The organism is Halomonas sp. (assembly GCF_014859505.1).
GTDB lineage: Bacteria > Pseudomonadota > Gammaproteobacteria > Pseudomonadales > Halomonadaceae > Halomonas.
Genome location: NZ_JACUUD010000007.1, coordinates 1 through 55,807, shown reverse-complemented (window position 1 = coordinate 55,807; position 55,807 = coordinate 1). Strand labels below are relative to the sequence as shown.

The 55,807-nt window shown below is 66.0% G+C and carries 53 protein-coding genes, 1 tRNA gene and 1 pseudogene; 18 read left to right on the top strand and 37 right to left on the bottom strand.

Going from position 1 to position 55,807, the window contains the following annotated elements:
• A pseudogene (gcvT, locus tag IBX53_RS02205) lies at positions 1–470 on the bottom strand (glycine cleavage system aminomethyltransferase GcvT); the annotation flags it as partial.
• A gap of 78 nt (positions 471–548) precedes the next feature.
• Entirely contained in the window at positions 549–1,952 is a 1,404-nt protein-coding gene (locus tag IBX53_RS02200) for a sodium:alanine symporter family protein (protein ID WP_290904676.1), read from the bottom strand.
• Between the two features lie 510 nt (positions 1,953–2,462).
• Here IBX53_RS02200 and gcvH point away from each other — a divergent pair.
• The 4 genes from gcvH to IBX53_RS02180 all read left to right on the top strand — a co-directional run bounded on the left by gcvH (position 2,463) and on the right by IBX53_RS02180 (position 7,696).
• Positions 2,463–2,855, top strand: a complete 393-nt coding sequence (gene gcvH / locus IBX53_RS02195) for a glycine cleavage system protein GcvH (protein ID WP_290904672.1) — start codon at positions 2,463–2,465, stop codon at positions 2,853–2,855.
• 103 nt (positions 2,856–2,958) lie between these two features.
• Complete coding sequence (gene gcvP, locus IBX53_RS02190; protein ID WP_290904669.1) at positions 2,959–5,853, top strand: aminomethyl-transferring glycine dehydrogenase; 2,895 nt, start codon at positions 2,959–2,961, stop codon at positions 5,851–5,853.
• Between the two features lie 218 nt (positions 5,854–6,071).
• Positions 6,072–7,295 carry a sulfite oxidase gene (locus IBX53_RS02185; protein ID WP_290904666.1) on the top strand — a complete coding sequence of 408 codons (1,224 nt, stop codon included), beginning with the start codon at positions 6,072–6,074 and terminating at the stop codon, positions 7,293–7,295.
• Positions 7,296–7,372: 77 nt separating this feature from the next.
• Positions 7,373–7,696 (top strand): cytochrome c, encoded by a 324-nt coding sequence (locus IBX53_RS02180; protein ID WP_290904663.1) that lies wholly within the window; start codon positions 7,373–7,375, stop codon positions 7,694–7,696.
• Between the two features lie 44 nt (positions 7,697–7,740).
• Here the strand turns inward: IBX53_RS02180 and IBX53_RS02175 are convergent, their stop codons facing one another.
• Positions 7,741–8,655, bottom strand: a complete 915-nt coding sequence (locus tag IBX53_RS02175) for a LysR family transcriptional regulator (RefSeq protein WP_290904685.1) — start codon at positions 8,653–8,655, stop codon at positions 7,741–7,743.
• 98 nt (positions 8,656–8,753) lie between these two features.
• On the opposite strand from IBX53_RS02175, the gene ppnN reads away from it, so the two are divergent.
• Positions 8,754–10,115: a nucleotide 5'-monophosphate nucleosidase PpnN gene (gene ppnN, locus IBX53_RS02170; protein ID WP_290904661.1), complete on the top strand. Its 1,362-nt coding sequence runs from the start codon at positions 8,754–8,756 to the stop codon at positions 10,113–10,115.
• Between the two features lie 119 nt (positions 10,116–10,234).
• Here the strand turns inward: ppnN and IBX53_RS02165 are convergent, their stop codons facing one another.
• Both IBX53_RS02165 and IBX53_RS02160 read right to left on the bottom strand, forming a co-directional pair.
• A complete protein-coding gene (locus IBX53_RS02165) occupies positions 10,235–10,603 on the bottom strand; it encodes a hypothetical protein (protein WP_290904657.1) in 369 nt (122 codons plus the stop codon).
• A gap of 1 nt (position 10,604) precedes the next feature.
• A complete protein-coding gene (locus tag IBX53_RS02160) occupies positions 10,605–11,069 on the bottom strand; it encodes a flavodoxin (protein WP_290904655.1) in 465 nt (154 codons plus the stop codon).
• A 168-nt stretch (positions 11,070–11,237) separates the two neighbouring features.
• Here IBX53_RS02160 and IBX53_RS02155 point away from each other — a divergent pair, with 168 nt between their 5' ends.
• The gene (locus IBX53_RS02155; protein WP_290904653.1) at positions 11,238–11,447 is read left to right on the top strand and encodes a DUF2788 domain-containing protein; all 210 of its coding nucleotides are present in this window, start codon (positions 11,238–11,240) and stop codon (positions 11,445–11,447) included.
• A 114-nt stretch (positions 11,448–11,561) separates the two neighbouring features.
• On the opposite strand, the gene ihfA is transcribed toward IBX53_RS02155, so the two are convergent.
• From ihfA to cysQ, 10 genes are all read right to left on the bottom strand, one after another.
• Entirely contained in the window at positions 11,562–11,864 is a 303-nt protein-coding gene (gene ihfA, locus IBX53_RS02150) for an integration host factor subunit alpha (RefSeq protein ID WP_290904649.1), read from the bottom strand.
• 105 nt (positions 11,865–11,969) lie between these two features.
• Entirely contained in the window at positions 11,970–14,351 is a 2,382-nt protein-coding gene (pheT, locus tag IBX53_RS02145; protein ID WP_290904646.1) for a phenylalanine--tRNA ligase subunit beta, read from the bottom strand.
• A 33-nt stretch (positions 14,352–14,384) separates the two neighbouring features.
• Positions 14,385–15,404 (bottom strand): phenylalanine--tRNA ligase subunit alpha, encoded by a 1,020-nt coding sequence (gene pheS / locus IBX53_RS02140; protein ID WP_290904643.1) that lies wholly within the window; start codon positions 15,402–15,404, stop codon positions 14,385–14,387.
• A 121-nt stretch (positions 15,405–15,525) separates the two neighbouring features.
• The gene (rplT, locus tag IBX53_RS02135) at positions 15,526–15,879 is read right to left on the bottom strand and encodes a 50S ribosomal protein L20 (RefSeq protein ID WP_290785858.1); all 354 of its coding nucleotides are present in this window, start codon (positions 15,877–15,879) and stop codon (positions 15,526–15,528) included.
• A 35-nt stretch (positions 15,880–15,914) separates the two neighbouring features.
• Positions 15,915–16,109 (bottom strand): 50S ribosomal protein L35, encoded by a 195-nt coding sequence (gene rpmI / locus IBX53_RS02130; RefSeq protein WP_290785855.1) that lies wholly within the window; start codon positions 16,107–16,109, stop codon positions 15,915–15,917.
• A 107-nt stretch (positions 16,110–16,216) separates the two neighbouring features.
• Entirely contained in the window at positions 16,217–16,759 is a 543-nt protein-coding gene (gene infC / locus IBX53_RS02125) for a translation initiation factor IF-3 (protein WP_290904682.1), read from the bottom strand.
• A 33-nt stretch (positions 16,760–16,792) separates the two neighbouring features.
• Positions 16,793–18,691, bottom strand: a complete 1,899-nt coding sequence (gene thrS, locus IBX53_RS02120; RefSeq protein WP_290904640.1) for a threonine--tRNA ligase — start codon at positions 18,689–18,691, stop codon at positions 16,793–16,795.
• 245 nt (positions 18,692–18,936) lie between these two features.
• Positions 18,937–19,593: an OmpA family protein gene (locus tag IBX53_RS02115; RefSeq protein WP_290904637.1), complete on the bottom strand. Its 657-nt coding sequence runs from the start codon at positions 19,591–19,593 to the stop codon at positions 18,937–18,939.
• 294 nt (positions 19,594–19,887) lie between these two features.
• Positions 19,888–20,355, bottom strand: a complete 468-nt coding sequence (locus tag IBX53_RS02110) for a DUF2489 domain-containing protein (protein WP_290904634.1) — start codon at positions 20,353–20,355, stop codon at positions 19,888–19,890.
• A gap of 72 nt (positions 20,356–20,427) precedes the next feature.
• Positions 20,428–21,276: a 3'(2'),5'-bisphosphate nucleotidase CysQ gene (gene cysQ, locus IBX53_RS02105; RefSeq protein WP_290904631.1), complete on the bottom strand. Its 849-nt coding sequence runs from the start codon at positions 21,274–21,276 to the stop codon at positions 20,428–20,430.
• Positions 21,277–21,516: 240 nt separating this feature from the next.
• On the opposite strand from cysQ, the gene IBX53_RS02100 reads away from it, so the two are divergent.
• Entirely contained in the window at positions 21,517–22,974 is a 1,458-nt protein-coding gene (locus tag IBX53_RS02100; protein WP_290904627.1) for a DASS family sodium-coupled anion symporter, read from the top strand.
• 63 nt (positions 22,975–23,037) lie between these two features.
• Here the strand turns inward: IBX53_RS02100 and cyoE are convergent, their stop codons facing one another.
• Genes cyoE through IBX53_RS02080 form a run of 4 tightly spaced genes read right to left on the bottom strand, consistent with a single transcriptional unit; the run spans position 23,038 to position 26,342 of the window.
• On the bottom strand, positions 23,038–23,976 hold the full coding sequence (cyoE, locus tag IBX53_RS02095) for a heme o synthase (protein ID WP_290904624.1): 939 nt from the start codon (positions 23,974–23,976) through the stop codon (positions 23,038–23,040).
• The gene (locus IBX53_RS02090; protein ID WP_290904621.1) at positions 23,969–24,994 is read right to left on the bottom strand and encodes a heme A synthase; all 1,026 of its coding nucleotides are present in this window, start codon (positions 24,992–24,994) and stop codon (positions 23,969–23,971) included. The genes cyoE and IBX53_RS02090 overlap by 8 nt, the downstream gene beginning before the upstream one ends.
• A 59-nt stretch (positions 24,995–25,053) precedes the next feature.
• Complete coding sequence (locus tag IBX53_RS02085) at positions 25,054–25,602, bottom strand: hypothetical protein (protein WP_290904618.1); 549 nt, start codon at positions 25,600–25,602, stop codon at positions 25,054–25,056.
• Complete coding sequence (locus tag IBX53_RS02080; RefSeq protein WP_290904616.1) at positions 25,602–26,342, bottom strand: SURF1 family protein; 741 nt, start codon at positions 26,340–26,342, stop codon at positions 25,602–25,604. Before IBX53_RS02080 ends, IBX53_RS02085 begins: the two co-directional genes overlap by 1 nt.
• A gap of 10 nt (positions 26,343–26,352) precedes the next feature.
• Between IBX53_RS02080 and IBX53_RS02075 the strand changes: the two genes are divergently transcribed.
• A complete protein-coding gene (locus tag IBX53_RS02075) occupies positions 26,353–26,547 on the top strand; it encodes a DUF2909 family protein (protein ID WP_290904613.1) in 195 nt (64 codons plus the stop codon).
• Positions 26,548–26,613: 66 nt separating this feature from the next.
• Here the strand turns inward: IBX53_RS02075 and IBX53_RS02070 are convergent, their stop codons facing one another.
• The 5 genes from IBX53_RS02070 to IBX53_RS02050 form a co-directional block, all read right to left on the bottom strand.
• On the bottom strand, positions 26,614–27,474 hold the full coding sequence (locus tag IBX53_RS02070) for a cytochrome c oxidase subunit 3 (RefSeq protein ID WP_290904609.1): 861 nt from the start codon (positions 27,472–27,474) through the stop codon (positions 26,614–26,616).
• Positions 27,471–28,070, bottom strand: coding sequence for a cytochrome c oxidase assembly protein (locus tag IBX53_RS02065; RefSeq protein ID WP_290904606.1), 600 nt, complete (start codon positions 28,068–28,070; stop codon positions 27,471–27,473). Before IBX53_RS02065 ends, IBX53_RS02070 begins: the two co-directional genes overlap by 4 nt.
• A 34-nt stretch (positions 28,071–28,104) precedes the next feature.
• Positions 28,105–29,739: a cytochrome c oxidase subunit I gene (gene ctaD / locus IBX53_RS02060; protein WP_290904603.1), complete on the bottom strand. Its 1,635-nt coding sequence runs from the start codon at positions 29,737–29,739 to the stop codon at positions 28,105–28,107.
• Positions 29,740–29,783: 44 nt separating this feature from the next.
• Positions 29,784–30,905, bottom strand: coding sequence for a cytochrome c oxidase subunit II (gene coxB / locus IBX53_RS02055; protein ID WP_290904600.1), 1,122 nt, complete (start codon positions 30,903–30,905; stop codon positions 29,784–29,786).
• 135 nt (positions 30,906–31,040) lie between these two features.
• Positions 31,041–31,214, bottom strand: a complete 174-nt coding sequence (locus IBX53_RS02050; RefSeq protein ID WP_290904597.1) for a DUF2970 domain-containing protein — start codon at positions 31,212–31,214, stop codon at positions 31,041–31,043.
• Positions 31,215–31,375: 161 nt separating this feature from the next.
• On the opposite strand from IBX53_RS02050, the gene IBX53_RS02045 reads away from it, so the two are divergent.
• Positions 31,376–31,729, top strand: coding sequence for a hypothetical protein (locus IBX53_RS02045; RefSeq protein WP_290904594.1), 354 nt, complete (start codon positions 31,376–31,378; stop codon positions 31,727–31,729).
• A gap of 60 nt (positions 31,730–31,789) precedes the next feature.
• On the opposite strand, the gene IBX53_RS02040 is transcribed toward IBX53_RS02045, so the two are convergent.
• The 3 genes from IBX53_RS02040 to IBX53_RS02030 form a co-directional block, all read right to left on the bottom strand.
• Positions 31,790–32,524 carry an LrgB family protein gene (locus IBX53_RS02040; protein ID WP_290904591.1) on the bottom strand — a complete coding sequence of 245 codons (735 nt, stop codon included), beginning with the start codon at positions 32,522–32,524 and terminating at the stop codon, positions 31,790–31,792.
• Positions 32,521–32,877 (bottom strand): CidA/LrgA family protein, encoded by a 357-nt coding sequence (locus IBX53_RS02035; RefSeq protein ID WP_290904588.1) that lies wholly within the window; start codon positions 32,875–32,877, stop codon positions 32,521–32,523. Before IBX53_RS02035 ends, IBX53_RS02040 begins: the two co-directional genes overlap by 4 nt.
• Before the next feature lie 83 nt (positions 32,878–32,960).
• Positions 32,961–34,589, bottom strand: a complete 1,629-nt coding sequence (locus IBX53_RS02030) for a BCCT family transporter (protein ID WP_290904584.1) — start codon at positions 34,587–34,589, stop codon at positions 32,961–32,963.
• Positions 34,590–34,800: 211 nt separating this feature from the next.
• Between IBX53_RS02030 and IBX53_RS02025 the strand changes: the two genes are divergently transcribed.
• Both IBX53_RS02025 and IBX53_RS02020 read left to right on the top strand, forming a co-directional pair.
• Positions 34,801–34,877, top strand: a tRNA-Pro gene (locus tag IBX53_RS02025).
• A 52-nt stretch (positions 34,878–34,929) separates the two neighbouring features.
• Entirely contained in the window at positions 34,930–35,643 is a 714-nt protein-coding gene (locus IBX53_RS02020; RefSeq protein WP_290904563.1) for a murein L,D-transpeptidase family protein, read from the top strand.
• Between the two features lie 10 nt (positions 35,644–35,653).
• Here IBX53_RS02020 and IBX53_RS02015 read toward each other — a convergent pair whose 3' ends face one another.
• Both IBX53_RS02015 and IBX53_RS02010 read right to left on the bottom strand, forming a co-directional pair.
• On the bottom strand, positions 35,654–36,121 hold the full coding sequence (locus tag IBX53_RS02015) for a hypothetical protein (RefSeq protein ID WP_290904561.1): 468 nt from the start codon (positions 36,119–36,121) through the stop codon (positions 35,654–35,656).
• A gap of 134 nt (positions 36,122–36,255) precedes the next feature.
• A complete protein-coding gene (locus tag IBX53_RS02010) occupies positions 36,256–37,491 on the bottom strand; it encodes a DUF4236 domain-containing protein (protein ID WP_290904558.1) in 1,236 nt (411 codons plus the stop codon).
• Between the two features lie 75 nt (positions 37,492–37,566).
• On the opposite strand from IBX53_RS02010, the gene IBX53_RS02005 reads away from it, so the two are divergent.
• Positions 37,567–37,707, top strand: coding sequence for a hypothetical protein (locus IBX53_RS02005; RefSeq protein ID WP_290904555.1), 141 nt, complete (start codon positions 37,567–37,569; stop codon positions 37,705–37,707).
• A gap of 33 nt (positions 37,708–37,740) precedes the next feature.
• Here the strand turns inward: IBX53_RS02005 and rmuC are convergent, their stop codons facing one another.
• Positions 37,741–39,159: a DNA recombination protein RmuC gene (gene rmuC, locus IBX53_RS02000; RefSeq protein ID WP_290904552.1), complete on the bottom strand. Its 1,419-nt coding sequence runs from the start codon at positions 39,157–39,159 to the stop codon at positions 37,741–37,743.
• A gap of 270 nt (positions 39,160–39,429) precedes the next feature.
• Here rmuC and IBX53_RS01995 point away from each other — a divergent pair, with 270 nt between their 5' ends.
• On the top strand, positions 39,430–40,041 hold the full coding sequence (locus IBX53_RS01995; RefSeq protein WP_290904548.1) for a superoxide dismutase: 612 nt from the start codon (positions 39,430–39,432) through the stop codon (positions 40,039–40,041).
• Between the two features lie 80 nt (positions 40,042–40,121).
• Here IBX53_RS01995 and IBX53_RS01990 read toward each other — a convergent pair whose 3' ends face one another.
• The 6 genes from IBX53_RS01990 to IBX53_RS01965 all read right to left on the bottom strand — a co-directional run bounded on the left by IBX53_RS01990 (position 40,122) and on the right by IBX53_RS01965 (position 49,815).
• Positions 40,122–41,000 carry a hypothetical protein gene (locus IBX53_RS01990; RefSeq protein WP_290904546.1) on the bottom strand — a complete coding sequence of 293 codons (879 nt, stop codon included), beginning with the start codon at positions 40,998–41,000 and terminating at the stop codon, positions 40,122–40,124.
• Between the two features lie 483 nt (positions 41,001–41,483).
• Positions 41,484–42,578 (bottom strand): hypothetical protein, encoded by a 1,095-nt coding sequence (locus IBX53_RS01985; RefSeq protein ID WP_290904538.1) that lies wholly within the window; start codon positions 42,576–42,578, stop codon positions 41,484–41,486.
• 119 nt (positions 42,579–42,697) lie between these two features.
• Complete coding sequence (locus tag IBX53_RS01980) at positions 42,698–43,978, bottom strand: META domain-containing protein (protein ID WP_290904533.1); 1,281 nt, start codon at positions 43,976–43,978, stop codon at positions 42,698–42,700.
• 229 nt (positions 43,979–44,207) lie between these two features.
• Complete coding sequence (locus IBX53_RS01975; RefSeq protein WP_290904531.1) at positions 44,208–45,455, bottom strand: hypothetical protein; 1,248 nt, start codon at positions 45,453–45,455, stop codon at positions 44,208–44,210.
• Positions 45,452–46,078 carry a hypothetical protein gene (locus tag IBX53_RS01970; protein WP_367171535.1) on the bottom strand — a complete coding sequence of 209 codons (627 nt, stop codon included), beginning with the start codon at positions 46,076–46,078 and terminating at the stop codon, positions 45,452–45,454. Before IBX53_RS01970 ends, IBX53_RS01975 begins: the two co-directional genes overlap by 4 nt.
• Before the next feature lie 56 nt (positions 46,079–46,134).
• Positions 46,135–49,815, bottom strand: a complete 3,681-nt coding sequence (locus IBX53_RS01965) for an ATP-binding protein (protein WP_290904523.1) — start codon at positions 49,813–49,815, stop codon at positions 46,135–46,137.
• A 539-nt stretch (positions 49,816–50,354) separates the two neighbouring features.
• Between IBX53_RS01965 and IBX53_RS01960 the strand changes: the two genes are divergently transcribed.
• Positions 50,355–51,314: a zinc metalloprotease HtpX gene (locus tag IBX53_RS01960; RefSeq protein WP_290904518.1), complete on the top strand. Its 960-nt coding sequence runs from the start codon at positions 50,355–50,357 to the stop codon at positions 51,312–51,314.
• Between the two features lie 65 nt (positions 51,315–51,379).
• Here IBX53_RS01960 and IBX53_RS01955 read toward each other — a convergent pair whose 3' ends face one another.
• Positions 51,380–51,859: a Spy/CpxP family protein refolding chaperone gene (locus IBX53_RS01955; protein ID WP_290904514.1), complete on the bottom strand. Its 480-nt coding sequence runs from the start codon at positions 51,857–51,859 to the stop codon at positions 51,380–51,382.
• Between the two features lie 134 nt (positions 51,860–51,993).
• On the opposite strand from IBX53_RS01955, the gene nfo reads away from it, so the two are divergent.
• The 4 genes from nfo to IBX53_RS01935 form a co-directional block, all read left to right on the top strand.
• Entirely contained in the window at positions 51,994–52,842 is an 849-nt protein-coding gene (nfo, locus tag IBX53_RS01950) for a deoxyribonuclease IV (RefSeq protein WP_290904511.1), read from the top strand.
• 168 nt (positions 52,843–53,010) lie between these two features.
• The gene (locus IBX53_RS01945) at positions 53,011–54,006 is read left to right on the top strand and encodes a TRAP transporter substrate-binding protein (protein ID WP_290904508.1); all 996 of its coding nucleotides are present in this window, start codon (positions 53,011–53,013) and stop codon (positions 54,004–54,006) included.
• Positions 54,007–54,072: 66 nt separating this feature from the next.
• Positions 54,073–54,561 (top strand): TRAP transporter small permease, encoded by a 489-nt coding sequence (locus IBX53_RS01940; RefSeq protein ID WP_290904679.1) that lies wholly within the window; start codon positions 54,073–54,075, stop codon positions 54,559–54,561.
• Positions 54,558–55,807, top strand: a 1,250-nt coding sequence (locus tag IBX53_RS01935; RefSeq protein WP_290904505.1) for a TRAP transporter large permease, incomplete at its 3' end; no start/stop codon positions are given. The genes IBX53_RS01940 and IBX53_RS01935, both read left to right, overlap by 4 nt.

Sequence of the window (55,807 nt, the reverse complement as noted above, 5' to 3'; positions counted from 1 at the left end):
CGCGCCATGACCTCGGCGGCCTGCGGGCCCTGCAGCGCCAGCAGGCCCCGCTCTAGCACCTCGACCTCATGCCCCGCGGAGAGCCCACGGCGCAGATGAGCGATGTCCTGCTCCTGGCAGGCGGCGTTGACCACCAGGTAGAGGTGGTCGCCGGCGTTGACCACCATCAGGTCGTCGAGGATGCCGCCTTCCTCGCCGGTGAACAGCGCATAGCGCTGCCAGCCCTGCTCGAGGCCGACGATATCGGCCGGCACCAGGGTCTCCAGGGCCTCGGCCGGGGACGGCCCGTGCAGCAGCAGCTGCCCCATGTGGGAGACGTCGAAGAGGCCGCAGGCGCGGCGGGTGTGCTCGTGCTCCTTCTTGACGCCGAGCGGGTACTGCACCGGCATCTCGTAGCCGGCAAAGGGCACTAGCTTCGCGCCCAGCTCACCATGCAGCCCATGCAGCGGGGTATGCTTGAGTTCGCTCATTGCCTCTCCCTCACGGATAGGTGGCTCAAACCGAGGCGGGAGGTGCACAGGGCAACTCCCGCGGTCATCGGGCCGGCCTCAGCCCTTGTCGTGGTCGAGCTCCTCGCCCGGCAGGATCTCCTTGCCGTCGAAGTAATCCCGGGTCAGCTTGAACACCACCGGCGAGAGCAGCGCCAGGGCGATCAGGTTGGGAATCGCCATCATGGCATTGAAGGTGTCGGCCATCAGCCAGATGAAGCCCAGGTTGGCCATGGCGCCCAGCGGGATCGCCAGCACGAACAGCACCCGGTAGAGCATGATCGAACGGGTACCGAACAGGAACTGGAAGCACTTCTCGCCATAGAAGGACCAGCCGAGGATGGTGGTGAAGGCGAAGACCGCCAGTGCCACCGACACGATCTGGTTGCCGAAGCCCGGTAGGGCCGCGTCGAACGAGAGGGCAGTCAGCGAGGCACCGGCCTCCCCCTCGATCCACACCGTCGAGGTGAGAATCACCAGGGCGGTGATGGTGCAGATGATGATGGTATCGATGAAGGTGCCGAGCATCGCGATCATGCCCTGGCGAACCGGGTTCTTGGTCCTGGCCGCGGCGTGGGCGATGGGCGCGCTGCCCAGACCCGCCTCGTTGGAGAAGATGCCGCGGGCCACACCGAAGCGAATGGCCGCCATCACCGCCGCCCCGGCGAAGCCGCCGGCCGCCGCGATCGGGTTGAAGGCGTAGTAGAAGATCAGCCTGAAGGCCTCGCCGATCTGGCCGGCATTGACGATCAGGACCAGGATGCCGGCGATCACGTAGAGGATGCCCATGATCGGCACGAGCTTGCCGGCCACCTTGGCGATCCGCTTGATGCCGCCGAGGATGACTGCGCCGGCCAGCACCATGATCACCACGCCGGTGAGCCCATGGGGGATGCCGAAGGTGGAGTCCAGGGCGTCGGCCACCGAGTTAGACTGCACGGTGTTGCCGATGCCGAAGGCCGCCACGGCCCCGAAGAAGGCGAAGGCACCGCCCAGCCACAACCACTTTTTGCCCAGGCCATTCTTGATGTAGAACATCGGGCCGCCTACATGGAAGCCCGTGCTGTCGGTCTCGCGGTAGCGCACCGCCAGCACCGCCTCGGCGAACTTGGTGGCCATGCCCACCAGCGCCGTGATCCACATCCAGAACACCGCGCCGGGGCCGCCCAGGGCGATGGCGGTGGCCACGCCGGCGATGTTGCCGGTGCCGATGGTGGCGGAAAGCGCCGTCATCAGGGCGTTGAAGGGCGAGATCTCGCCGTCATCATCCTTCTTCTTTTCCCCCGGCACCGGCTTGGCATCCCGCCCCTGCCACATCAGCTTGAAGCCCATGCCGAGCTTGCGCAGCGGCATCAGCTTGAGGCCGATCTGCAGGTAGAAGCCCACCCCCAGCAGCAGGATGAGCATCAGCGGCCCCCACACCACCCCGTTGATGGAGCCGAAAATACTGGTCAAGGTTTCCACGTGAATCTCCCTTAGCGATTGTTGTTTTGATTTGCCCCTCACAGCCCACGATAACAGGCGATCCTCCCGCCCTTCGAATCATCGTGCGCAGGATCGACGAATCGAACCGCGATAAGATAGCGGATCTTGCCGTCTCATCACCACCCTGGCGAGGGTCAGTCCGTCAACGATTCTCCCGCTCAGTGAAAACATATTTCTTATAGGAAACACAGGCGACCCCTCTTCGGAGCCAATACAGAGACACGGACACACTCGCAGAGTAGACCGAATCGACGCCAACGCCGCATCCGGCAGGCGACATCGGCATCGTGCCGCACCACACTCGGCGGATGCGTCGCTCCGCCGATGGGGATTCCCCTCCATGGAGGCTGACAGCTGGACGAATCACCCGGGTCGGGCCACCCTTGAGGTCGGGCACACGCTCCCGAGACGTCGCAGGGGCTCGCCAAACGCCGTCGATGGCGTTAGCATTTGCGAATCCAGAAAACCTTTTTCGTATAGGAAATCCCCATGAGCTCAATTCCTGCCAACCTTCGCTACGCCGACAGCCATGAATGGGTGCTCGACAACGGTGACGGCACCGTGACCGTCGGCATCAGCGACCACGCCCAGGAAGCGCTTGGCGACGTGGTCTTCGTCGAGCTGCCCGAAGTCGGCCGCTCCCTCGCGGTCAAGGAGGAGTTCGGCGTGATCGAGTCGGTCAAGGCCGCCTCCGACCTCTACGCCCCAGTGGCCGGCGAGGTCATCGCCGTCAACGAGGCCCTGGAAGACGCCCCCGAGACCGTCAACGAGGCCCCCTACGAGGGCGGCTGGATCATAAAGGTGCGCCTGGACGACAGCGCCCAGCTCGACGACCTGCTCGACGCCGACGGCTACGCCGCCGTGGCCCAGTCCGACGACTGAGCCGTAACGTCACGCCTGCACTGCCCCGGCCGCCCGGCCGGGGAGTTGATTTCATCGCCCGCGTCGTCCCCGCGACGGCCCTGACCCACGCTACGGTGCCCCCATGCCGATCGATACTCGCCGCCTGGCCGACCTGGCCGCCCACGATGACTTCCTCCAACGCCACAATGGTCCCCGCGAGGCGGACGTGGCGGCCATGCTGGCCACCCTCGGGGTGGAGAGCCTCGCGGCGCTGATCGAGCGCACCGTGCCGGCGGATATCCGCCTGGGACGCGAGCTCGAGCTGGACACACCGCGCAGCGAGGCAGAGGCACTGGACTACCTCCAGCGCCTGGCCCGCCAGAACCGGGTGTTCAAGAGCTATATCGGCCAGGGCTATCACGGCACCCACCTGCCGCCGGTAATCCAGCGCAACGTGCTGGAGAACCCGGGCTGGTACACCGCCTATACCCCCTACCAGCCGGAGATCTCCCAGGGGCGCCTGGAGGGACTGCTCAACTTCCAGCAGATGGTGATGGACCTGACCGGCATGGAGCTGGCCAACGCCTCGCTGCTGGACGAGGCGACCGCCGCCGCCGAGGCCATGGCGCTCTGCCACCGCGCCAACAAGAAGGCCAGGAGCGAGGTGTTCTTCGTCGCCGACGACGTGCTGCCCCAGACCCTGGACGTGGTGCGCACCCGGGCGGCCTACTTCGGCTTCGAACTGGTAGTGGCCCCGGTCGAGCAGCTCGCCGAGGTCGATGCCTTCGGCGCCCTGCTGCAGTACCCGGGCGAAAGCGGCCGGATCCACGACCTGGCGCCGCTGCTGAAGAGCGCTCGTGAGCGCGGCATCATGACCTGCGTGGCCGCCGACATCATGGGCCTGGTGTTGCTCACCGAGCCCGGCGTGCTGGGTGCCGACATCGTCATCGGCACCACCCAGCGCTTCGGGGTGCCGATGGGCTTCGGCGGGCCTCACGCGGCCTTCTTCGCCACCAACGACAAGCTCAAGCGGTCAATCCCGGGGCGCATCATCGGCGTCTCCCAGGACAGCCGCGGCGGCCAGGCACTGCGCATGGCGATGCAGACCCGAGAGCAGCATATCCGCCGCGAGAAGGCCACCTCCAACATCTGTACCGCCCAGGCGCTACTGGCCAACATCGCCGGCTTCTATGCGGTCTATCACGGCGCCGAGGGGCTGCGGACCATCGCCTCGCGCATCCATCGCCTGACCACCCTGCTGGCCCTGGGCCTTCGGGACAAGGGCGTTCAGCTGGCCCACGACAGCTGGTTCGATACCCTGCGCCTGACCGACGTGGACGCCGGCAAGCTCCATGGCCGCGCCCTGACCCGCGAGATCAACCTGCGCCATTTCGAGAACGGTGACGTCGGGGTGAGCCTCGACGAGACCACCACCGCCCGTGATCTCGATATACTGTTCGACGTGCTGCTGGGCGAAGAGCACGGCCTCTCCGTGGCCGCCCTGGACGAGCGGGCGGTGGCCGAGGGCGCGAGCGGGATTCCGACGGCCTGTCGGCGCGAGAGCGAGTACCTGACTCACCCGACCTTCAGCCGCTACCGCAGCGAGACGGAGATGCTGCGCTACCTCAAGCGCCTGGAGAACAAGGACCTGTCGCTGACCCATGCGATGATCCCGCTGGGCTCCTGCACCATGAAGCTCAACGCCACCAGCGAGATGATCCCGATCAGCTGGCCGGAGTTCGCCAACGTGCACCCCTTCGTGCCCCGCGATCAGGTGGCCGGCTATCAGCAGATGATCGACGAGCTCTCCGCCTTCCTGGTGGAGGTGACTGGCTATGACCACATCTCCATGCAGCCCAACTCCGGGGCCCAGGGCGAGTACGCCGGACTGGTGGCGATCCGCCGCTACCAGGCGGCCATCGGCGAGGGGCACCGCGATGTCTGCCTGATCCCCAGCTCCGCCCACGGCACCAACCCGGCCTCGGCGGCCATGGTCGGCCTCAAGGTGGTGGTGGTGGAGTGCGACGCCCATGGCAATATCGACGTCGACGACCTGCGCGCCAAGGCCGAGCAGCACGGCGAGGTGCTCTCCTCGATCATGATCACCTACCCCTCCACCCACGGGGTGTTCGAGGCCAACGTGCGCGAGGTATGCACGATTGTCCACGAGCATGGCGGCCAGGTCTACGTGGACGGCGCCAACATGAATGCCCAGGTGGGCCTGACCCGCCCCGGCGACTTCGGCGGCGACGTCAGCCACCTCAACCTGCACAAGACCTTCTGCATTCCCCATGGCGGCGGCGGCCCGGGCATGGGCCCGATCGGCGTCAAGGCGCACCTGGCGCCCTTCGTGTCGAACCATGTGGTGACGCCCATCGCCGGCGTCAACGATGACTGCGGCGCAGTATCGGCGGCCGCCTTCGGCTCGGCGTCGATCCTGCCGATTTCCTGGGCCTACATCAAGATGATGGGCGCACGCGGCCTGCGCGAGGCCACCGAACTCGCGATCCTCAATGCCAACTACATCGCCGCCCGGCTCGGCGAGCACTACCCGGTACTCTACCGCGGCGAGAACGGCAGCGTGGCCCACGAGTGCATCATCGACATCCGCCCGCTCAAGGCCGCCTCCGGGATCAGCGAGGAGGACATCGCCAAGCGCCTCATGGACTACGGCTTCCATGCCCCGACCATGTCCTTCCCGGTGCCCGGCACGCTGATGATCGAGCCCACCGAGTCGGAGTCCCGCTACGAGATCGACCGCTTCTGCGACGCCATGATCGCGATCCGCGAGGAGATCCACCGGGTCGAGGCCGGCGAGTGGCCGGCAGACGCCAACCCGCTGGTGAACGCCCCGCACACCCAGGCCGACCTGATGGACGAGGCCTGGGAGCGCCCGTACTCCCGCGAGCTGGCGGCCTTCCCCACCCCGGCGGTCAAGGCCTCCAAGTACTGGCCGGCGGTGAACCGGGTCGACAACGTCTTCGGTGACCGTCAGCTGATCTGCTCCTGCCCCAGCATCGACGAGTATCGCGACTGATCGAGGCGGCTGACCCGAGCGCCGGTCGCTCGGCGCCGGCGCCTGAACGCAGCAGGCCCCGCCATCGGCAGGGCCTGATACGTTGAAGGATCGGTTTGACCAAATAAGAAATGGAACTTATATAGATATGACAGGTTCGGGCGTCCCACCCGTGCCTCACCTCCGTACGACGCCACAACAATTCCGTACGACACCACAACAATCACAGGAGTGATGCCATGACATCCCCGTCATCCTCGATGCCCCCGGAACCGTCACATACCCTGGACAACCCGGCACGCCGTACCCTGCTCAAGGGCAGCGCCGGTGCCCTGGCGGCGCTGGGCCTGATGCAGCTGACCCCGGTCGCCCGGGCGGAACCGGCCAGCTCGCTGCCCGACTACGTGGCCTGGAAGCGCCAGCAGGACCTGATCGTCCACGGCCGCGAGACCATCGAGACCGAGCGCGGCGCGATCCGCAGCGGCGTGGTCACCCCCAGCCGCACGCTGTTCGTGCGCAACAACCTTCCCGCCCCGGACGAAAGCATCACCGATGACCCCGATGCCTGGGAAATCAGCATCGAGGGCGTCAATAATCCGCGCAGCTTCACGCTCGCAGAGCTCAAGCGTATGGACGTCACCACCGTTGCCTCGGTACTGCAGTGTTCCGGCAACGGCCGCGCTTTCTTCGCCCACGGGGCCGGCGGCACCCAGTGGACCGTCGGCGCGGCGGGCTGCGTGGTATGGACAGGCGTCCCCCTCAAGACCGTGGTGGAGGCCCTGGGCGGACCGGTCGACGGCGCCCGCTACATTACCGGCACCGGTGGCGAGAAGATACCCGAGGGGCTTGATCCCAAGGACATCATGGTCGAGCGCTCGGTGCCCATGGAAGCCATGGAGTCCGCCATCCTGGCCTGGGAGATGAACGACGAGCCTCTGGACCGCGCCCATGGCGGGCCGCTGCGGCTGGTGGTCCCAGGCTACTACGGGGTCAACAACGTCAAGTACGTCAAGCGCCTGGCCATGACCGAGTCACAAACGGACGCCAAGATCCAGGCCTCCGGCTACCGGGTGCGCGAGGTTGGCGTGGGCGGCTCGCCGGACCAGCCCTCCATGTGGGACATGAACGTCAAATCCTGGGTGACCCTACCCCTGGACACCACCCACGAGGGCGAAAACCTGATCTACGGGGTCGCCTTCGGCGGCACCACGGCAATAGAAAGAGTCGAGGTCTCGGTGGACGGTGGCGACAGCTGGCAGGAGGCGGAAATCATCGGCCCGGACCTGGGACCTTACGCCTGGCGTCCCTTCGTCCTCAAGGCCAGCCTCTCCCCCGGCGAGCACCGCATCGTCTCACGGGCCACCGACGTGGCGGGCAACAGCCAGCCCCGCGAACGCGTCGAGAACGAACGAGGCTATGGCCATAACGGCTGGGAGGATCATGGCGTCACCGTGACGGTTTGATCCCGCTCCCCAACGGGCAGCGGCCACCCGGCCGCTGCCTTTCGCATGACGCAAGTCCTTCCGAAAGAGGAATCTCAATGGCGAAGTCCTTCGCGCCCCTGCTCGGCGTAACCGCCCTGCTCTGCCTGCCCGCCCTGGCCGATCAGGACCCGGCGGCACGCGGCCAGGCCCTGTTCACCGGCGAGGCCACCCCCGCCTGCGCGATCTGTCATACCCTGGCCGCGGCCGGCACCAGTGGCCAGGTCGGTCCCAATCTCGACCAGCTGGGCCCCACCACCGACATGGTGAGGAACGCGGTCAGCCGCGGGGTCGGGGTAATGCCGGCCTACGCGGATTCACTGTCCAGCGATGATATCGAGGCGCTGGTGACCTTCGTCACCGGCGCCACCGGAGGCGACTGACTACCACCGCCCGGGCCGCCCGTGACGGCCCGGGCGGCCCTCCCTCAGCCGAACCCCGGCTGCTCGCTGTAGCCGTAGAGCGCCTGGCGGCGCTGCTCGCGGAAATCCTCCAGTAAACGGGCATAGCGGCGCGGGATCTCCATGCCGCGGCGACTCACCAGATGCAGCGTCTCGTGGACCGCCACCGGCAGGTCCAGCTCCTTCACCTGGCGCTGCCACGGCGAGGTCTCCAGCACCAGCCGCGACACCACGGTGAACCCCAGCCCCCGGGCCACCGCGTCCAGCACCATCCCCACCTCGTTGGTGAAGCCCTGGCGACGGAAGTGACTGATCGAGTGGAACTCCTCCGGGAAGTTGCTGCGCAGCAGGGCGCCGGCGTGGTTGAGGCCGTCGGAGTAGTTGATGAAGCCGATGCCCATGAGGTCGGCCAGGCCACTGCCGGCGAAATCCGCCGGAACCACCAGGCACAGGGGCTCGCGGTGCCAGGGCTCCACCGTCAGGTCGGGCTGGCGGACGGGGTCGGTGACGATGCCCAGGTCGTAGCGGCCGGCCTGCACGTCCTGCGTGATCTCGTGGTTGAAGGCGAAGCTGTAGCTCACCGTGAGGCCGGGATGCATCTGCTGCTGGCCCAGCAGGAAGGGATAGAGCATCACCCCGACGCTGCCCGGCGAGGCCAGGCGGCAGTCCCCGGAGTAGAGGGAGTCGGCATCCAGCGAATGGCGGAACTGCTCGTGCTCGGCGAACAGCTTCAGGGCATAGTCGTAGGCCCGTCGTCCCGCCTCGGTCAGCGTGAAGCGGCGGCCATGGCGCTCGAGCAGCGGCTTGTCGAGGTACTGCTCGAGCTTGCGTACGTGCTGGCTGACGCCGGGCTGGGTCATCTCCAGGCGCCGTGCCGTCAGGGTGAAGCTGCCGGTCTCGACCAGGGTGATGAAGGTGCGAAAGTAGAGCGCGTTGAACATGACGGGCCAGATGACGGATGGACAGGGCATTGTAGCACCGGGCAACAAGTTGCCGTGATAGCATCGGCAGGAACGACACAAGCGACAAGGACGCCTGAATGCCCGACACCATCTCCAGCATCATCTCCCCGGAAGGCAGCCTCGAGATCCTCTCCCAGCATGAGGTCAGCCGCCTTCACGACACCTCCAAGGCCGGGCTGCATGACCTGCTCCGCCGCTGCTCGCTGGCAGTGCTCAACTGCGGTTCTCCCACCGATGACAGCGTCGCACTGCTGGAGGCCTACCACGACTTCGATATCGAGGTGATTCCCCAGGACCGCGGCATCCGCCTCAAGCTCACCAACGCCCCGGCCGAGGCCTTCGTCGACGGCAGGATGATCCGGGGGATTCGCGAGCACCTCTCCTCGGTACTGCGCGATATCGTCTACGTCTACAACGAGATCCAGGGGCACCAGCGCTTCGATCTGACGACCGCCGAAGGCACCACCAATGCGGTGTTCCATATCCTGCGCAAGGCCGGCACCCTCAAGCCGGGCCGCGATCCCAGCCTGGTGGTGTGCTGGGGCGGCCACTCCATCTCCCGGGAGGAGTACGAGTACAGCAAGGACGTGGGCTACCACCTGGGTCTTCGCGAGATGGACATCTGCACCGGCTGCGGTCCCGGCGCCATGAAGGGCCCCATGAAGGGCGCCAACGTGGCCCACGCCAAGCAGCGCCGACGGGAGGGCCGCTACCTGGGGGTCTCGGAGCCCGGCATCATCGCCGCCGAGGCGCCCAATCCCATCGTCAACGAACTGGTGGTGATGCCGGACATCGAGAAACGCCTGGAGGCCTTCGTGCGCCTGGGCCACGGCATCATCGTCTTCCCCGGCGGGGTGGGCACGGCCGAGGAGATCCTCTACCTGCTCGGCATCCTGCTCCACCCGGACAACGTCGACGTGGAACTGCCGGTGATCTTCACCGGCCCGGCGAACAGCGCGGACTACTTCGCGCGCATCGACGAGTTCCTGACCTACACCCTGGGCGAGGGAGCGCGGGAGCGCTATCGCATCATCATCGACGACCCCACCGAGGTGGCGCGCACCATGCGCAAGGGCATCGATGCGGTGGCCGACTACCGCAGGAGTCGCCAGGACGCCTTCTATTACAACTGGCGTCTGACCATCGACCGTCCCTTCCAGGAGCCCTTCGACCCCAGCCACGAGGCCATGGCCAGCCTGGCCCTGCACCGCAACCAGCCCGTTCATGAGTTGGCCGCCAACCTGCGCCGCGCCTTCTCGGGGATCGTCGCCGGTAACGTCAAGGAGCAGGGTATCCGCGCCATCCAGGCCCGTGGCCCCTTCCGCCTGCAGGCAGAAGCGGAACTGATGTCACGCCTCGACGAGCTGCTCGACTCCTTCGTCGCCCAGGGCCGCATGAAACTCTCCGGCGACTACGAGCCCTGCTACACGCTGGGATAGCGGCAAACAGGGCACATAGCAAGAGGCAAGCCAACGCAGGAACGCAAACCCCGCCGGCATCAACGCCGCGGGGTTTCTGGTGATGGCGCCTGGATGACCTCGGCCTGAGGCCCCTGACGTCAGGCGCTGGGCGCCTTCAGCCAGATCGACAGCGCGTGAAGCAGCAGACCCAGGGTGGTGCCATGGGCAATCAGCAGCTCCCAGCCGATGAAGTCGGTGAACAGGACATGGTAGAGCCCCATGCCCGCCAGGCCGACCACCATGCTGAGGCCCAGGCGCCCCATCAGGCGGGGCAGGCGGGCCCGAGCCTCGGCCTCGAGCAGGCGCCAATGGGCGGCGGCGACGCCGGCTACCACCACCAGGGCGATCAGGATCAGGTTGAAGCGGTTGTCATGGCCCCCCACCAGGTAGCGCGGGAGGGTCGACAACATCAGCAGCACCAGTCCCAGCATGAGGCTGAGCCGCTCGGGGGTAGGCTGAGCACCCATTTCAGGCCACCTTGAGCGCTTCGGACTCGATCCACTCCTCGACCCAGGGCAGCGCGGCGTCATCGGCCATGAAGGTCTCCATGGCGTCGACCTCCAGCCGCTCACCCAGGCGTGTGGCGCCCTGCCCCTGCAGCAGCTCATCGAGCTGGCGACCGGCGCCGCAGAAGGTCTCGCCGTAGGAGCTGTCGCCCAGGGCGATCAGCCCATAGCGCAGCGAGGCAAGACCGGGACTCTGCTCGGCGATGGACCGGGCGAAGGGCACGAAGTTGCCCGGGTAATCGCCACTGCCGGTGGTGGAGACACAGAAAAGCGCCAGATCGGTAGGCGACCCCGTGAGATCTTCCAGGGTGGGGTTGTCGTAGATGGCAACGGAATAGCCGGCCTCCTCCAGCAACGGCTTGACCTGCTCGGCGACGTCCAGGGCGCCGCCATACATGGTACCGACAAAGATCTTGAGCATGGGCATGTCCTGAGTATACCTGAGAATTCTGGTCAGATATTAACACGACTCATTGCTGTCTCGCATCTTCACCGCCGCAGGGACGGGGCATTTCGCCGCACGCATTCTCCTGCAAGGCCAGGGAGAGACCGAGTATAATACTGGGTCTCTTCCCCACCCTGCACGGGAGGCAACATGCAGCAGACCTTCGAGGCCTGGATCACCCCGATCATGATCGGAGGACTGATCCTGTTCATGGGCTTCATCATCTGGGACCTAGCGAAGAAATCCAACGCCGGCCGCTTCGGCACCCTGATGCTGTTCATCGTGCTCGGCGCCGGCATGCTGGGCTACATCCTCAAGGTAGTGATCACCTGGGTGCTGGAAAACGGAGGCTCGGTCTGACGCCTCCCACTCACTCCCCTGCCCCACCCCCCGCCCAGGCACACAGGACAACGCCCTCAAGCGGAGAACGCCACCCTCGGGGGTGGCGTTCCACGTCTCGCGGCGGCGCTGTCTTCAGTGGGCCTCGCCAAGATAGCCTTCCACCTGGCTCTTGAGCTTCTGCCCCGGCCGGAAAGTCACCACGCGCCGGGCGGAGATCGGGATCTCCTCACCGGTCTTGGGGTTGCGGCCCGGCCGCTCGCGCTTATCGCGCAGGTCGAAGTTCCCGAAGCCGGAGAGCTTGACCTGCTCGTTTTCACGCAGGCAGGCGCGTATCTCCTCGAAGAAGGCCTCCACCATGGACTTGGCCTCGCGCTTGGAGAGTCCCAGCTCGGCGTGCAGATGCTCGGCCAGCTCGGCCTTGGTCAGTGCACCCATGTTCACTCCCTCGTATGGGGTCCGCCTCACGGCCGTTGCCGACTCACCTGCCCGTCTCGCTGGAACATTCTCTCGCCGCACAGCCACGCAGCGTAACCGAAAGGCTTATCCGCGAAGCTCCGCGCCCAGGTGATGACGGGACTCGGTAATGATGGCATCGACCAACTGATTGATTTCCTCGTCATTCAGCGTGCGCGAAGGATGCTGCCAGGTCAAGCCCAGGGCCACACTCTTGCGACCTTCGGGGACGCCCTTGCCCTGGTAGACATCGAACAGGCGGCACTCGGTGAGCCACTCACCGGCCTGGCCACGGAGCGTGTCCAGCAGCGCCTGAACCGGCAGGTTCTCGTCGACCAGGAAGGCCAGGTCGCGGCGCACCTCCGGGAACCGCGATAGCGGAGTGAACGCCGGCACCCGGCCATGGGTCAGGGCGTCCAGGCGCACCTCGAACAGCACGGCGTCCACCTTCAGCCCCAGCTGGGCGCGCACCGCAGGGTGCAGGGTGCCGATCCAGCCGGCCTCCTCGCCGCGATGCAGGATCCGCGCGCACTGGCCCGGGTGCAGCGCCGGATGCTCGGCGGGCTCGAAGCGCCAGGCCTCGGGCTCGCCACCCATGGCCAGCAGGCTCTCCAGATCCCCCTTGAGGTCGAAGAAGTCGACCCTCTCGGGACTGGCCGCCCAGCCCTCGGGGTCTCGGGAGCCGCATACCAGAGCGCCCAGCATCGGAATCTGCTGCAGGTCATCGAGCTCACCACGGAAGATCAGGCCGGTCTCGAAGAGGCGCACCCGAGTCTGCTGACGGTTGAGGTTATGCTCGAGCGCTCGCACCAGGCCCGGAAAGAGACTGGCCCGCATCACCGACAGGTCCGCGGAGATGGGGTTGGCCAGCACCGGCGAGACCGCCTCGGGCAGCAGCGCCTTCTGCAGTTCGGGGGCAACGAAGCTGTAGGTCACCGCCTCCTGGTAGCCGCGGGCCACCATCTGGCGACGCAGGCGGCCCAGCGGGGTACGCGCCTCATGGTCGGGGCGCAGCCCGAGGCGGGCCTGGGGACGACGCACCGGCAGACGGTTGTAGCCATGGATGCGCGCCACCTCCTCGATCAGGTCCTCCTCGATGGCGACATCGAAGCGCCAGCTCGGCGCCACGGCGCTCCAGCCGAGCTCATCCGTCTGCACCGCCATGCCCAGGCGTTCCAGGATCTCGGTGACCTCATCGGCAGGCAGCGACTTGCCCAGTGCCTGCTCGAGTCGCGCGGCGCGCAGGCGAACCCGGCGCTCGGCGGGCAGGTGCTCGGGGCTTGCCACCTCCACCAGGGGACCCGGCTCGCCGCCGGTGATCTGCAGCAGAAGCGCCGTGGCGCGCTCGGCCGCCTCACGGGCCAGGCCAGCGTCCACGCCACGCTCGAAGCGGTGGGAGGCGTCGGTGTGCAGACCGTAGCCGCGCGCCTGGCCGGCCACCGCCAGGGGAGCGAAGAAGGCCGACTCCAGGAAGATGTCGCGGGTCTCGGTATTCACGCCAGAGTGCTCGCCCCCCATCACCCCGGCGATGGCCAACGGGCCACGCTCGTCAGCGATCACCAGAGTGCCATGGGTCAGCGTCACCTCCTGGCCGTCGAGCAGCACCAGACGCTCGCCCGCCCGGGCCAGGCGCACGACCACGGCACCATGCAGGTTGGCTCGATCGAAGGCGTGCAGGGGCTGGCCGAGCTCCAGCATCACGTAGTTGGTGACATCCACCACCGGATCGATGGCGCGAATGCCGCTGCGACGCAGGCGCTCCACCATCCACAGCGGCGTTTCGGCGGTCACGTCGACGCCCTTGATCAAGCGGCCGATGTAACGCGGGCAGTGTTCGGGGTCCTCGACGCGCACCGCGAAGGTCTCGTCATGGGTCGCGGCGACCGCCGCGATGGCGGGCCCGCCCACCGGCAGGCGGTTGAGCACGCCAACCTCGCGGGCCAGGCCCTTGAGGCTCAGGCAGTCGCCGCGGTTGGGCGTCAGGTCCACCTCGATGGTATGGTCATCCAGGCCCAGCCAGAGGCGGAAGTCCTCGCCCACCGGGGCGTTCGCCGGCAGCGCAAGGATGCCCGGGGAGGTCTCCTCCTCGAGGCCGAGTTCCGAGGCGGAGCAGATCATGCCGCGGGACTCCTGGCCGCGCAGCTTGGCCTTCCTTATCTTGAAATCGCCGGGCAGCAGGGCACCGACCCGGGCGAAGGGCACCCTCTGCCCCACCGCCACGTTGGGCGCCCCGCACACCACCTGCACCGGCGCGCCGGAGCCGTCGTCGACCCGGCATACGCTGAGCTTGTCGGCATCGGGATGCTGGAGCTTCTCCAGCACCTGGGCCACCACAACGCCATCGAAGACCGCCGCCACGGGCTCGACGGCATCGACCTCGAGGCCGGCCATTGTGATCTGGTCGGCCAGGGCCTGGGTGGCAAGCTGCGGTGACACCCACTCGCGCAGCCACTGTTCGGAAAATTTCATGACAAATCCTGTGTTGTGCGGGTGCGAGGGAGATCAGGCAAACTGGCGCAGGAAGCGCAGGTCGTTGTCGAAGAACAGCCGCAGGTCGTTGACGCCATAACGCAACATCGCCAGGCGCTCGGCGCCCATGCCGAAGGCAAAACCGGTGTAGCGCTCGGCGTCGATGCCGGAGTGGCGGAACACCTCGGGGTGCACCATGCCGCAGCCCATCACCTCCAGCCAGCCGCTATGGGAGCAGACCCGACAACCCTCGCCCGAGCACATCACGCACTGGATATCGACCTCGGCGGAGGGCTCGGTGAACGGAAAATAGGAGGGACGGAAGCGGACGGAGAGGTCGTCACGCTCGAAGAAGGCGTGAAGGAAGTCCTCGATGGTGCCCTTGAGGTCGGCGAAGCTGACGTCCTCATCCACCAGCAGCCCCTCTACCTGGTGGAACATGGGGGTGTGGGTCAGATCGGAGTCACTGCGGTAGACGCGCCCCGGGCAGACGATGCGGATCGGCAGCTTGCCCTCCTTCATGGTGCGCACCTGGACCGGCGAGGTGTGGGTGCGCAGCAGGCGGGTGGCATCGAAATAGAAGGTATCTGCCATGCCCCGCGCCGGGTGGTGCGCCGGGATATTGAGCGCTTCGAAGTTGTGGTAATCGTCCTCGATCTCCGGGCCCACCGCCACGTCGTAGCCGATGCGGGTAAAGAGTCCCTCGATACGCTCCAGGGTGCGCGTCACCGGATGCAGCCCGCCGCTGGGCTGGCCGCGGCCCGGCAGGGTCACGTCGAGCCGTTCGGCGGACAGCCGATTCTCCAGGGCCGCCTTCTCCAGGGCCCCACGGCGACTCTCCAGTTCCTCGGCCAGCGCCTGCTTGGCCTGATTGATACGCTCACCGGCGGCCGGACGCTCGGCGGCAGACAGCTTGCCGAGCCCCTTGAGCAACGCAGTGATCTCGCCCTTCTTGCCGAGGTAGCGCACGCGCAGCTCCTCCAGGGCCGGAATGGTCTCGGCAGCCTGGATCGCCTGGCGGGCTTCGGTGACCAGAGTGGGAAGGTGATCCATCCGTTGCGCTCCGAATTCGAGTATCAGTCTTGAAGAAAAAAGGGGAAGAGCGGCTGCTCTTCCCCTTGCAACGTCAACGGCTGCTCGACCAGAGCCGAACCGCCGCAGATGACGCGGTCACTTACTGGGCAGCCTTGGCCTTCTCGACGATGGCAGCGAAGGCGGCCTTCTCGTTCACGGCCAGGTCCGCGAGGACCTTGCGGTCGATCTCGATGCCGGCCTTCTTCAGGCCGCCCACGAAGCGGCTGTAGGACAGGCCGTGCTGCCGCGCACCGGCGTTGATACGCTGGATCCACAGGGCGCGGAACTGGCGCTTGCGATTGCGGCGATCGCGGTAGGCGTACTGGCCGGCCTTGATGACGGCCTGCTTGGCAACGCGGAACACGCGGCTGCGGGCACCGTAGTAGCCCTTGGCCTGCTTGAGAATCTTCTTGTGACGACGACGGGCGACAACGCCACGCTTGACACGAGTCATAGCTTACTCCTGACGAAAAAAGGGTCTACCAAGGGTTACAGGTTAGGCAGCATCCGCTGGATGAGCGCCTTGTCGGCGTCATGGATCTGCTTCATCCCACGCAGCTGACGCTTACGCTTGGTGGACTTCTTGGTCAGGATGTGGCTACGGAACGACTGCTTGTGCTTGAAGCCGTTGGCCGTCTTCTTGAAGCGCTTGGCGGCGCCACGGTTGGTCTTGATCTTCGGCATGGAAGAACACTCCATTACGAGGTTTATTCAGAAAACCCGGGGCCGACGGTGGATGCTGACACCCACTGCCCGTTGGACCGGCCGCCGGATCACTTTTTCTCTACTGCTTACTGCTTTTTCTTGGGGGCAATGATCATGATCATCTGGCGCCCTTCCATCTTCGGGAAGGACTCCACGATCCCGATCTCCTCGAGATCGGCGGCGATCCGTTCCATCAGCTTGCGGCCGAGGTCCTGATGCGCCATCTCACGACCGCGGAAACGCAGCGTGACCTTGCCCTTGTCGCCCCCTTCGAGGAAACGGATCAGGTTCTTCATCTTGACCTGATAGTCACCCTCGTCGGTGCCAGGCCGGAACTTGACTTCCTTGACCTGAATCTGCTTCGTCTTCTTCTTCTGAGCGGACTTCTGCTTCTTTTGCTCGAAGACGAACTTGCCGTAGTCCATGATCTTGCAGACGATCGGATCGGCATTGGATATCTGTACGAGGTCCATTCCCGAGGCTTCGGCGCGCTCCAGAGCTTCACTGGTGGGCACGACGCCCAGCTGCTCGCCGTCGGCATCAATCAGGCGAACCTGATCCTCGGTAATACGCTCGTTCATCGGGGGGCGCTTATCCTGGACGCGCCCTCTTGGGTTGCTTCGCTTGATCGCTCAGTCTCCTTAAGACGATTGACGTTGTCGTCAGCCGAGTTCGGCGTTCAGACGCTCGATGAGGTCATCGACCCGCATTGTGCCTAGATCCTCGCCGGTACGCGTACGCACGGCCACCGAGTCGGCCTCGACTTCCTTATCTCCCACCACGAGGAGATAGGGAACCTTCTGCAACGTATGCTCACGGATTTTAAAGCCGATCTTCTCGTTCCTCAAGTCCGCCTTGACGCGAAGGCCGATTTTCTGCAGCCGTTGCTCGAGATCGAGCACGAAATCGCGCTGAGCATCGGTGATATTGAGGATCACCGCCTGCTGCGGCGCCAGCCACAGCGGCATGGCCCCGGCATAGTGCTCGATGAGGATGCCGAGGAAGCGCTCGAAGGAGCCCAGGATCGCGCGGTGCAGCATCACCGGGGTCTTGCGGGCGCCGTCCTCGTCGACGAACTGGGCGCCGAGGCGGCCCGGCAGGTTGAAGTCCAGCTGCAGGGTGCCGCACTGCCAGACGCGATTGAGGCAGTCGCGCAGGGAGAACTCGATCTTGGGGCCGTAGAAGGCGCCCTCGCCCGGCTGCAGCTCCCACTCGAGACCGGTGGCATTGAGCGCCGCCTCGAGGCCCGCCTCGGCGCGGTCCCACATCTCCGGCTCACCGAGGAAGTCATCGGGGCGCGTGGAGAGCTTGAGCTCCACCTCATCGAAGCCCAGTTCCTTGTAGACCTTGAGGGTCAAGGCGATGAAGTCTTCGGCCTCGGCCTGGATCTGCTTCTCGGTGCAGAAGATGTGGGCGTCGTCCTGAGTGAAGGCGCGCACCCGCATCAGGCCATGCAGGGAGCCGGAGGGCTCGTTGCGATGGCAGCTGCCGAACTCGGCCAGGCGCAGCGGCAGGTCCCGGTAGCTCTTCAGGCCCTGGTTGAACACCTGCACGTGGCAGGGGCAGTTCATCGGCTTCACCGCGTAGTCGCGCTTCTCGGACTCGGTGGTGAACATCAGCTCGCTGTAGTGCCCCCAGTGGCCGGACTTCTTCCACAGCGAGAGATCCACCACCTGGGGCGTCTTGATCTCCTGGTAGCCGTTCTCGATCTGCACCCGGCGCATGTACTGCTCCAGCGCCTGGTACATGGTCCAGCCGTTGGGGTGCCAGAAGACCATGCCCGGGGCCTCCTCCTGGAGGTGGAAGAGGTCCATCTTCCGGGCCAGCTTGCGATGGTCGCGTTTCTCGGCCTCCTCGAGGCGCTTGAGATAGGCCTTGAGCTGCTTCTTGTCGGGCCAGGCGGTGCCGTAGATGCGGGTCAGCATCGGCTTGCTGGCGTCGCCGCGCCAGTAGGCGCCGGCCAGCTTGGTGAGCTTGAAGGCCTTCAGGTGCCGAGTATTGGGCACATGGGGGCCCCGGCACATGTCGGTATATTCTTCATGGTGGTAGAGACGAATGGACTCCCCTTCCGGGATATCGCGCACGATCTCCTGCTTGTAGGGCTCGTCGCGGTGCAGGAAGGCCAGCATCGCGCGGTCGCGATCGACATACTCACGAACCACGTCGTAGTCCCGCTCGATCAGCTCCCTCATGCGCATCTCGATCGCCTCGAGGTCGTCGGGGGTCACCGACCGGCCAAAGTCGATATCGTAGTAGAAGCCGTCATCGATCACCGGGCCGATGGCCATCTTGGCCTCGGGGTAGAGCTGCTTGACGGCATGACCGATCAGGTGGGCGCAGGAGTGACGGATCACCTCCAGGCCCTCGGCGTCACGGGCGGTGAGGATGGCCACCTCGGCGTCGCGCTCGATCAGGTCGGCGGCATCCACCGGCACGCCGTCGATCTTGCCGGCCACACAGGCCTTGGCAAGCCCGGGGCCGATCTCCTCGGCCAGCTGCATCACGGTGATCGGGGTATCGAAGGTTCTCTGACTGCCGTCGGGCAGGGTAACGATGGGCATGAAGGGGGTCCTTGTGCGCAGTGGTGGCCCATACGAAAGACCACATGTCGCGGTAAACAGGGTAAGAAAGGGCGGGCACTACCATACCAGAGTCGAGGCTCGTCACGCCACCGAGCGGCCGCCAACAGGGCACAGGACTAACCGATCATTCGGAAGGCCGAGCGCTCCGCGAGCAGAATGCAGCAGGGGCGCCCGAAGGCGCCCCTGCTGAGCGGGCGATGACTCGCCCGGGTCACGACGGTCGGTTACTGACGGTCGATCTCGACGCGACGGTTAAGGGCCCGGCCCTCGTCGGTCTCGTTGGTAGCAACCGGACGCTGCTCACCGTAGCCCACGGCGATCATGCGGTCACCGGCAACACCCTGGCTGGCCAGGTAGCTGCGCACGGAGTTGGCACGACGCTCGGAGAGGCCCTGGTTGTACTGGGCGGAGCCGACGGAGTCGGTATGACCCTCGATGCGGATGCGCACGTCGGTGTGCTCGCGCAGGCGACGGGCAACTTCGTCCAGGGTCATTTCGGCCTGGGGACGCAGCTCATCGGAGTCAAACGCGAAGTTGACCTCGCTGGAGAGGGTCACCGGCTCGAAGTCCGGCACGGGCTCGGGCTCGGGCGCCGGCATCGGCTCGGGCTCGGCCACCGGGGCCGGGGTACGGTCGGCACACAGCAGGGCGCCGATAGCGGCACCGGCAAAGGCACCGGTGGCGGCACCTTCCTCTTCATCGGAGCTGCCGCTGGTGGCGTAGCCGATGCTGCCGCCGATCAGGCTGCCAGCGATGCCGCAGGTCACCGGCTGCTGGTACCACGGACGGTCGGACGAGGGGTTGGTGTTAGGGGTAGCACAGCCCGCCAGGCCGACCACCAGGGCAGAACCGAGCAGCAAGCCAGTCGTGGATTTCTTCATGGTGAAACTCCTTGTCTTTTTTTCTTGCTTGATTCCAGGACAGGCAGCGTGTGCAACACCTTCCCAGATGATCCCGACGATTGGGCGCCGCGGAGTCAGTTCCACCGCGTCCGTCCCAAACCTGCCATGCAGCGAAAGCTACCTCGACAGGACTCGACACGAACACAGCTTGCAGCAGCTCGAGCGGTCTTTCAATCACCATGTTATGAACTTAGCAGAGTGATACAGTATACGCACAGCGTTCGAAAATATCCGAGCACTATCTCTGTCTGAGATTCAGGGCAAGCTGTCGATTCAATGCAGGCTTCCCGGCCAATTGCGCCTGAATTCCAGTACCGCGCCGGCCGCAACGAGCACCGCCTCTCGCAGTTCCTCTTCAACGGCGAATCGTTCTCGATCCTCCTTGAAACGTTCCTTGGGTGTCAGCGCCTTGCGCGCCTCGTGAGTATGGAGATGGCGAGTACGAGCGTGCACCTCGCCGAAGGGCCGAAAGGTGTCGCGCTCCATCAGCCGTGGATCGAGGATTTCCAGCAGCACCTTGCAGCGCCAGGCACCCTCGGTCACATCCACCTGCTCCTGCAGGAGTGACGAGGCCACCATCTCCAGATTCTCGAGGCAGTTGTCGCGGGCGCGACGCTCCTCCTCCTCACGGAAGGCCTGGCGGCGGCGGACCTCCCGGCGAAGCGTGTAGGCGTAAGCAGCAAGGCCAGCGATGATCACCAGGCCAATGCCGATAAGGACAAGCGCAGTGGTTGTCGTCATCAGGGATCTCAGGGTTAGGTTACGGATTGTGGCTTTAGGAACAATGACTGTAGAACCTGTGTACAAGTTTCATTATACCAATGGTTTCGTCTCATCCCAAACCGCCTGGCGCGACACGGCGGCCAGGCGCTCCCTCCACGCCGGCACCGCACAGGCGATGAAGTGGCCATTGACCAGGCTCTCGCCCTGCTGGCAGCGCAGCGGGTCCAGCGTCTCGGCGGCGAGCACCGCCCCCCCCGCCGCTTCAAGCACCGCCTGGCCGGCAGCGGTATCCCACTCGCAGGTCGGGGAAAAACGCGGATAGAGATCGGCCCGACCCTCGGCGATGCGACAGAACTTCACCGAGCTGCCGCAGCGGGAAAGCTGCGCCCCGGGAATCGCCGCGATCCACTCCCGAGTGGCGGCATCCAGATGGGCCCGACTGGCCAGTATTCTTGGCGGCCAGCGCGGTGCCACGCGAAGCGGTGCGACGTGAATCGTCTGGCGCTCACTTTCCTGCCAGCGCCAGGCCCCCTCCTCGACGGTGCCGGCCCAGCTGGTGCCCAAGGCCGGCGCATGCACCACCCCAAGCACCGGCCTGCCCGCCTCGATCAGCGCTACATTGACGGTAAAGTCATCGAAGCCATCGACGAACTCACGGGTGCCATCCAGCGGATCGAGCAGCCAGAAGCGTCGCCACTTCTGGCGCTCGGCCCAGGGCACCACGCGCCCCTCCTCGGAGAGAATCGGCAGCGTCGAACAGGCCGCTAGGCCCTCCACCAGGATCTCGTTGGCGGCAAGGTCTGCGGCCGTCACCGGTGAGGCGTCGTCCTTGGAATCGACCCGAAAGCCCGCCTTGCGCACCGCCAGGATGGCACGGCCCGCCTGTTCACAGAGGTTGACCAGATCCTTCAGATCCGCAGGAACATCATATGGGGTCATGCCAGGCTCCCGGAATTACGGCGAAGGTTGGCGTCGAAAGGCGCTACGAAAATTGGGCTGGAGACAACAGGATTCGGGCCAACGAATAGTCCCTTCCAAGGATGGGGGTCTCTGCTGGACGACAACAACAGGTATTAGACTAAAGGCGCATAAAAGACATCTGACGATCTTCTACAACTTAAGTATCATTCCGCGTCGTTTTGCACCCGCTGGGTGCCCCTCCTGCCGATGGAGACATGCATGCAGACGAGTCCCGACGTTCCCAAGAAGACACCCGGGCCCTCCGGTCCCGGCCGCTTCGGCCTGTGGCTGGGCCCCGCCCTGCTGCTGGCCACCCTGATCCTGCCGCCACCTGCAGGGATGAACGAAGCCGCCTGGGCCTGCGTGGGGATGGCCCTGCTGATGGCCACCTGGTGGTCCACCGAGGCCGTGCCCATTCCGGTCACCTCGCTGCTGCCGATGTTACTGGTTCCTGCACTCGGGCTCGGCACCCTGGGGGAGGCCACCGGCAGCTACGCCAACCCGATCATCTACCTGTTCCTGGGCGGTTTCCTGCTCGGTATCGCGATGCAGCGCTGGAACCTGCATCGCCGCCTGGCGCTGCACGTGCTCCAGCTGGTGGGGCATCAGCCCCGTCGGCAGATCGGCGGGTTCATGATCGCCACCGGCTTCCTGAGCATGTGGGTCTCCAACACCGCTACCGCGATCATGATGCTGCCCATCGGGATGTCGGTCATCAGCCTGCTCGGCGACAGCGACCCCGCCGAAGTCAAGCGCTATGCCACCGCCCTGCTGCTGGCTATCGCCTATTCCGCCAGCATCGGTGGTGTGGCGACCCTGATCGGCACACCCCCCAACGCCCTGCTGGCCGGCTACCTGGCAGAGGATCGCGGCATCGATATCGGCTTCGCCCAGTGGATGGTCATCGGGCTGCCCATCAGTATCGCCATGATGGTCGCCGCCTGGTGGTGGCTGACCCGCGGCGGCTTCCACCTGGACGCCGGCGAGGACAGCGCCAGCATGGTGAGCAACGAGCTGACCAAGCTCGGCCCGATGACCACCGCCGAAACCCGTGTGGCGACCATCTTCTCCCTGGCGGCGGTGGCCTGGGTGGTGCGCCCACTGCTCAATGACCTGGGCCTGAGCTGGCTCTCCGATACCGGCGTCGCCATCACCGCCGGCGTGGTGCTCTTCCTGGTACCCAGCGGCCGTGGCGACGGCGAGCGGCTGATGATCTGGGAAGAGGCCCAGAAGCTGCCCTGGGGCATCCTGCTGCTGTTCGGCGGCGGCCTGGCCCTGGCCGGCACCATCACCCGCACCGGACTGGCCAGCTGGATCGCCGAGCAGCTGGCCATCTTCGGCACCTTCCCGCTGTTGGCCATGATCGCCGTGGTGGTGCTGGTGATCATCTTCCTGACCGAGGTGACCTCCAACACCGCCACCGCGGCGGCCTTCCTACCGCTGCTGGGCGCCCTGGCCCTGTCGCTGGACATCTCTCCGCTGCTGATCACCGTGCCCGCCGCCATCGCCGCCAGCTGCGCCTTCATGATGCCGGTGGCCACGCCACCCAACGCCATCGTCTTCGCCACGGGGCACATGAAGATCCAGTCGATGATCCGCGCCGGCTTCGCGCTCAACCTGATCAGCACGGTGCTGGTGACCTTGATGGCCTATTTCCTGGTGGTCACCTTCTGGTAGGCAGCCGCCCTGAAAAACGACGGCGCCCGGCCAAGGCCGGGCGCCGTCGTCCGTGCCTCGGCATCACCCCCACAGGGACCAGGCCATGGCGTAGTGGTCCAGCAGCAAGACCCCGAAGACTCCGAGGATATAGCGGATCGAGAACCAGAAGGCGGCCAGGGGGGCCTTTGGATCCTGACCACGCCATACCTTCCAGTTCCAGAACATGAAGCGGGCATTGAGCACCACCATGCCCATCAGGTAGAAGGCCCCGCTCATGCCGATGACGAAAGGCATCAGGGTCACCGCCACAGTCAGCCAGCCATAGAGCCACACCTGCAGGCGGGTGAAGGCTTCGCCGTGGGTCACCGGCAGCATCGGCACCCCGGCCCGGGCATATTCCTCGCGCTTGTGAAGCGCTAGCGCCCAGAAGTGCGGAGGCGTCCAGGCGAAGATGATCAGCAGGAGCAGCAGGGGCTCGGGCCCGACCTGGCCGGTCACCGCGGTCCACCCCAGCAGCGGCGGGGCCGCCCCGGCCACACCGCCGATCACGATGTTCTGGGGCGTGGCGTGCTTGAGAAAGGCGGTATAGACCAGCGCATAGCCGATCAGCGAGCCCAGAGTCAGCCAGGCGGTAAGCGCATTGACCTGCCAGGCCAGCAGGCCGATGCCCGCCACCGAAAGCAGGGTGGCCCAGATCAACGCCACTGCACTGGGCATGCGGCGGGACGCCAGCGGCCGACGCGAGGTGCGCAGCATCATGGCATCCAGGCGCCGGTCGACCACGTGGTTGAAGGCCGCGGCGCCTCCGGCGGCCAGCCCGATGCCAGCCAGCCCGAAGAACACAACGGCAAGCGATGGCAGCATGGGACGCGCCAGCGCCATGCCCACCAGGGCACACACCAGCATCACCACCACCACCCGCGGCTTGCACAGGGTCAGCAGGTCTCGCCAGCCCCAGCGGGCCGACTCCAGCGGCACGGACGCCGCCGTGCGAACTTGCGTCATCATGGCCTCAGACATGGACCCACTCCTTCTTGGTCGATTGTTGTAATGCTTGCGCCGCTTCGGATTCACGCCACACCCAGATCGCCAGGGCCATGGCAATGACCAGTACTACCGCCCCGGCAGTATGCAGCAGGGCCAGCCATAGTGGCAGCCACAGCAGCACGTTGGCGATGCCGAGGCCCAGCTGCACCACATAGAGGCCCATAAGGGTCCCCAGCCAGGGCCTCAGCCGCGCCTCATGCCAGTGGCGAATGACCAGCAGCAGCAGCACCAGCCCCAGCGCCAGGGCCCCCAGGCGATGGCCCATCTGGATCGCCGTGCGCGCATCGGCATGCAACTGCCCATGCAGGTAGTTGGGCCCCACGCTCTGAGTCAGGTGAAACCCCTCGCTCCAGTCCATGGCCGGCCACCACTGGCCGTTGCAGGTGGGAAACCCTTGGCAGGCGATACCGGCGTAGTTGCTGGAGACCCAGCCCCCCAGGGCAATCTGCGCCACCAGCAGTGCCACGGCGAGCCCCCAGAGTGCCGTCAGCGGACGCCGCGGCGGCGCTACGCCGCCAAATGTCAGCCTGCCGCCGGCGAAGCGGCGCAGTCTCAGATGCAGCCACAGGAACAGCAGCATCACCGACAGCCCCCCGAGCAGGTGGAGGGTCACCACCTGGGGCCACAGCTGGAGGGTCACGGTGAAGGCCCCGAAGGCCCCCTGCATCAGGATCACCGCCAGCAGAGCCAGGCTGACCCCCAAGGGGTAGTCGGGTCGACGACGCAGCGGCGCGCCCAGCACCACCAGGGCGATCACCAGAAGCCCCAGTGCCGAGGCCACGTAGCGATGCACCATCTCGACCCAGGCCTGAAAGGTCTCCAGCGGCGCCTCGGGCGTGTGGGCCATGGCTCGGGATTCATCGGGCACCACCAGGCGACCGTAGCAACCCGGCCAGTCCGGGCATCCCAGGCCGGCATCCACCAGCCGCGTGAACACCCCCACCAGAATCACCGCCACGGTGAAGACCACCCCCACCAGGCTAAGAACCATAAGCCATCGCAGGCGGCGCCGAGACTCTCCATTCGTCATTGCCTTCATCACTGTCTTCCCTATCGTCCCGCCAGCCCGGGTTCTTCCCGACGCAGCACCTCGGGGTTCATGCGCAGCAGGCGATTGACATCATCGAGTACGTCGCGTGGCGACACCTCGGGCCCGTAAGCAAGCACCGGCAGGCCCTGGGGGTCCAGCACCCAGAGACGGTCGGGGGCGTGCCACACCGGTCTTTCGGTCCAGTTCGCCACCGCCTCGCCGGGCAGCGCGTCGGCGTCACCACCGACGCGCAGACGACTGACCCGCGGCGCCTCGCGACCCAGGGCCCGATGCAGGCGCCACCACTGATCGGCCAGAACCGCGCAGTCGCGGCTGCAGTCGAAGGCCAACACCCAGTCACCGGCCACGGCCGGGGCGAACTCACCCACCAGTGGCCAGGCCGACAGCGCCGGGATATCAGGCGCCAGGTCACCATGGGCGGTACGCTGCTCGGGTATACCGACCCGCCAGGTCACCATGGCCCAGGCCACCAGCAGCGGCAGTGCAAAGAGCGACACCAGTGCCAGGACCTTGAAGCGGGAAGCGCGTGCTCGAGAGGTCTGACTCATCACAAGCTCTCCTGCTTGTCTGTACGATAGGATTCTTCGGCATCGGTCGATCGCCGGTCACGCCCGAGGCGCCGACCACCGATCACCATCACCACCAGAGCGGCCAGCGCCAGTCCCCACCACTGCACCGCATAGCCCAGGTGTCGGCTGGGGGGCATCACGCTGGGGGTCCACCAGGGGGCCAGAAGGCCGGGGCCCTGCTCGAGATGCAGCCAGCCGTCATGGGCGAAGGGCATTTCCCACGCATCGAGCTGAATCCGCTGGAGGCGCTGCCCTTCGCGGTTGGGACCGAACAGCGGCGCCCCCTTGCCGGCTACCTGCCAACGCCCCTCCAGCGTCACACGCCCGGAGGGCGTAGCCACCTCGGGCGTCTCGCGGCCGGCGCCGCTGGCCAGGAAGCCACGCTGTACCAGCCATACGCGATCGTCGTCGGTGCGCAGCGGCGTCAGTGGCGCCACACCGTGACGCCCATCGAGAACCCGGTTATCGAGAAACAGGGTCAGCTCCGGCAGGTACTCGCCGCTCAAGGTCAGCCGGCTGCCATCCGGCGGCAGCTGGCGCGGCGCCTCGAGGTGCGGCGCCGCCTCGAGGGCCGCTAGGTAGTCGCGCTTCTCGGCGGCCCGCTCCCACTGCCACAGCCCGAGCCCCAGTCCCAGCAGCACCAGCGGCGCCCACAGCACCCACCAAAGGCGTTGCCGCCACGGTCCGCGACGGGCATGCTGAGAGGGAGAATCGTTCAAGGAGTGTTCCATGCTGCTCAAGGTCCTGATCGCGCTGGTATTCCTGGCCATGCTGGCGAGCCTTGCCGCCGGTGCCGGCTTCCTGCTTCGCGACGGCGCCAGCTCGCGCCGACTGCTGGTGTCACTCAAGGTTCGCGTCGCGATGGCTGCCACCCTGCTGGCACTGCTTTTATACGGCTTCTACACCGGCGGCCTCGCCGGCTGATCGTTTCCCCGGAAGACGCCGCCCGGGACGGCGGCGCACTGAAAGACCGGGGTGGGAAGCACGACCCTAGAAGACATAGACGAACAGGAACAGGCCGATCCACACCACGTCCACGAAGTGCCAGTACCAGCAGGCGGCCTCGAAACCGAAGTGGTTGTCGCTGGAGAAGTGGCCGCGCAACACACGCACCAGCATCACCGCCAGGATGGTGGCACCGATGATCACGTGGGCGCCGTGAAAGCCGGTGAGCAGGAAGAAGGTCGCTCCGTAGATCCCCGCCTCCAGGGTGATGCCATAGTGGACATAGGCCTCGTAGTATTCGACGCCCTGGATGGTGATGAAACTGATGGCCAGCAGGAGGGTGGCGAACAGCCAGTTGCGTGTGGTGTCACGGTGCCCCTCCTTCAGCCCCTCGTGGGCCACCGTCAGGGTGATGCTCGACGCCACCAGGATCAGGGTGTTGACCAGCGGCAGCTGCCAGGGGCTGAAAGTATCGCGGGGGCCGGCCACCGCCGTGTCTGGAGGGCTCATCAGCGGCCAGCTGGCGGTGAACTCCGGCCACAGCAGCGCCGCCACGCCCTTCGCCCCCTCGCCGTCGAGCCATGGCAGGGCGAAGGTGCGGATGTAGAACAGCGCCCCGAAGAAGGCTGCGAAGAACATCACCTCGGAGAAGATGAACCAGCCCATGCCCTGGCGGAAGGAACGGTCCATCTGGGCATCATAGAGCCCGCCACGGGACTCCTTCACCACATCGCGGAACCAGAACCCCATCACCGCCAGCACGGCGAGGAGGCCGAGCGTCATGATGGGAGTCCCACGGTCGTGCACCAGGACCATGCCGGTGCCGATCATCATCAGGCCCAGGGCCAGCGAGCCCAGGATCGGCCACTTGCTGGTTGACGGAACGTAGTAGCTACCACCGCTCATGCCTCATCTCCTTTGCCAGCAGTCGCCCGGGCCTGAAGCGGCGCCTCATCACGGGTGACGGGATACAGGGTATAGACCAGGGTTACGGTATTGACCTCGGGAGGCAGATCCCTGGACAACTGGAATACCAGCGGCAGTTCCAGGCGCTCGCCCGCCTCCAAGTGCTGCTCCTCGAAGCAGAAGCAGCTCACCTTGCGCAGGTGGCGCGTGGCGTTGGAGGGCGACACGCTGGGCACCGCCCGCCCCCAGGTGCCCTCGCTGCTGGCGTTATGGAAGGCAAACCCCACCTCGGTGCTCTGCCCCGGGTGGACACGAACCTGGCGGGTCTCCACCTCGAGGTTCCAGGGCAGCCCCGACCCGTTGCGGGTGATGAACTGCACCGTGACATAGCGCGAGTCGTCCACCCCCTCGTGCACGATGGCCTGGGCGGTGGTCTCCACCTTGCCGTTGATCCCGGTGACGCGGCAGAAGACGTCGTAGAGGGGCACCAGGGCGAAGGCAAAGGCGAACATGCCCACCAGGGTAGCCACCGAGCGCACCACCGTGCGGCGCACGCCGGGATTGGCCTCGGGCGTGCGGCGTTCGAACTCAGTCATGGATCACCTCCTGCGGCACTGTGCCGATTTCTGCTCAGTGCTCATGGCGCTGAAAGGTCGGCGGCGTCTCGAAGGTATGCAGCGGCGCCGGGCTCGGCACGCTCCACTCGAGATCCTCAGCACCTTCCCACGCCTTGGCCGGTGCCTTCTCGCCACCGCGCACGCAGAGGATCACCACGGCCACGAAGACCAGCTGAGAGGCACCGAACATGAAGGCCCCCAGGCTCGACACCAGGTTGAAATCGGCAAACTGGAGGGCGTAATCCGGGATTCGCCGTGGCATACCGGCAAGCCCAGCGAAGTGCATCGGGAAGAAGGTGAGATTGACACCGATCACCGACAGCCAGAAGTGCCACTGGGCCAGCTTCACGTTGGGATAGTGACCGGTCCACTTGGGCAGCCAGTAGTAGACCCCGGCCATGATCGCGAACACCGCCCCCGGCACCAGCACATAGTGGAAGTGCGCCACCACGAAGTAGGTGTCGTGATACTGGAAATCCGCCGGGGCGATGGCCAGCATCAGGCCGGAGAAGCCGCCGATGGTGAACAGCACCACGAAGGCCAGGGCGAACAGCATCGGTGGCTCGAAGGTAATGGAGCCGCGAAACAGGGTGGTGATCCAGTTGAACACCTTCACCCCGGTGGGCACCGCGATGATCATGGTGGTGTACATGAAGAACAGCTCAGCGGCCAGTGGCAGCCCCACCACGAACATGTGGTGCGCCCACACCAGGAAGGAGAGGATGGCGATGGAGGCCGTGGCGTAGACCATGGAGGCGTAACCGAAGAGCCGCTTGCGGGCGAAGGTCGGGATGATCGCCGAGACGATGCCGAAGGCCGGCAGGATCATGATGTAGACCTCGGGGTGCCCGAAGAACCAGAACAGGTGCTGGAACAGCACCGGATCACCGCCGCCGGCGGCATTGAAGAAGTGGGTGCCGAAGTTGATGTCCATCAGCATCATGGTGATCACCCCCGCCAGCACCGGCATTACCGCGATCAGCAGGAAGGCGGTGATCAACCAGGTCCAGACGAACAGCGGCATGTCCATCATCCGCATGCCCGGGGCGCGCATGTTGATGATGGTGGCGACGATGTTGATCGCACCAAGGATCGAGCTGATGCCGGCGATGTGCAGCGAGAGGATGAAGAAGGTGGTGGACGGCGGCGCATAGGTAGTGGAAAGCGGAGCGTAGAAGGTCCAGCCGAAGTTGGGACCGCCCCCCGGCATCAGCAGGGTGGAGAGCAGCAGCAGGAAGGCCACCGGAAGCAGCCAGAAGCTGAAGTTGTTCAGCCGTGGCAGGGCCATGTCGGGCGCGCCGATCTGCAGCGGGATCATCCAGTTGGCCAGCCCCGTGAAGGCCGGCATGACTGCCGCGAAGACCATGATCAGGCCATGCATGGTGGTCATCTGGTTGAAGAATTCCGGATTGACCAGTTGCAGTCCCGGCTGGAACAGCTCGGCACGAACCACCAGGGCGAAGATCCCGCCGATGAAGAACATGATCAGCGAGAAGATCAGGTAGAGACTACCGATCTCCTTGTGATTGGTGGTCAGCAGCCAGCGCAGGATGCCGCGCGGCGGCGCATGATGGGCGGATGCCTGGCCGCCGGCGGTAGCCGAGGTGCTCTGCTCGACGGGGTGATGCGGAGGCAGCTTGGGCGCCATCGTGAATCTCCCTGATCTGTCATTGTGCGGTTGTTGTTGTGCAGTTATTGGTTCGCCAACTTCTCGACCACCGCGGCAGGCTGAATAGCATCCCCGGTGTCGTTACCCCAGGCATTACGTGTCCAGGTGGTCACGGCGGCGAGCTCGACGGGGTTGAGGGTGCTGCGGAAGGCGGGCATCGCCGTTCCCGACACGCCGTTGAGAATGGTATTTAGGTGCCAGTCCGCGTCGTCGATCAACCGCTGGTTGCCTGCCAGCGCCGGGAAGGCCGGCGCAGCGCCCTGCCCTTCGGCCTGGTGGCAGGAGGCACAGATGCTGGCGTAGACCGTTTCGCCCCGCTCCATCAGCTCATCCAGGGCCCATTCGCGGTCGACGCCCATGGCCTCCTGCTCGGCCTCTTCCCTGCGCTCGGCAAGCCAGACCTCGAAATCCTCTTCCTCCATGGCATGCACCACGATGGGCATGAAGCCATGGTCCATGCCGCACAGCTCGGCGCACTGGCCACGATAGATGCCGGGCTCGTTGATACGCACCCAGTTCTCGTTGACGAAACCGGGAATGGTGTCCTGTTTGACAGCGAAATCCGGCACCCACCAGGAGTGGATGACGTCGTCGGAGGTCATCAGGAAGCGCACCTTGCGGTTGATGGGCAGCACCAGGGGGTTATCCACCTCGAGGAGATAGTGCTCATCGCGCGACTCTTCGCCGCGTATCTGGGCGCGGGGCGTGCTCATGCTGGAGTTGAAGGCGACCTCCTCGCCCAGGTACTCGTAGCGCCAGCGCCACTGCTGGCCGATGATCATCACATCGAGCTCGGCATCGGAGGCGTCGTACATCTTCTTTAGAGTCGCGGTGGCCGGCACCGCCATGCCCACCAGGATCAGCAGGGGAATGGCGGTCCACAGCACCTCCACCGTGGTGTTCTCATGGAAGTTGGCCGCCTCGGCGCCACGCGAGCGACGGAACTTGAACAGGGAATAGAACATCACCCCGAACACGACCACGCCGATGATCACGCAGATCCAGAAGATGATCATGTGCAGGGAGTGGATCTCGCGGCTCAGGTCGGTGACCCCTACCGGCATGTTCCAACCGCTGGCGACTGCAGCGGGCATCGACCCAAGCCCGATCAGACAGCCCACCATCCACACGAACGGCGTGCGCATCGGCTCCTCCTCTTTATTGTTGTCATTGCGGTTAACGCAACATTAGCTGTGTTTCCAAGCCAGTATACAGGGCCCTGCCGCGACAAACTGCCACAGATGCCCGGCGTACCAACGCCAGATTCAACGCGGCCACCCTCAGCGCGCGACCGAGATGGCCAGCGCTGCCACCCCGACGACGAAGATCAGCCCCATCACCAGGCCCACGACGATGAATGCCATTGGCCTGCCCTGCTTAAAATCCTCTCGGCGCTGCTGTTCCTTCTGCACACCGAAGAACGCCGCCAGCACCGACTTGATCACACCCCACATGGTCCAACTCCTTGTCTGCTTATCCGGGTCGCAGGGGCGGTGTGACAGGTATCATGAAAGCATGGCTCCTGCGGCACGACCCAGGCCACCTCAACTATACTCTAGATGCTAACTCTCAATTCCCCGCAGCGCGCCCCATGGGGCCCGCTTAGGAGGCGATCATGAAGACCAATCCCATCGGCATGGACACGGGCATGATGAATGCCAACCCCATGTTGGCCTGGTGGCAGGAACAGTGGATGAAGGGCGCCAACCCCATGGCGCAGATGCAAGCGGCCTGGATGGAAAGCCTGGCGGACGCGATGAAGTTCGAAGCACAGTTTCTCATGGCAATCGCCGAAACCGGCCAGGAGATGACCGAGTGCCTGCACAACGAGAAGCCCGCCACGGCCGAGGAGGTCCAGGCTTGCTATCAGAAACTCGTCAAGCAGGTAACCGATGCCCAGCATACGCGCATGGAACATGCCGCCCAGCTCAGCCATGATTTCCGCAAGCGGCTCTGGGAAGAGATCTGACTCCCCCGACTTCCCCCTCATAAGCCGAAGCGGCGCCATCTGGCGCCGCTCTCCTGTCGATCACCCTCCCAGGCCGAACAGCCGGATCAGCAACGGCAGGAGAAAGGCGGTAAGCAGACCGGTCAGCCCCATGGCCAGCCCCGAGAAGGCGCCGGCGACCGCCCCGATACGGGCAAAGGCCTGGGCGGTACCGAAGCCATGGGCGGCCAGGCCCAGGGTAAAGCCCTGAACGGCGGGGTCCTGTACCCTCAACAGCCGGAACACCCAGGGCGACAGCGCACAGCCAATGGAACCGGTCAGCAGCACCAGGCCGGCGGCAAGCGACGGGATCCCGCCGATCTGCTCGGCGATGCCCATGGCGATGGGCGAAGTCACCGAGCGCGGCGCCAGGGAGAGCACGGTCTCCGGCCGCGCACCCAGGGCCATGGCCAGCCCCAGGGTAGAGGCCACCGCGGTCACGATCCCCGTCATGCAGGCGATCAGCAGTGGGCCCAGCAGGCGCCGCACCCGTTCGCGATGATCGTAGAGCGGAATGGCCAGCGCCACGGTGGCGGGCCCCAGCAGGAAGTGGATGAACTGGGCACCCTCGAAGTAGGTGGGATAGTCCATGTCCACCAGCATCAGCAGCCCGATCAGCATGGCGATGGAGAGCGTGACGGGATGCAAAAGCGGGGTACCGCTCAACGCCCTGTTGATGCGCACCGCGAGGGCGAACACCAGCAGGGTCGCCAACAGCGAGAGCAGCGGACTGCCGGAGAGGTAGACCCACAGCTGGTCCAGATCGGCGACGTTCAAGAGCGACTCCCCCGCCGCCGGTTCAGGCGATCCAGCACCCAGGCCGTCACGCCCAGGGTCACCGCCGTGGAGAGCACCAGGGTGACCAGGATCGGCCACAAATCCTGGCCGATCAGCCGGAAGTGGACCATCAGCCCCACCCCCGCTGGCACGAACAGCAGCGTCAGGTAGCGCAGCAGCCCCTCGCCGGTCAGGCGCAGGCTGTCCGGCACCTTGCCGCGCACCATCAGCCCCGCCAGCAAGATCACCATGCCGAACACCGGACCCGGCACCGGCAACATCAGGCCGCGGGCCAGCAGTTCCCCCAGGAACTGGCAGATCAGCAGCACGCTCATCCCCATGATCAATGGCATTGCACCCGTTCTCCTGTCTGGGGAGCCAGCCCTGCCGACCCCGGTCGCCCTTTCGTTCCTTACCGCTCGTTCATGAAAGTCGTTCAGTGCGGCTTGTGGACCTCGTCATCGGACACCGGCACCGGCTGGACACCGGCATCGTCCAGGTCGGCCCAGGGCTCGCGGGGCGCCTCGGCCCGCTCGCCGGTACGCGCCGCATAGCGTTCGCGGTGCAGCGCCTTGAGCAGCCCAGCGATCATCAGCATGATCACCACCGAGAACGGCAGGGCCGCCATGATCACCGCCGCCTGCAGGGTCTCCAGACCGCCGGCCGTCAGCAGCACCGCGGTCAACAGACCCAGCACCGCCCCCCAAAAGATGCGGTGAAAGGTCGGCGGCTCCGGATCCCCTCCGGAGAGAATGGTATTGATCACCAGGGTGCCGGCGTTGGCCGAGGTGATCAGGTAGGTGGCGATCAGCACCACCAGCGCCAAGGAGACGACCTGCCCCGCCACGCCCAGCCCCATCGCCTCGATGGTGGCGAACAGCGCCGTGGCCACGTCCCGATCCACCGCGGCCACGATGCCGCCCACGCCGAACAGCTCGTGGTAGAGAGCCGTGCCGCCGAACAGTCCGATCCACACCACGGTGATCATCGTGGGCACCAGCAGCACCCCCATCACGAACTCGCGAAAGGTGCGGCCGCGGGAGACCCGGGCGATGAACATGCCCACGAAAGGGGACCAGGCCAGCCACCAGCCCCAGAAGAACACCGTCCACTCTGCCTGCCAGCCATCGTCTCGGGTGGCGTTGGTGTGGAAGGTCATCCCCATCAGGTTCTGGATGTAGTCGCCGGCGGACTCGATGGTGATGGCGATCAGGTACTGGGTCGGCCCGAACAGCAGCAGGAACACCACCACCGCGATGCTCAGCCAGAAGTTGGCTTCCGAGAGCAGCCGCACCCCCTTCTTCACGCCGGATACCACCGAAATGGTCGCCACGGACATGATCACCGCCGTCACGGCCAGCTGCAGCCACACCGAGCTCTCCAGGCCGAACAGCGCTCCCAGCCCCGCGTTCATCTGCTGCACGCCCAGCCCCAGGGTGGTGGCGATCCCGAACACGGTGCCGAACACCGCCAGCACGTCCACCGCATCCCCCAGCCCCCCTTCCACTCGCTTGCCGAACAGCGGCTGAAGGCAGGAGCGGATGGTCAACGGCAGCTTCCAGCGATAGCTGAAGTAGGCCAGCACCAGCGCCACGAAGGAGAAGATCGCCCAGCCGTTAAGGCCCCAGTGGAAGTAGGTCAGGCGCATGGCGACCCGAGCGGCATCCGGCGTCATCCCCTCGGCGATGAAGGGGTTGCCCTGGAACTGCAGGATCGGCTGGGCCACCGCCCAGAACAGGATGCCCACCCCCGTTCCCGCGGCGAACAGCATCGAAACCCAGGAGAAGAAGGCGAACTCCGGCTGCTCGAAGTCACCGCCCAGGCGCACGTTCTTGAAGCGCCCCGTGCCCAGCCACACCATGAACAGCAGCAGGAAGGCCACCAGCAGCACGTAATACCATTCGAGGAAGGGATCCAGCACCCCGCGGGCGGCGCCCAGCCCCGCGGCCAGGCGCTCGGTGAAGAAGGCGCCGTAGACCAGTGCCACCGCCACCACCAGGATGGTGACCAGGGTGACGCGTGGGTTCATGCCCTTCAGCAGCCCGCGCTGCGCCTGTCCGTACATGTCCTCTCCGAGCCGATATCATCGAGTGAGCGAGCAACGCCGCCCGTCAGCCTCCCCATGATAGAGCATCGCCTGCGCTTACCCCAGCGGCCGGCGCGCCAAGCGATTGAAACGGAAGTGCAAAAGGGGCTTTCCATTTGCCCGAGAACGCGCTAGTATACGCCTCGTTCTCGGGGGACAGGCCACACGGCCAAAAAGCCGAAAACAGAGTCGGAGCGTGGCGCAGCTTGGTAGCGCGTTGCAATGGGGTTGCAAAGGTCGCAGGTTCGAATCCTGTCGCTCCGACCACTCAACATCGAGAAAACGCCGCTCAGGGTCACACCGAAGCGGCGTTTTTAGTATGCCCGCCACACGTCCTCATCACACCATGCTGCCGCCCATGCTCACCCGCTCGCTCAAGCCCCTTGCTCTCTTCCCGCTGGCCCCGCTGGCCCTGCTGCTGGCCGCCGGCCCTGCCATCGCGTCTCTGATCGACACGGCGGAGCCGCCTTCGAGCCATGTGGGAAGCTCGCCGGGGCAGCACTTTCTGGATGATGTGGCGACGGGGATCAGCCTGCTGCCCGTAGAGGATGGGGTGGTCTGGCTGCATATCAGCGTAAAGGAGCGCACGCTCTCCGTGGTGCGCGGCCGGCGCGTGATCCATGAGATCCCCCACTTTGCCATCGGCATCAACGGCGCCGTCGACCTGCGCACCCGGGGCAGCGCCATGACGCCGAAGGGGGAGTTCCGGGTCGAACGGATCAACCCCAACAGCCAGTACGCCACCTTCATCGGCATCAACTACCCGAACCCGCGCGTGGCCGACCAGGCCCTGTCGGAGGGGCTCATCACCGAGGAGGAGGCCGAGCGGATTCGCCGTCACTACGAGCAGCACCGCCTCTCCTACCCCAATACCGCCCTGGGGGGCGACATCGGCATCCATGGCCTGGGCAACCGCGACCCCTTCCTGAATCGGCGGGTCGACTGGACCGAAGGCTGCCTGGCCGTCGAGAACGATCAGGTGCACCTGCTTCACTCACTGGTGGAGATCGATACGCCGGTGCTGATCCAGTAGGTCCGCAGAATCAGCCCGCCGCGGCCGGGGTGGCCGCATGCAGGCGCCCGGCGGCCTCCTCGAGCTCCTGGACGATGCGTTCCATCACCGCGATTCTCGCCTCCAGGTAATCCTGGGCCTCATCGTCGGTGGCATGGCGGCTATCCAGCACCGCCTGGCTGCCGGCGCTCTTCAGGGCCAGGGCCAGGGCACGCAGGGTGTCGGCGGTGCGGTGGGCCTGGGCGGCATTCTCCCGTTCGGCGTCGGCACCGTGGCGGAAGAAGATCGGCACCACGCTGTCATCGGCATCGAAGGCGATGGCGTCGCGCAGGGCGAGGGTCGGCGAGTCGTAGCCGCATCCGGTGCCGCTGCCATTGCCGGCACTGTCGCGGACGAGGTGCCCGGCGTGGTCGAGGATGCGCCACTCGAAGGGCTCGTCACCGTACACCTCGATGCAGCCGGCTTCATACGGGCGGTCAATGCGGTGCTGGATGTTCATCTGGGTGGCCTCCCTATGGGGACTCTGCGCCGGTTCCATGGCGGCGCAGGGCGCTGGTCATCAGCATGGGTCCAGCATAACCGCCTGCCGGGCTCGCCGCCTTGACCTGGCACACCTGCATCGGCTTCTGCCGTTTACACCAGCTTCAGGGGCTCGATATCCCGGAAGATGCCGGTCCTGGTCATGTCGCGGCGCAGGGTGAAGGCCTCCATGGCGGCCACCGGATCCACCTGGTCGAGGCGGTCGAAGTGGATCCTGCCCCACTGCTCCCGGCTCACCTTGACGCTGTAGAGATACTGGTCGCGCTGTCCGCCGGTGGCCGTATCAGGCACCTGGCGATAGCCGGAGACGCGAGCCTCCACCACGGCGGGCAGGCGGGCAAACACCGCCCCCAGCACCCGAAAGGCGATGCCGTGTACATGGTCGCGGTAGAGCTCGCGCTGGCGGGTGGCGCCGAGCTTGCGCGGGCTGAGCCTGAGCTGCTTGGGGGGCATGCCCCAGTAGCGGTCGGGCATCTCATCCTCGCCGGGCAGGTCGATATCCACGGCGATGGTACGCACGTCGCTGCCCAGATCGAAGTCGATCAGCGTCTCGCGGGGCCAGTCGATCTCCTCCAGGCGCTCGCGCAGCGTCAGCTCCATGGCCTCCGGATCGTCCCACACCCCTTCACTTTCACGCAGGTGGCGGGAGAATTCCGCCGCGTCGTGCTCCGCCTTTCGCCACTCCCAGGCCCGGTAACACTCGTCGAACTCGGCGCGCCGCCGGCGATTCTCCTCCTCGAGGCGACGCCTGGCCGGCGACCACAGCGCATGCCGCCAGTCGGAGGGCTGGGGCTGGAACGGCGGCGGAGGCGGCTCGGCAAAGTCACGCGTGACATAGCCCCCCGATTCGGGTGGCGGCGTGTCCTCGTGAAGCCGCCCCAGGCGGTCGAGATCGGCATTGAGCCGCTCGCAGTGGGCACGAAGCTGTTCGCGCAGGGAGTCTTCGGCGTGTCGGCGCAGCACCCGGGCCTCGGCGTTGGAGATGGGCGACCCATCGGCGTGGAAGTAGCTGACCTGGCCGCCCCGCCCCACCTCCAGCTGCACCGGCAGGCTGCCGCCTGCGGCAAGCAGTGCTTCCAGTGCCGCCGCCTTGCTTGATGCCGTCGCCCCCGAGCCGACCTCGCCCTGTCTGTCGGCACCGCCGTTAGCGGTGAGCTTGGTGCGGTAGGCAAGCCCGGTGCCGGGAATCCCCGCATGGCCGTGCACCCCGCTCGGCCCCATGCTCAGGCTGGCGCCGCGCGGGCCCACCGAGAGCCCCAGGCCGCGCTTGCCGAGGTTGAGGCGCACCCCGGGCGCCAGACGAATACGGCGCTGAAAACGAAAGGCCATCTCTACTCCCTGTCCCTGTCACCATCACAACGGCCATGCCGGGTTGCCCCAGCACTCCAACAAGAAAATCTCACCTTGCCAACGCGTCTGCACATCCTTTTCGACAACCCCGAGAAACAATACGGCTTCATGGCCATGGCCAACCATCCGGAGACGACCTGGAACGGCACCCTGACCGAGGTGAACCAGCTCAGCGCCCGCCAGTGGCACTCTTGAAGCACGCCTCTCCCCTGAATAGCCAGGGCTCGCTCATCGCTCCCGGGCGTCCGCCGGCGAGGGCTCGGGCTCCATGGAAGCGCCCACCTCAAGCCTGGCACGCTCGAGCATCTCGGCGGGCAGCTCCTTCTTGACCGCAACGCCCAGTTCCTGGAACTCGCCGGCCTGCTTGATCAGGTTGCCCTTGCCGTTGACCAGCTGACCCAGCGCCCTGTCGTAGCTGACCCGGGCGCCGTCGAGCTTTCTCCCTACGTCCTGCATGCTCTCCAGGAAGGAGCCCAGCTTGTGATAGAAGCGCTCCGCCTTTCTGGCCAGTTCGGCGCTGTGGCGGCTCTGGTTCTCGAAGCGCCACAGCTGACTGACGATGTTGAGGCTGGTGAGCAGCGTGATGGGCGTGGCCACCAGCACGTTGCGCTCGATGGCCCGCTGGTAGAGGGTGCTATCGTGGCGCAGCGCCTCGATATAGGCCGACTCCACCGGGATGAACATGATCACCACCTCGGGGGAGTTGAGCCCCGGCAGGTCGTAGTAGTGCTTGTCGGCCAGTTCCTCGATGCGCGCGCCCACCGCCCGGGCGTGAGCCGCCAGCGACTGCTGGCGGGTCAGCTCATCCTCGGCGTTGACGTACTCCAGGTAGGCGGCGAGAGAGGTCTTGGCATCGATCACCAGATGGCGCCCCTGGGGCAGATAGACCAGCGCATCCGGACGGCGCTTGCCCTCCTCGGTAGTGAAGCTCCTCTCGCGCTGGTAGTCCTCGCCCGGGCGCAGGCCGGCGCTGTCGAGGACGTTCTCCAGCATCAGCTCGCCCCAGTTGCCCTGCACCTTCTTCTGGCCCTTGAGCGCCTCGGTGAGGCGCGCCGCCTGGTCGGTGATGTCGCGGTTGAGCTGCTGCAGATGCTTGAGTTCGGTGGTGAGGCTGGCCCGCTGCGCCGTCTCCTGGGTGTGCAGGGTCTCCACCTTCTCGCGAAAGCCCTTCATTTCCTCCTGGAAGGGCTTGAGCAGCCCCAGCAGGTTGCGCTCGGAGAGCGACGAGAAGGCCTTGCCCTTCTGCTCCAGCAGCTCGTTGGCCAGGTTCTCGAACTCCACCCTGAGCTGCTGCTTGCTCTGCTCCATCCACTGCAGCTGGCGGCTGAAGCTGGCCTCCTTCTCCTCCAGGCGGCTGGTCAGCTCGCCGTGGGTCTGCCTCAGCGCGTAGTAGGCCGCGCGGAAGTGCTCGACCTCCCGCGCCCGGGCGGCCACGGCCTCCCGCTGGGTCTCCAGCTCTCCCTCGGCCACCTGCAGCGCCACGGTCTGCTCACGGGCCTCCAACTGCTGGGCATGCAGCTCGGCGCGGGTGGCATCGAGCGCGTCGCGGACGGCCCTGAGCCCGCCTCGGCCCAGGGCGAAGCCCCCTGCCGCACCGAGCAGTAGGGTAACCAGAACGATGAGGGCGAGTTCCAGATCGATGGGCATTCAGGGCTCCGGATGTGCTCTTCTGGATCAGCAGGCGCCTCGGATATGATGAGAGGCTGATATTCAATGAACTGCGAGTCTACCCTTATCTTCCCCGGACCGGGAAAACCCGGAGGCATGTCCTGATGGTGAAGGCAGTTTCAGCCTAGCCGATTGACCTTGCCTATATGAGCCGATAATGATCCTTATTGGCCGTCCGGCGGCGTCTCTGCCATGATATCGGGTGTTCTTGAGGATGATTCCCCAACCACCCACCAAGGAGGTGCGACAATGCCGCATACCCTGCCCGACCTCAGCTATGCCTACGATGCCCTGGAACCGCATATCGATGCGCTGACCATGGAGATCCATCATTCCCGTCACCACCAGACCTACGTCAACAACCTGAACGCCGCCCTCGAGGGCACCGGCCTCGAGGAGGTGCCGGTTGACGAGCTGCTCGCCAACCTGGATCGCGTGCCGGCCGACAAGCGCCAGGCCGTGATCAACAACGGCGGCGGCCACTCCAACCACAGCATGTTCTGGCAGATGATGTCGCCCGACGGCGGTGGCTCGCCCAAGGGCCAGGTCGCCCAGGCCATCGACAAGGAGCTCGGCGGCTTCGACACCTTCAAGGAGGCCTTCACCAAGGCCGCCCTGGGCCGTTTCGGCAGCGGCTGGGCGTGGCTCTGTGTCTCCCCGCAGAAGACGCTGGTGGTGGAAAACTCCCTGAACCAGGACAGCCCTCTCTCCAACGGCAACACCCCGGTGCTGGGCCTGGACGTCTGGGAGCACGCCTACTACCTGAAATTCCAGAACAAGCGCCCGGACTACGTGGCCGAGTTCTTCAACGTCATCGACTGGGACGAAGTGGAGCGCCGCTACCAGGCCGCCATGGCCTGATGAGTCGCTGACTCGTCCCACAGAGGACCCAGGCTCTCTGTGAACGTGCATCGCCGCGCCCTCGGGTGCGGCGATGTCGTTTATGCCATCGGCACGACTTCCAGTGCCTCGACGGGGCCGAACCACTGCTGGAGCAGACCGCGCTGCTCGCCGAGCAGGATGGCCAGGTAGCTGGCCAGCGGATGGTCTGCCGGCAGGCCCGCGGCGTGGTCGCGAAGCGAGGCCTGGAGGGGGTACTGCTCCGCCGGCAGCTGCTCGCCGCTGGCCTGGCTGGCAAGGAATACCAGCGGCGGAAGCACCAGATGGGTCGCAGCGCTGCCCAATGCATTGTGAAGCCCGGCGGCATCGAAGTCGCCCAAGTAGAGGTGCGCCTTGCCAACGCGTTTCCAGGCCCCGGCCAACCTGGCGAAGGCGCCGCCGTAGTGGCGATCACCGCGGTAGAGCACCAGCGGGCGGTACCAGCCTGCCTGCGCTGATATCACCGGGTCGAAGGCATAGAAGCCGTCGAGGTTCTCTACCTGGATCAGCACGTCGAAGGCATCCAGTGAGATATCCCGCCAGTCGAGGTCGAGGACGTCACGAGGGCGGCTCACCAGGCCAGGCCGCGAATCCTCTGCGGGCAGGCTGGCCAGCACGCGATGCTCCCGCGGATTCTCGCGAACGCTCTTGTGCTCGAGATTCCCGAGCCGCGCCTGCTCGGCGCTGGTCAGCCCGGCCAGGGAGTTCTCGAGGCGGGGATGGCCCAGGGCGGCCAGGGTGTCATTGATCCGGTCGAGCAGGTCGCGATCCAGGCGCAGGCGGCCATGGGTCAGCCGCGGGCCGGGCTCGATATCGTGGGCCTCACACCAGGCGACAATCTCATCCACCACCTTGCTGCGCATCTTTTCCATATCGGGCCGGGTGCGCAGCTTTTGGGTAGCTTCGCGGAGCAGGATGCGGGCGCGAGGTGAGAGATGCATAAGTTTTCCTCTGTCTTCCAGGCGCCTGCGGTGGCATTCGCGCAGACGCACGACACGGCTCTCTTTCAAAAGGCGTTATCTCCGCCACTGAAAGGTAAGGATGTCATACGGCGGGGTTCGCTCCGGGTCGTACTCTGGGCTGATTTCGTGTTGTTACAATCTGATCCTTTCATCAAACTTTGCCAAGGGACACCTGATACCAAGGCCTTGTGACGCCCGCTTGATAGTGCTCAAGCTTCAATTGCCCACGAGACAGGATTCTTCATGCTCCCTGCCAATCGACCCCTTTCGCCGATCGCTTCCTCGGCTCACGGCACCTGTTGCTGCGGTTCGCTACTGCGGCAGGGTTTCCATGAGCGCATGATGGCGGAGATCAGCCGCCGTCACTTCCTGGGCGGCAGGGCCGCCCCGACGTCTCAGTTCTGATCAGAGACTGGTGGCTGGTTCGAACATTCGTGGCAACCTCAATCGGCGATTCGACACTCAAGGCATCGCAGCCAGTGTCAGGAAGGCTCCAAAAATCACCAGGTGGAGACCCCCCTGCAGGATCGTCGTACGACCCATGGCTAGGGAAAGAGTTGCCACAAACAGTGTCAACAGCAGCAGCACGATATGCTCTGCCTCCAGGCCTAGTGTCAGCGGTTGACCCATTGCAATAGACAGGACGGCGACCGTGGGAATGGTCAGGCAGATACTGGCCATTGCCGAGCCTAGCGCCATGTTGAGACTGCTTTGAATGCGGTTGGCGCAAGCGGCACGCAGCGCAGCCATGCCCTCGGGCAGTAGGACTGTCATGGCGATCACCACCCCGACAAGTGCAGCGGGTAGACCGGCACGTGCCACCGCATGCTCGACTGACGGGGCGAGGGTCTCGGCCAGCAGCACGACGGCGATGAGTGCAACCGGAAGTAGAACGAGCGCGGCACTCATCTGCTGTCGCCCCGGCTTGTGATCGGAGGATGTCTCCAGTCGCGGATCGCTGAAATCCCCACGATGGCGCACCGTCTGTACAAACAGGAACAGGCCATAAAGCGCAAACGACACGATCGCCACAAACACTAATTGCGGCGTGGCGTAAACGGGACCCGGTACCGCAACCGTGTAATTGGGCAACACCAGGGCAAGCACGGCGACCGTGGCCAACACGGCAAGCGCCCCTACGGCACCCCGTGCAATAAACTCCTGTTCGCGAAAACGCAGTCCTCCAACCAGCAGGCACAGCCCAACGATGCCGTTCAACACGATCATGATGGCCGCAAAGACCGTATCGCGAGCGATTTCACTGGTTCCCGCCGGCGCCGCAAGCAGGACCGAGACGATGAGCGCGACCTCGATGACCGTCACGGCAAGCGCGAGAATAATGGCGCCGTATGGATCCCCCAGCCGATGCGCAATCGTTTCGGCGTGATGTACGGCCGCCAGGACCGAGGCGAATAATAGTATGGCCGCAACTGGTACAAGTAGCCCGGGAACAGACCCCGACCACAAGGCGATTAACGCCGCCGCTACCGCCAGGGAGATAATCGGCACCAGCGCTGACCAGAGTGGAACGGGGAGGTATTTGTGTGCTGCGATCATTCAGCTGGTACCCTTTTCAAGCTTTGGCGCACCTCCAAGCAGGATGGTAGCGCTGGCCGTTGGCAGGTTTTGAACAGAAAGCCCGGATCGCTGGGAGATGCGCCGGGCTTTTCAGGAAATTAGTCGTCAGTCGTAGTCGGACGAGCCAACAACTGACCTTCGCTTCCCCGAAGCTCTAGCATGCCGTCTGCATCGATATCGAATCCCTCGATGCCCGACAGTACGCGCTTGAACTCTTGCTCCTGAGCCATGATCTCTTCACTGCAGAGCATCATGGTCCCGGCAATATTTGAGAGTTCCAGGCGTTCCCCGGTCAGGGTGTAAGGGGCATTAAAGCGATTGCATGAGGAGGAACCTGCCACAATGCCATCCTCCGGGAGGAATTGGATTGTCATGCTGGGCTCGCTTAGTGGTGCTTGGCCGTCAAGCATGGTGACCTTCCAGGCATGCTTGGCAAGCAGGTCACTTGGTTGGCCCGCACACCCATGTAATACGCCTTGCGGACTGGCCAACGATGCGGAATACGGATGCGGCATGCCGGTCATGCTGTCATTACACACTTCACTGCGAATGTTAAGCGATACGGCGAGCTCGTCACCTGCTGCCCGATAGCGCGTCACTGAAACGCCTCGATGGGCATTCACTACCGGTGCTGTCCGCGTGGTTGCCCCGTATTCGGTGATCAATGTCAACTGGTCGCCCTCGATGGACGCAATCCAGGGTGGTTCATTACCGGTTGCGTGAACGGGATCTGTCGGTGTCATGTCGATGGTGCACTCAGGCAGAGTCTCACCTCGCACGGTGACATCGGCCCGGGCCCCCTTGTTGAAGAGTGATGCACTCGGATCACCCGTTGATTCATAACGCACGCCTGAGGCAGCGGGCACCCGGCGGAGTGTGAAGTCCTCCGCACCAACTTGCATCACAAGATGCTCACCGATCGTATCGAAAACTACCTCAGTACCACCGCAATCCATGGCAGTGCCATAGTCCCTCACATCGAACGGCCGGAGTAATAGCTCACCCACATCCACAGGAGTTGATGAGGGGAATACAGTGACAGGCTCGCTGGCCCGAATGATGCGCCCGTCCAGTTCCAGACCGGCCTTCAATTCGAATACTGCTGGCGAACCGGTGAACGAAGCCGCTTCAAGCTCAAAGGGGATCGGGATCTGTCGACCATCGAAGGTTTCCTCCATGCTCGCGATACTGCCGAAACCATCAGGCGTAAACGCCTTGAGCTCGACAATGGCCCGAGTTTCGGGCGGCATGGCAATACGTTCGAGATACACCAGACTCCCCGAGACGCGAAGGGGACTGTCGTCAGTGTTTCGCACAGCCTCAGCGGAGCATCCAAGAAGCGAAATTGACACAGCGGTCGTCAACAAGATGGATTTCATCGAGAGACCCTATCCAGGTGAGGTTTGATGATGGCGTTGCTGCTCGCCAACTAATCATGCTCGTGATCGTCTTGTGCAATTTACCTAGCTGGCACGGAAAAGAAAAATGACAGCCATTTATCTTTTAGTCTCGAGGTACACCTGCTGACACAGGATTCAGGAACTACTCGCCATGGATGAAAACTTATCCACCGGGACTCCCGCGTGCAATGACCTGCTGGGTCGCTAATCATGCATTCAGCTGAAGGATGGCGTCGTGGATCAGCCGCAGGTGGTTGAAGGGGCTGGCCTGGGTCTCCTGCTGATGCAGCCGGAAGGCGCGCTGCTCCCCCCGCGGCAGCCCCTGGTACTCGGCGATCACCTGGAACAGCCAGATCTCCTCGCCCCACTCGAACTCGCTCTCCTGCAGGTACTCGAGCGCGCTACGCGGCTCACCGCCGCCATCCACCACCGCGAGATAGAAACGCTCCACGTCCTCCTTGAGCGCCTGATGGCGAGCGGCGACGAGGGTAGCCTCCTGAATCTGCGCGGCGCCGGCGGCGGTCACCGGCTCGGGGCGCGTCACGGGCCTGGGCAGGCGGTGAAGCAGCTCGGCCAGGGTGCGGGTATCGGTATCGTGGTCCAGGGCGGCGGCCCCGGCGGCGATCAGCGGCGCGGCACGGTTGACCAGCGCCGGCACCTCGCTGCGCCGGGCGTAGTTGCCGGGCACGAAGCCGGGATGCTCGCGCAGGAAGGCGGCCATGCCGGCCACCAGGCGGCTGCGCGCCTGCTGCTGGCGGAAGCGAGCCAGCAGCTCGATCATCCGTCGCTGCACCTCGCGCAGGCTGGTGTAGTGGCGGCTGAGCTGGTGCTGCAGGCCGCTCACCAGGAGCTTGCGCAGGGCGCCGTCGCCCCCCACCAGCTCGATCAGCTCGGTGAAGTCGATCAGCGCCAGGCCGTCGAGCAGGCGCACGATCTGCTTCTGGGCCCGCTCGTTCTCGCGGATCTTGTCGCCCAGCCGGCTGACGAAGCCGAAGTCGCTGTTGAGGCGCTGCCACAGGCTGTCGATGGCGTCGGCGAAGCGGCCGTTGAGGTCGTCCACCTCCTGGCGCAGGCGCAGCAGCTGTTGCTCCTGGCGCCAGTAGTCGCCGGCATCGCGGGCCTCGCGGTAGCTCTGCACCAGGCTGCGCAAAAGCTCCAGGGACTCGGCGACGTCGGCGTTGACATGGCGGCGGGTCTCGTCGGCCAGCATCTCGGCAATTAGCTCGCGCACCTTGGGTGCGAGCTTGACTCCGCCCTGCTCGTCCGGGCGCCACAGGATCCGCGCGGCGAGAAGCCGGTTCAGCGCGGTCTTGCTCAGCCCGGCCAGCGGCACCTCGTCCCGGGCGTAGCCGGCCATCAGCGTCTCGGCGTGCTTGCCGAGCAGCGCCAGCCGCTCGGTGCCGGTGCTGATCAGCCGGCTCTCCAGGGCGTAGGGGTCGCCGGTGCCCCCCGTCACAGCAGGCTCTCCTGGCCGGCCGGCGCCTGGTCGTCGATGGGCAGGTGCTCCTCGTCGCGGATGAAGCGCACCAGGTCGATCAGATAGTCGATCTTGGCGGTGACCACGTAATACTGGCGGTCGGCGTGGGGCTGGAGCAGGTAGCCGTGCTCCCTGAGCCGCTTGAAGACCTGCTTGATCTGGGCATCGAGCTGATCGCTCTGGGAACCGAAGAAGGGGTCGGTGGCGAGGCGCTCGAGGCGCTCGCGCAGACCCTGGTTGTCCTCGCAGCGCGAGCTGAAGTCGGCGGGCTTGAGCACGTCCCCCGCGGAGGCCAGGCCGTCGCGCCCCAGGGTCTCCTGGACCAGCTGCAGCCACTCCAGAAGCGGCAGCAGGCTTGCGACCGTCTCGGCCAGCTGCCGGGAGAGCTGCTCCCGGGCGGCCTCGTCGAGCACTCGCCAGGCCAGGAAGTAGACGCTGCCCTCATCGCTGGTGGCCAGGCGGCGGTTGAGCGGGCGCAGGTAGGCATCGAGCCGCTCGCGGGTCGCGTCGTCCTCGAGCCGGCGGAAGGCGCTCTCGTCGCTCACCGCGCAGATGAACTCGCCGGCCAGCAGGCGTTCGAGCAGGGGGCCCAGCTCGACCATGGCACGCTCCGCCATCGCCCCCTCCGGCATGGCGCCTTCGCTGTGGATCACGTCGCTCATGAGGCGGCCTCCTCTGCGCGGTCCTGCAGGCGCTGGGCCAGACGGCTCAGGCGCGGCTCGATGCGCTTCAGGAGGCGCCTGTCGGGGGCAGCCTCGTCACGGTCGATCAGGTAACGGTTGTGGAACAGCAGCAGAACGTCCGACTCCGGGTTGGGGAAGGCACCGACGATATGGATACGGTTGTTGTCACAGGCGTCGAACAGCTTCTCGACGTTGTGATAGGCCAGGGTGCCGATCTCGTCGATGGGCCAGTGGATGGCGATCTCGGCCTGGCCCCGCAGCAGCCGGGTGAAGGCGAGCAGGAACTTGCACAGGATCAGGTAGGCCATGCCGTGGCTGGAGGACTCCAGCAGCTGGCGGTCGTTACGGATCACCAGATCGGTGCCGCCCTCGTTGAGGTGCAGCTCCAGGCGCAGCAGGCTCTCGAAGCTGTACTGCTGGTCGCTGCGCAACAGTTCCACCACGTCGGCCAGGGCATCGAGGTAGTCGTCGCCGGGCAGCGGCTGGCCGGACTCCCGCCACTCCCGGTAGCGCTGGGCGAAACGCTTGAGCGGCTCCCAGAAGCCCAGCTCGTCGATGGTGGACTGGATCTTCACCTCGGCGCGGCCGATGCCCTCCAGCCGGAGGTCGTCGGCCACCTCGTCGGAGAGCCGCCGGCTCTGGGCGTTGATGCGCCGGTTGAGGTCGCGGAACACGGTGAAGAACTTGTCGAGGTCGTCACTGAGGTTGCGCCCCTCCTGCAGCAGCTGCTGCTGCTGGCCCTCGAGCAGCTGGAGCATGTCGCGCAGCACCCCGAGCAGGCGGCGCGGGCCGCGATCCTCGAGCTTGCCGCGCTCGGCCTCCAGGGCGTCCTGGAAGTCGGCGCTGACCCCCTTGACCAGCTCGACCTCGATCTTCTCGCAGCCGCGGCGCAGCTCGTCGAGCTGGCGGGCGTGGTCGGCCAGCGCCTGGCGGGCGCGCTCGATGCGCTCGGCGGCATCGCCCGGTACCTCGCCGCGGGGCTCGGCGGCGGACGCCAGCGCCAGGTCGGCGAGCCTGTCGAGCAGCGGCACCAGGATCTCCACCAGCGCCTGCTCGGCGTCGCATCGGACCTTGAGCTCGCCCATCGCGGCCTGGTGCGCCTGGCTGGCCGCGCGGAAGTCGGCCCGGTGCTGCTCGCGCTCGCGCTCCACCGCCTGGCGCTCGCGGGCGAGCGACGCCTCCTTCTCCACCAGCCGGGGCTTGCGCTCGCCCCACTCCACGCGCATGAAGCGGGCGTACTCGTCGAGCTCCTCGCGACGCGCCTCGGTCGCACGGATGCGCTTGCCAAGCGCCTCGAGGCGGATACGGGTCTCGTTAAGGCGTACGGTGTCGACGCCCTGCTCGGCCAGCTCGCGGTCGAAGGCGGCCTGCAGCTCCTCGCGCTGGCGGCGGTTCTCCTCCTTGAGCTCGCCGAGCTGACGACGGTATTGCTGGATCTGCTGCTCGAAGCCGGACAGCCGGCCCTGGTAGTCGGCGGTCAGCTCGAGGCCCTGGGCGCGGTGGGTCTCCGCCAGCGCCGCCAGGGCACCCTGTCGCTCCTCGCTCAACGCCTGCTGGGTCGCCTGCTGCTCCTCCAGGGCCGCGCGGCAGGCGGCCTGGCGGGCCTGCTGGGCGCTGGCGTGGCGCTCCTGGCACTGGCGGCGGGCCTGCAGGGCGTACTCCACCTCCTCGCCGGCGCGGCGGCTGGCGCTGCGAGAGCGATCGAGACGCGCGGTGGCTTCCTGCACAGACTCATGGCGCGCCTTGAGGGCCTTCTCCGCCGCCAGGACCGCCGCCTGGGCCTCGCCGAGCGCCTGCTCGGCGGCCTCGATCTCGACCAGCAGGCTGGCCTCGTCCTGGGCGTAGTCGGGCAGCGCGATGGCGGCCAGGTCCAGCGAAAGCCCGAAGAGGTCGGCGCTGGCCTCGTCGTTGAACTGGGGCGCCAGGTCGCGGCGTTCGAGCAGCGCCGGGGCGATCACCTTGCCCAGGGTCTGTTCCCAGCCCGGACGATGATGGCGCAGGAAGTGGCGCAGGCTGCCCTGGGCGGGGTCGCGCTGCTCTCGCAGCGTCTCCAGGTGCGCCTCGGCTCGGGAGCGCTGCGCGCGGGCCAGTTCCAGGTCGCGTTCGGCGGCCTCCCGCGCCTGCCGGCGTTCCTCGAGCTCGCTGCGCAGGCTGTCGACCGCCGCCGTGGCGGCCTGCTGCTCGCTGCGAGCCTGATCGACCCGCGCCTGGGAGAGCTCGGCCTCGCGGGCCTCCTCCGCGGTCTGGGCGGTGTGGGCCAGCTGCACCTTGAGCTCGGAGAGCCGGGCGGTGCCCTGCTCCAGGCGGCTGCGGTAGTCGTCATCCAGGGCCTGACGGCGGGCCTGATAGTCGGCCTCCAGCCGGTTCTCACCCTCGCGCTGGGCCTCGCGGGAGGCCTCCTTGTCCTCGCCCAGGGCGTCGATCAGCGCCTGGATCTCGTCGCGGCGCTGCTCCAGCAGATCGCCCAGCTCCACCAGGCGGGCCTCCAGCCGCGCCTTGCTCGCCTGGAACGCCTGCTCCATGAGCTCGAGGTGGTCGCGCAGCTGTTGCTGCTGCTCGCGCCACTGGGGCAGCGCCTTGAGGTCCTGCTCGAGGCCCGGCATGTCGGCCTCTTCAAAGGCTTCGAAGCGGCGCTGCAGGTCGTCCAGGTCCCCGCGGGTCTTGTCCAGCTCGCTGTCGAGCTCGCTTGCGCGGTCGTTGAAGGCGTCGCGGGTCTCGCGGTAGGCCTGCTCGCGGGCCTGGAAGTCACGCTGGCGCTGGCCCAGCTGCGCTTCCAGATCGGCCTGGGTGCGTTCGGCGCTATGGCGGTCGGCCTCGAGCTGGGGCCTGAGCTGCCACAGCGAGGCCTCGAGGTCGGCGAGCTCGCGGTCGAGGCTCTCCAGGGCGGCCAGCGAGCGCTGCAGGGGGGCCAGGCGCATGGACTGGCGCATGCGGGCGATCCACTCCCGCGCCTTGGTATTGCGGATGCGGGTGACCGGCAGCTCGACGCCGTCCTCCTCGAAGATCGCCGCCAGCATGGTCTTGAGGGTGTCCATCTTGCCCTCCTTGGCGTGCACCGCCGAGACCAGCTTCTCCATATGGCGGATGCGCTGCCCCGGGCGCACCAGGCTGAAGCGGGCCGCGACCTGGCGCAGGCGCAGTCCATCGCGGCTGTTGGCCCGGGGCTGGGCATCGCCGACCTGGGTGAAGTCGTTCTGGATCACCGAGCGGTACTCGGAGGTGGCGCCGAGCTTGGATGACAGCGAGACCCCCCGGCGGCGCAGGCCATTGGCCCACTGGGCGTAGTCCAGGGCGGTGACCCCGGCCTCGCTCTCCACCAGGTAGTCCTCGGGCCGATAGGGCGCGCCGACGAAGCGGTACTCCACGCCGCCCTCGCTCCGACGGGTCAGCACCGCCTGGCAAACGTCACCCTCCTCGCGGCGATACTCGTAGACCAGGTAGCTGTTGCGGTGGGGCAGGTAGAAGGCATCGAACTTGAGCCGGGTGCGCGGGACTACCCGGTTGGGCAGCTCACCATAGAACACTGGCAGCAGTCGCTGCAGGGTCGTCTTGCCCGAGGCGTTGGTACCGCAGATGTTGGTGTGGCCATCCACACTGAGCTCGACCACGCCCTCGAGGTGGCCGTGGATCATCACGATGCGTAACAGCTGGGACATGCAGCGTCCTTGATGCTTGCCGATGGGATCGGTACCTGGCGCTCGGCGCCGGGCGATCCTGTGCCTTTTGGGAAACGGCAAAGTATGCTGCAAAGCAGGGGGTGATACAAAGGCGGCAGGGGACGGGCGGGACGTGATCGAGGGGGGAAGAAACGTACGGGTCGGACGGATGGGCCGGCTCAGCCGAAAAGCGTCAGGAGCCCTCCCTGGCCCTGCGCCATCATCAATTCAGACGATGTCGGTCAGACGATATAGGCACGAATCGCGTCGCTGGCGGCGCGCTGTGCCATGGCGGTGGTGGCCCAGAACTCGAGCACTTCGCTGTCCAGAACGATGACTTGGGTGGAAGTTGACATGGCGTGTCTCCTTGGTAGGGAAAATACTATATAACCCAGGATTTTCGACATTTCAATACACGGAATCAATTTCCACACTGTTGCACGACCGTAACGATTTTAACGAAAACAGCTCGTTACGCCAGAATCGCAAACAACATCAGCGAGTTGCCCTCTCCCCATTGAGAGCCATCAGGAGCCAACGTGTCTCAGCGCCTTGCCGCCCAGCGGCTCAGAAACGCCCTGCAGCACCTGCTGATCCTGGCCGGCCTGGCCCTGCTGCTGGCGGTGCCCGGCTACCTGCTGGCGGGCGCCTTCGGGGTGGCCTGGGCCTTCGGCCTGGTGGCGCTGACCCTCTACCTGGGCGGGCGCATCCCGCCACGCCTGGCGCTCGCCCGCGCCAGTGCCGGCCTGCTGCGCCGCCATCAGGCGCCGGCGCTCTATCGGGTGCTGGATATCCTCTATCGCCGCGCCGGGATCCGCGCCGAACCCCAGCTCTTCTACGTGCCGTCGGCGGATCTCAATGCCTTCGCCGTGGGGGACGCCCGCGAGGGGGGCATCGCCCTCACCGACGGCCTGGTGCGCACCCTCGACCTGCGCCAGCTGGCCGGGGTGTTGGCCCACGAGGTGAGCCACCTGCGCCACGGGGATACACGAGTCATGTCCATGGCGGCGACCATGACGCGACTGACCATCTGGGGCGCCTTCCTGGTGCAGCTGGGGCTTCTGCTGATGCTGCCCATGGTGCTGACGGGGGAGCTGCGCATGCCCTGGCTGGAGCTGCTGGTGTTGGCCCTGGCGCCCTCGGCCAGCACCCTGCTGCAGCTGGCGCTGTCGCGCAACCGGGAGTTCACCGCCGATCTCGAGGCCGCCGCCCTGACCCGGGACCCTCAGGGCCTGGCCGCGGCGCTTCAGGTGCTGGAGCGCCGCCAGGGGCTGTGGCTGTCGGCCCTCTTTCTGGCAGGCCGCCCGCCGGGCTGGCTGCGCTGGCTGCAGACCCATCCGCCCACCGACGAGCGCGTCCGTCGGCTGCTCGCCCTGGCCCGGCGCCAGCCGCCGCGGCCACCCTCCTCCCGGCCCTACCGGACCGATGAGGGGCTGGTGGTGGACCGGCCGTCGCCGCTGGGCCACCGTCACTGGCTGGGGCGAAGGCCCGGGCAATAACGCAAGAGGCGACCCCGAAGGGTCGCCTCTTGCTCGAGCAGGGCCACGCTTGCGGGGGCCTTCGCTTACTCGGCCGGCATCTGCTGCTGTTGCATCTGCTCCTGCATCTGGCGCATCTGTTCCTCCTGCTCCTGGGCAAGGCGCTCGAGCTCGTCGCGCTGCTCCGCGGTCAGGGTGGACTGGATGCGGGCCTGCATCAGGGCGCTCTCGGCGGTCATGTCGCCGGTGAGCTGGCCGAGCCGCTCGGCGTCACGGCGAATGGCGGCCTCATCGAACTCCGGGCCGATCTGCTCGTGGATCTGCATCTGCACGCCCTGGGCCTCGGCCTGCAGCGACTGCAGCCGCTCCTGGCCATCGGTCAGCAGCGCGACCAGCTCCTGCTCCTGGCTGTCGTCCAGGCTCACCAGCTCGTCGAGCTGGGCCACCTGCTGCTCGGCGCTGGGCGCGCCCTGAGGCATCTGCTGGGCCACGGCGGGGGCGGCCAGGGCGAAGGTCAGGGCGAGGGCGCTGCTGCCGATCACGGCGAGGGGCTTGGCAAATGTCATGCAATCTCCTGAAAAATCATGGGTATCTATTGACCCTAGCATGCCGCTGGTGGAGATGACACCCCGCACCCCGCGGCGAGTTGCGCTAGAATTCCGTGCCATCTCGAGACAGCAGCGGAGCCATCCCGTTCACCATGAAATACATCGGAGCCCACGTCAGCGCCGCGGGCGGCGTCGATCAAGCGGTGCTGCGCGCCGTAGAGATCGGCGCCAACGCCTTCGCGCTGTTCACCAAGAACCAGCGCCAGTGGAACGCCAAGCCGCTGGATGATGCCACCGTCGAGGCGTTCCGTGCCGCCTGCCGCCGGCACGGCTTCGGGCCGGGACAGATCCTTCCCCACGACAGCTACCTGATCAACCTCGGCCACCCGGAGGCGGAGGGGCTGGCCAAGTCCCGGGCGGCCTTCGTGGACGAGATGCAGCGCTGCGAGCGGCTCGGTATCGACCGGCTCAACTTCCACCCGGGCAGCCACCTGAAAAAGATCGGCGAAGCCGAGTGTCTCGCGCGCATCGCCGAGTCGATCAACGAGGCGCTGGCCCGGACCCGCGGCGTCACCGCGGTGATCGAGAACACCGCCGGCCAGGGCAGCAACCTGGGCTGGCGCTTCGAGCATCTGGCCGAGATCATCGAGCAGGTGGATGACAAGAGCCGAGTAGGCGTCTGCCTCGATACCTGCCACGCCTTCGCCGCCGGCTACGACCTGCGCACCGCCGAGGCGACCACCGCCATGCTCGACGAGTTCGACGCCGTGGTGGGCATCGAGTACCTCAAGGGCATGCACCTCAACGACGCCAAGAGCGAGCTCGGCAGCCGGGTCGACCGCCACCACAGCCTGGGCCAGGGCAATATCGGCCTTGAATGCTTCGCCGCCCTGATGCGCGACCCGCGCACCGATGGCATCCCGCTGGTGCTCGAGACCATCGAGCCGACCATCTGGGCCGAGGAGATCGCCTGGCTGCGCGCTCAGCAGGAGGCCCCATGATTCGCATCCGCCCCTTCCAGCCACAGAAATGGCCATCCAGTTGGACGCCCACGTGATGTATCGGATGCTCTGATCGGGTGCCAAGGCAATTGACCGCCCTCCCCGGGGCGGTGCATGCTCGGCAGGGCATCGAGCCGCAAGACGCTGACACCACAGAGGAAACCAACAATGAAAGGCTTCGTACGCAGCACGCTCGCCGTGGGCATCTCCCTGGCCATGATGGCCTCCGCCAACGCCTCCGAGTTCGCCGACATGGACCCGGTCACCCTGCGCCTGGCCCATGTGGTCAACGAGCAGGACGGCTTCCATATCGCCGCCATGAAGTTCGAGGAGCTCGTGGAGGAGCGCACCGACGGCAAGGTGACCGTGGATCTCTACCCCAACGCCAGCCTGGGCGACGAACGTACCCTCCTCGAGGGCATGCAGATCGGCACCGTGGACATGGGGGTGATCACCAACGGACCGGTGGCCAACTTCGTCGAGGAGATGGCGGTGTTCGAGCTGCCCTTCCTCTTCCCCAGCCCCGAGGCCGCCTATGGGGTGCTCGACGGCCCCATCGGCCAGGAGCTGCTCGACAAGCTGGCGGACGTCAACCTCAAGGGGCTGGCCTACGCCGAGCGTGGCTTTCGCAACCTGACCAACAGCGAGCGACCGGTAGCAACCCCCGAAGACATGGATGGTCTGCGCATTCGCGTGATGGAGAACCCGGTCTACGTGGACACCTTCCGCGAGCTCGGCGCCAATGCCATCCCCATGGCCTGGACCGAGGCGCTCACCGCCATGCAGCAGGGCACCATCGACGGCCAGGAGAACCCGGTCAACGTCATCCACTCCTTCAAGCTCAACGAGACCCAGACCTACATGACCCTGTCGCGGCACACCTACGCGCCGGCGATCTTCGTGATGGGCATGCCGATCTGGAACCAGCTGCCCGAGGCCGCCCAGGAGGTGCTGGTGCAGGCCGCCCAGGAGGCCGCCGAGCATGAGCGGCGGGTGAACGCCGAGATGGAGGCCGAGCAGCTGGCCGAGCTTCGCGAGTCGGGCATGCAGATCATCGACGATGCCGACCTGGAGGCCTTCCAGGCCGCGGTGGCGCCGGTCTACGAGAAGTATGGCGAACAGTTCGGCGACTATCTGGCGCGCATCCGCGAGGCGCTGGAATAAGTGAGCCCGCTTGCGCGCTACCTGCTGCGACCCCTGCAGTTCAGTGAGCGCGCCCTCGACGCCGTCATGCAGCCCGTGGTCTTCGCGGGCATGGCGGCGTTGATCGGCGTGATCACCCTGCAGATCGTCTCGCGGGTCTTCTTCACGGCGGTGGGCTGGACCGAGGAGGTCGCCCGCTTCCTGCTGGTGTGGATCACCTTCCTCGCCGCCACCCTGGCCTTCCAGCGCGGCCGCCATATCGCCGTGACCTTCGTGGTGGACGCCCTGCCCCGGCGCCTGCGCCAGCTCGCACGCCTCGCCGCGGTGCTGGTGGCGTTGGGCTTCATGGTGGCGCTGGTGGTGATCGGCCATCGCTACATGCAGGTGCAGAGCTTCCAGAAGTCCGCCTCGCTACGCCTCTCCATGACCTACGTCTACGCCGTCATCCCGATCGCTGCCGCGATCATGGCCTGGTACGCCCTGGTGGATCTGGTCGAGCTGCTGATCCAGGGGCCGGATGCCGCCCGCGACGATGACAAGGGTGGCAGCGGCAGCGCCGAGGAGCCTCTCCCATGACCGGCGTGCTGTTCCTGCTCTTCTTCCTCTTCATGCTGCTGGGCGTGCCCATCGCCCTGGCCATCGGCGCCAGCACCCTGCTGGCCTTGAACGCCCAGGGCGTGCCGCTGATGGTGGTCACCCAGCAGATGTTCCAGGGCATCAATTCCTTCGCTCTGGTGGCGGTCCCCATGTTCATCCTCGCCGGGGACCTGATGGCCCAGGGCAAGGTGAGCGAGAAGCTTGTCGACTTCGCCGACGCCCTGTTCGGCTTCCTCAAGGGCGGACTTTCCCTGGTCTCGGTGGGCGCCGGCATGTTCTTCGCGGCGATCTCGGGCTCCGGGGCCGCCACTACCGCTGCGGTGGGCTCGAGCCTGGTACCGGAGCTGCGCAAGAAGGGTTACGACCCCGCCTCGGCGGCCAGCCTGATCGCCGCCAGCGGCACCATCGGCGTGGTGATCCCGCCCTCGGTACCGATGATCATCTACGCGGTGATCGCCCAGCAGTCGGTCTCGAAACTGTTCCTGAGCGGCATCGTGCCGGGGATCGCCATGGGCCTGGGGCTCGGCGCCATCGCCATCGTCCAGGCCTACCGCCGCAACTATCCGCGGGGCACCGCGCTCTCGCTTGCCACCATCTGGCGCACCTTCCTCGGCGCCAGCTGGGGGCTCATGACCCCGGTGATCATCCTGGGCGGCATCTTCTCCGGCATCTTCACCCCCAGCGAGGCGGCGGTGGTGGCGGTCAACTACGCCCTGCTGGTGTCGCTGTTCGTCTACCGCGACCTCGGCCTGGCCGACGTCTACCGCATCCTGATCCGCTCGGCCATCACCACCTCGGTGATCATGCTGGTGATCGCCACCTCGGCGGTGCTGAGCTGGACCCTCTCCAGCTGGCAGGTGCCCGGCGCCATCGCCAGCGCGGTGCTGTCGCTCTCCACCGACCCGCTGGTGATCATGCTGCTGATCGTGGCGGTGATCCTGCTGACCGGGGTCTTCATCGAGACCGCCAGCGCCCTGATCATCCTCACCCCGGTGCTCCTGCCGCTGGTCACCCAGCTCGGCATCGACCCGATCCACTTCGGCATCATCATCGTGATGGGGCTGGCCATCGGCATGATCACCCCGCCGGTGGCGATCAACCTCTACGTGGCCTCCTCGGTGACCCAGCTACCGCTGGAGCGCATCACCCGGGCGATCCTCCCCTACCTGCTGGGGCTGATCGCGGTGCTGCTGCTGGTGGTCTACGTGCCGATACTCGCGGGCTG

Excerpts from the sequence above, each read along its gene's own strand:
- IBX53_RS02155 (WP_290904653.1), top strand. The coding sequence starts at position 11,238 with ATGCAGCAGACCTTCGAGGCCTGGATCACCCCGATCATGATCGGAGGA.
- IBX53_RS01940 (WP_290904679.1), top strand. The coding sequence starts at position 54,073 with ATGCAGCCCGTGGTCTTCGCGGGCATGGCGGCGTTGATCGGCGTGATC.
- IBX53_RS01965 (WP_290904523.1), bottom strand. The coding sequence starts at position 49,815 with ATGTCCCAGCTGTTACGCATCGTGATGATCCACGGCCACCTCGAGGGC.
- IBX53_RS01970 (WP_367171535.1), bottom strand. The coding sequence starts at position 46,078 with ATGGTCGAGCTGGGCCCCCTGCTCGAACGCCTGCTGGCCGGCGAGTTC.
- ihfA (WP_290904649.1), bottom strand. The coding sequence starts at position 11,864 with ATGGGTGCACTGACCAAGGCCGAGCTGGCCGAGCATCTGCACGCCGAG.
- IBX53_RS01955 (WP_290904514.1), bottom strand. The coding sequence starts at position 51,859 with ATGACATTTGCCAAGCCCCTCGCCGTGATCGGCAGCAGCGCCCTCGCC.
- IBX53_RS02065 (WP_290904606.1), bottom strand. The coding sequence starts at position 28,070 with ATGACTGAGTTCGAACGCCGCACGCCCGAGGCCAATCCCGGCGTGCGC.
- IBX53_RS02010 (WP_290904558.1), bottom strand. The coding sequence starts at position 37,491 with ATGGCCTTTCGTTTTCAGCGCCGTATTCGTCTGGCGCCCGGGGTGCGC.
- IBX53_RS02050 (WP_290904597.1), bottom strand. The coding sequence starts at position 31,214 with ATGTGGGGTGTGATCAAGTCGGTGCTGGCGGCGTTCTTCGGTGTGCAG.
- cyoE (WP_290904624.1), bottom strand. The coding sequence starts at position 23,976 with ATGTCTGAGGCCATGATGACGCAAGTTCGCACGGCGGCGTCCGTGCCG.
- rmuC (WP_290904552.1), bottom strand. The coding sequence starts at position 39,159 with ATGCCCATCGATCTGGAACTCGCCCTCATCGTTCTGGTTACCCTACTG.
- IBX53_RS02090 (WP_290904621.1), bottom strand. The coding sequence starts at position 24,994 with ATGGTTCTTAGCCTGGTGGGGGTGGTCTTCACCGTGGCGGTGATTCTG.
- ppnN (WP_290904661.1), top strand. The coding sequence starts at position 8,754 with ATGCCCGACACCATCTCCAGCATCATCTCCCCGGAAGGCAGCCTCGAG.
- IBX53_RS02165 (WP_290904657.1), bottom strand. The coding sequence starts at position 10,603 with ATGGGTGCTCAGCCTACCCCCGAGCGGCTCAGCCTCATGCTGGGACTG.
- rplT (WP_290785858.1), bottom strand. The coding sequence starts at position 15,879 with ATGACTCGTGTCAAGCGTGGCGTTGTCGCCCGTCGTCGTCACAAGAAG.
- IBX53_RS02075 (WP_290904613.1), top strand. The coding sequence starts at position 26,353 with ATGCTGCTCAAGGTCCTGATCGCGCTGGTATTCCTGGCCATGCTGGCG.
- IBX53_RS02070 (WP_290904609.1), bottom strand. The coding sequence starts at position 27,474 with ATGAGCGGTGGTAGCTACTACGTTCCGTCAACCAGCAAGTGGCCGATC.
- pheT (WP_290904646.1), bottom strand. The coding sequence starts at position 14,351 with ATGAAATTTTCCGAACAGTGGCTGCGCGAGTGGGTGTCACCGCAGCTT.
- IBX53_RS02160 (WP_290904655.1), bottom strand. The coding sequence starts at position 11,069 with ATGCCCATGCTCAAGATCTTTGTCGGTACCATGTATGGCGGCGCCCTG.
- IBX53_RS01995 (WP_290904548.1), top strand. The coding sequence starts at position 39,430 with ATGCCGCATACCCTGCCCGACCTCAGCTATGCCTACGATGCCCTGGAA.
- IBX53_RS02045 (WP_290904594.1), top strand. The coding sequence starts at position 31,376 with ATGAAGACCAATCCCATCGGCATGGACACGGGCATGATGAATGCCAAC.
- cysQ (WP_290904631.1), bottom strand. The coding sequence starts at position 21,276 with ATGACCCCATATGATGTTCCTGCGGATCTGAAGGATCTGGTCAACCTC.
- IBX53_RS02020 (WP_290904563.1), top strand. The coding sequence starts at position 34,930 with ATGCCCGCCACACGTCCTCATCACACCATGCTGCCGCCCATGCTCACC.
- IBX53_RS02100 (WP_290904627.1), top strand. The coding sequence starts at position 21,517 with ATGCAGACGAGTCCCGACGTTCCCAAGAAGACACCCGGGCCCTCCGGT.
- IBX53_RS01985 (WP_290904538.1), bottom strand. The coding sequence starts at position 42,578 with ATGATCGCAGCACACAAATACCTCCCCGTTCCACTCTGGTCAGCGCTG.
- IBX53_RS02085 (WP_290904618.1), bottom strand. The coding sequence starts at position 25,602 with ATGAGTCAGACCTCTCGAGCACGCGCTTCCCGCTTCAAGGTCCTGGCA.
- IBX53_RS02115 (WP_290904637.1), bottom strand. The coding sequence starts at position 19,593 with ATGAAGAAATCCACGACTGGCTTGCTGCTCGGTTCTGCCCTGGTGGTC.
- gcvH (WP_290904672.1), top strand. The coding sequence starts at position 2,463 with ATGAGCTCAATTCCTGCCAACCTTCGCTACGCCGACAGCCATGAATGG.
- nfo (WP_290904511.1), top strand. The coding sequence starts at position 51,994 with ATGAAATACATCGGAGCCCACGTCAGCGCCGCGGGCGGCGTCGATCAA.
- IBX53_RS02015 (WP_290904561.1), bottom strand. The coding sequence starts at position 36,121 with ATGAACATCCAGCACCGCATTGACCGCCCGTATGAAGCCGGCTGCATC.
- IBX53_RS02175 (WP_290904685.1), bottom strand. The coding sequence starts at position 8,655 with ATGTTCAACGCGCTCTACTTTCGCACCTTCATCACCCTGGTCGAGACC.
- IBX53_RS01945 (WP_290904508.1), top strand. The coding sequence starts at position 53,011 with ATGAAAGGCTTCGTACGCAGCACGCTCGCCGTGGGCATCTCCCTGGCC.
- IBX53_RS02185 (WP_290904666.1), top strand. The coding sequence starts at position 6,072 with ATGACATCCCCGTCATCCTCGATGCCCCCGGAACCGTCACATACCCTG.
- IBX53_RS01980 (WP_290904533.1), bottom strand. The coding sequence starts at position 43,978 with ATGAAATCCATCTTGTTGACGACCGCTGTGTCAATTTCGCTTCTTGGA.
- IBX53_RS02030 (WP_290904584.1), bottom strand. The coding sequence starts at position 34,589 with ATGTACGGACAGGCGCAGCGCGGGCTGCTGAAGGGCATGAACCCACGC.
- coxB (WP_290904600.1), bottom strand. The coding sequence starts at position 30,905 with ATGCGCACGCCGTTCGTGTGGATGGTGGGCTGTCTGATCGGGCTTGGG.
- IBX53_RS02035 (WP_290904588.1), bottom strand. The coding sequence starts at position 32,877 with ATGCCATTGATCATGGGGATGAGCGTGCTGCTGATCTGCCAGTTCCTG.
- pheS (WP_290904643.1), bottom strand. The coding sequence starts at position 15,404 with ATGGATCACCTTCCCACTCTGGTCACCGAAGCCCGCCAGGCGATCCAG.
- thrS (WP_290904640.1), bottom strand. The coding sequence starts at position 18,691 with ATGCCCATCGTTACCCTGCCCGACGGCAGTCAGAGAACCTTCGATACC.
- IBX53_RS01990 (WP_290904546.1), bottom strand. The coding sequence starts at position 41,000 with ATGCATCTCTCACCTCGCGCCCGCATCCTGCTCCGCGAAGCTACCCAA.
- IBX53_RS02110 (WP_290904634.1), bottom strand. The coding sequence starts at position 20,355 with ATGACGACAACCACTGCGCTTGTCCTTATCGGCATTGGCCTGGTGATC.
- ctaD (WP_290904603.1), bottom strand. The coding sequence starts at position 29,739 with ATGGCGCCCAAGCTGCCTCCGCATCACCCCGTCGAGCAGAGCACCTCG.
- rpmI (WP_290785855.1), bottom strand. The coding sequence starts at position 16,109 with ATGCCGAAGATCAAGACCAACCGTGGCGCCGCCAAGCGCTTCAAGAAG.
- gcvP (WP_290904669.1), top strand. The coding sequence starts at position 2,959 with ATGCCGATCGATACTCGCCGCCTGGCCGACCTGGCCGCCCACGATGAC.
- IBX53_RS02180 (WP_290904663.1), top strand. The coding sequence starts at position 7,373 with ATGGCGAAGTCCTTCGCGCCCCTGCTCGGCGTAACCGCCCTGCTCTGC.